The organism is Shewanella sp. YQ_9 (genome assembly GCF_043103185.1).
Taxonomy (GTDB): Bacteria; Pseudomonadota; Gammaproteobacteria; order Enterobacterales; family Shewanellaceae; genus Shewanella; species Shewanella algae.
Map to the genome: position 1 here is coordinate 1 of NZ_JBICJO010000002.1, position 55,033 is coordinate 55,033.

The window sequence follows — 55,033 nt, forward strand, 5'->3', positions numbered from 1 at the left end:
AAAAAAAACAGGTGAGCAATGAAAACGAACATCCCCCCAGAGCAGTTGGGGAATACCGAAACAATACTGGCGTGCCCGGGTTACAGCGTCAGTGTCATGTGGGCCGTTATTGAACATGGAGCAGCCCTGGTATCCAATAGCCTCAACGGAGCAATTAACGAGCTCTATCCGGCAGAGTTGCAGCCAAGAGATAGAACAACCCCTGAGAGCGTCAACAAGATTGGTCGCCTATCTGGCTCGCTAAAATTCGCCAATCTGAACAAGTCTAAGTTCACATCGGACGGGGCGCCCATCTTGGGGCAAGACATGGTAACTGAATCAGGGAATGGGCGAGTGATGGCCATTCGCAAAGCATACGCCGAAGGATCCGCCGCGGATTATAGAGAAAAGCTGGTGGCCACATCTGAGCAGTTCGGTATAAAGCAAGCTGTTGTTGAAGCACTATCTCACCCCATGCTTGTTCGGATCAGGTTATCTGATGTGGATAGAGAGCAGTTTGCCCGGGATTGTAATTGGGAGAACGACACCAAGAGCCAGGGCGCCAGGCCTTTTATGGAGTCCATCGAAGAAAAGACGTTCCATGTTGTCAAAGCCAGGCTGAGCAATGCGACTTCCACCGCTGCAGTAAAGCGAACAATAGTCGAGTTTCTACTGATGTCGGTTGATGATGTATCAGATCAAGATGCAGCCTATCAACGCCTGGTTAATATACTGGTTACTGCAGCATCAAAGCGGGACTTTCTTTTCCTGGTTCACGGCCTAACGCTGCACCAGAAGATTAAAAAATCTGTAGGGCCGACCGCTCTTTCTGACGCCGAGCTTGCCGAAAAGCTATTCGGATCCAGGGCTTCGGCTACATGGATAAACATACTCGGAACTGTTGGCCTTGATACTCTCAAAATTGCCGAGGCTGTAAAGCAAATCGTCAGTGGCGATTTACTGAGAGCACAGAAAGGTGCCAATGAGTTAACCATTCGGTACCCAATAGCCTCAGCAACTCCTATCGGTTTGGTTAACTACCTGGCTGGCACAGCGTTAAGCGCTGATGATTATCAAAGGGCCGTGTTCGGAGAACTAAACCCAGAGCTATTCCCTGATAGCGTATTGGGTACGATGAAGGTTAATGGAAAGGCTGTAGCTGACTCTTTGTTGTCAGAAGTGCGCCAGGTAGGCACTGGAGAGATTAAGACCGCTTTATCTGAATTGATTGACTTCTATTTTGGCGCTATCAAGGAAACTCCAAAGGGAGACATGCTTGAGGATCTGCGGCGAACTGTCGCCAATGATCTGCTTGGCAGCTTCACGCGCCAAATTGACGCAGCCAAGAAAAAATATGCCGAGTCTAAGACCAGGAAAGAAGCCGCGAAATGGGAAAAGGAAATTGCCAATATTCAATCCAGAAGGGACAAGGCATGGCAACGTTTCAACAGTCAAGAAAGCATGAAGCGTTTCGTCACCGCCTGGGATAAGTTCGAGGAAAAAGGAACACTGCCAGATCCTCGAATATTCGGCATGAGGGTTTACTCCGTATGTGTGAACGCGCAAAAGGCAGCGATACCAGATACTGTCGTAGACAACATTGAATCTTTCGTATCACAAGCTATCGAGAAAAACCTCAGCATTAAGCCATCCGTATCACTCGAGAGCCCCGAAGTTAAGAAAGCTTTGAGTAAGGCCAACTTTCCACACGAAAAAGCAATTGAGAGCATTAATGAAATCAGTAGGCTTGTGGGTGGCAATGTCCCTGGTGATATAGAGCTTGTATATACAGGTACCCGGGCCTACTGTGAAAACCTTGGAGACAAAGTAAGAATCAATGTGGGCCAACACTTCGCTCGCGGCACAGCCTGGCACGAAGTAGGTCATGCAATTGAAGACACCAACCCAGGAGTGAAACAGTTAGCTTTCGCAGAGCTCCGCCGGCGAGCGGCCATTGCCCCAAGGCCCAAGATTGCCTCTCTCCATGACATTCCTGGCCGGTCATTCCGCAAAAATGAATACTATGTGAATTATTACCTCACCAGCCCTTATGAAAGTAAATTTTACGTATATGGTGAGGAGCTAAACAAGTTGGAAAAGCTCTCTGCGACTGAGTTGATCTCTACTGGTTTTGAACTGTTATCTGACAGAGAAGGCATTAGAATGCTGGCCAGGCACAGAGAATACTTTGAATTAATCATGGCAGCAGCCAAAACCCTAAATGAGGAACCAAAACAATGAAGCTGGCTATCCGAGGTGAAATAGACGAATTTGAGCTGCAATTTGAAGCCAAGAAGGCCTTTTCTCGGTCTGCGTATACTGTGACGCCGGAAGACCTTAAAGAGGGCGTAGATTCGTTTCTAGAGGGCAATATGGATTTTGGCGGTGTCCTGATTTTCAATGGCATTGCCAGTCCGGTCATTGTGAAGAATATCTTTGAGGCTGCAGGCTACGCGGTTACAGCAGATGATGAGTTTAACGAGGCATTCTCTACCGAGTCCATAGAGCTCGCTAACGAAGATGAGATCCAGTTGGAGCTTGATCGCCGCCGAGCAGGCGAGGGCAAAGAACCCTTGCGCTATTGATGGTGTAGCCTAATCGGGCAGGCCGCCTCCGGGCGGCTTTTTTACGCCAGAGTGTAGCCTAATCGGGCTTATGGTGTAGTGCTGGTGGGCTAGGGTGTAGCCTAATCGGGCTTGTGGTGTAGTGCTGGTGGGTTAGGGTGTAGTCTAATCGGGCTTGTGGTGTAGTGCTGGTGGGTTAGGGTGTAGTCTAATCGGGCTCTAAAGCAGGGTAATCTCTGCTAAATGTCTGAAATAACGAGTTTGCGCTGCCATCTTAAAAGAATAAACCCATGGCAAAGCAGCCTCATAGTTGAGAAAGACAAAAGCGGGTAACAGCTAACCACCTGATTATTAAGGATTCAATAATCAGGGTGTAGCCTAATTGGGCTCTGGTGTAGCTCGAGAGGGAGAGGTGTAGCCTAATCGGGCTCCGGTTTTATCAAAGCAGATCTTCAATATCGCGCCGGCCCAACTTCTTATCCCTGGATGTGATCTTGTAGTAAGTTTCTCTAGAACCTGGCTTATGTGTATAAAATCCAGTAACAAAACCCACATCCTCCAACTTTTCAATACCAAGCCGGATTCTCCGGTTAGCCTCTTTATCTGGAGTTGATAGCTGCAGCCTTTCTCGCATACGAGTAAATGATATGGGGTGTGGATCCTCTGGCAGTGATAAAAAATACAAGTACAAGCACTGCGCCACCTCAGCCCTGGGCAGTTCTGACAACACCTTCATGGAAACCAGGACTTTGAAATCCAGGGTATAAAGATCCCATATATCTGAGTCGGCGAGCAAAATAACTATGTCGCGGGTTTCATCCAACTTTGCTTTGTGCAATAAGCCTGTGTGAGAAGACTTTACCTGCCCCCTTCTTTGAAATGACAAATTAACCCCGCGGATCCTTGCCAAAGACGCATCTATCTGGCGCCGTAGCTTTGCATCAAAGCGCCTTGCCGGGTACCCACACATACGCGCAAACTCAGCAAAAGACAGCTCTATCTCATTGCTATACTGTCCATAGTGGCTGAACGCCAAGATAATACCGCACCAGACTCTGAAATCAGTCTCAACATTGAGTTTTGAGCCTGAGATCAGTACCTTGTCGTAACCTTCTTTGTGGCATATCTCCAGGTGCCGCAACTCCTCTGTGAGATCCTTGTGGATAGAAGTCTCAGCTTTGGTTCGACCGACAGGGGTAAAAACACCAGTTCTCAGCAAAACATTCGGCTGCACGGTCATTGCTGTTGAGCATGATAGCTGGGGTTCGCCCGAATCGCTGATTAAGACTAGGGGTAACGTCTTTTGTTCTAAATTTTCCATGTAGTTATGCACACGTTTTTTGTTATCGAACCCGCTCAGACTACACCGAAAAACCTGATTAGACTACACCTAAAACCTGATTAGACTACACCAGCAACCCGCTCAGGCTACACCAACAACCCGATTAGGCTACACCGGGCTTTTTTGAAAAGTCAGCTGTGATAGGGGTTTCAGAGAGATTTTTATACCCCTGGATCTCTTAGGATCTTTTGAGGATCAAATAGGATCTTTATTGGATCAGTCAGTGAATAATAAGTGTTATTTTCCAATGCTTTTTTTAAAGATGCATGGATCCTTTAAAAAGGGCCACCAGCGGTAGCCCCCAGAAAAGGATCATTAATCTCCTATGAGCTCATCCAGCTTTTTGGCCTGCTCGATGTAGTGTTCAACAGTTCCTTTCCCTGCAGATGAGTTGTAGTACTTCTTCCAGTATTCGGCTCGGCCACGAATGGTACCCGGGATCTCATCAGCCACTGTTCTATACCGCAGGCGAGCAAACACCAGGGCAAGCAACGGGCTAAGCTCAAGCTCGACATACTGAACCTTGCTCAGCGTAAAACCAAACTCATCATATAGTGCATTTACCACTTCCGGCCGACTTTGAAACTTTTCTTTAAGCCAGTCGAAGGTTGATTCATCTACTTGTGATAATCCCGCACCGGCGTATCTTTCGGTTGGATCCTTGTATGTTCCTAACACTGTTTCGGCTGCGCATGTTTCGAGTAATAGGCGATTGGCCGTGTTGTTGTTGCCGTTACCCAGGGCATTACAAACCCGCTTTGCGAGTGTTACAGCAGTGAATTGATCCCCTAAACCATAGTAAAACTTCATATTGAAACTCCTTATTTATTTGAAGTTCCAATGCTCCACTATGTCTGAGCCAGTTTGAAATTGGCGGGAGTTTAGTTGATGCCATAACAAAAAGGTGGCTAACAAAAACAAATCCATTGCCATTGATGAATAAACGGATCTATCCTAACAAAGTTATTTTGGCAAATACGGAAAGCAGAAAATGAGTACAACGGTTTCTCTGATTATCACAACCTACAACTGGCCCAAAGCGCTCTTGAAAACGCTTAAAAGCGTAGCGTTCCAAACTCGAGTGCCAGACGAAATCATCATTGCTGATGATGGCTCAGGTAAAGAAACTCTCGCAGTTATTACTTCGTTCCAATACCAACACCCCGAGTTACAAGTCATCCATTCTTGGCAAGAAGATGCAGGATATAGATTGTCGCGTAGTCGCAATTTGGCTATGGCCAAGGCTAAGTGTGATTACATCATCTTTGTGGACGGTGACATGATTCTGGATAAGCACTTTGTTGCTGATCACTTGGATGTAGCCCGGGAGGGACAGTTTGTAGCAGGCCGCCGAGTGCGTTTAACCGAGTCATATTCACAGCAGTTGCTGTATACAGACGAGTATCCATCCTTATTTAAAGGAGGATTTGAGAAACATCGGCTTGATGCGCTGCGCTGTAAGTTCCTATCTCGAGTGCGATCAACTGTTTCATCTGAAACAGGCGGGATCCATGGTTGTAATATGGCGTTCTTCCGTGCTGACGCCTTGGCTGTAAATGGGTTTAATGAGTCGTTTGTAGGGTGGGGGGCAGAGGATAAGGAGTTTGCCGCCAGGCTGTTTAACATCGGCTGTAGAAAGCTGAAATTAAAAAATTGGGCTATCGGATACCACGTTTTTCACAAAGAGCTGTCACGCGAGTTAGAGCCCATTAATCGTCAGATATTTGATTTTACCTTGGCCAACAACTTAAAACGCTGCAAAACAGGAGTAAGTCAATTTGTCCAATCTATTTGATTTTTATGAACTGTTACAACAGTGAGAAAAGGGGCCGTAATGGCCCCTTTTTCCTGCTTGTTAACCTATTGCCAATGCTTCCATATCCATATCGGTTAAGTAGTAGGTTTCATCCTCATCACTATCAGTGACAGGGTATTGATGCTCCCCGGAATAAAGGAAGCCGTTTTTTACAATGTAGTCCTGATATGCCCAGGCGGCACAGCAAACAAGGGCGGGGCTGTCATAGTCAAAACGGGCCAGAGTAGCGACTTCTGTTTTTTCACCAAATGAGAGCCCATTATCTGCCAGCAATTGTTTGAGTGCCCACCACCATGGGCCATAGCTCCTGTATAGCGATGGGTTAGTCTTGAGGTTTTCAGCGCAATTCTTGGTAAATGTGCTGACAAAATCAGACTCTGAAATGTCGCCCTGGCTGGTGGCCTCATCGAGCAAGGGGGCCAAATCCTCAGCGCTTGGTATTACTGCTTTGCTGATAGTCATTATTGAGAAACCTCTATTGCAGTCAAAATATCTTTCAATTCGATAGTAGATGGTACAAACCACCAAGAACCTGGGCACTCAGAAACGCCCCGTTTGTCGTTTTTGTAGAATACACCTTGGCTTAATGCCTTCAATGCCTCCTTGTTTTCATAGAGTTTTCCGGCAAGGCCTTTAGGATCATGGATACAATAAACGGTACCAATGTCTACCCGTACCTTTCGATTCATTATCACTGTAGAGTTAAGTTTTATAGTAATTCCCTCAAACTCCTGAGCGCTCTCTAGAGCCGTTATCTCTGTTTTTGCCTGCGTGTGTACCTCGGCAACCTTTTCTTGCTCCTGTGGCTCCGGCTCGGGTGTTTTTCGCAGCTTATCAATGACACTCTGGTACTTAGCTCGGTTGGATGCGTTGGTTAGATCGGTTAGAGCGCTGATCACTCCCTTTTTGGCCCAGTCCAACGAGTAATCAGGCATGTGGCTATCGGTCAATAATACCAGATCATCAAATATTGCCCCGATGGCGCCATAGTCGCCGAATGCATCCAGATAAACAGAGTCCGTTCCCATCACTCGGTCAATCATTGAGGGGGTATCACTGCTGTTGACGGCTTCCAGTAGCCACTCCATGCGCTTGGCTCTGTCTTCATCGGTAGCTGTGGCGTTTGCAGTCCTGCCAGCCTTGAAAAGTTTCTCGCGGCGCTCAATTTCGGTTTGTCGCTTCTGCTTGAACTCGGCCTCTTTCGTGGCCCAGGCCTGCGCCATCGCATCCTTGAAGTCTTGGTGATTGTCATAGTTTGCGGGTATGAGACTTGATGCCTCGCGGTAGAGTATGTACTCATTCGGCAAAGAGTAACTTTTCAGATCCAAATACTCGGCAAGTTTTGCCTGAACTTCATCCTTGGCCAACCAATCACTAACAGCCTTGGTTGCCCAGGCCGTAACCTCTGAGGCTGGCGCCGTGTTTCCGTAGCTCTCAATGGCATTAAGCCACTTCTCACCATACAGGGCCACCAGCTGCGGCTTAGGCGCTGAATAGTCAGAGGTGTGTTTACGGTTTTCCAGCAGCCACTTTGCAACACGCTGTTTGAGTGCCGTATTGTTTGGATCTGGATAGACAAACGTTTCTGATAGCTTTTCGCTATTCATGGAAACCACATCAAACCCGCCATTATCAGAGATCAACCAGTAGCGGGAAGTGGCGCCGCCATCGATAGCGATAGTGTTCTCTTTCAGCAAGGTTCTAAACAGCTCCTCGGGAATTTTCTCCACAATTTCGGTCAGAGTGTGTTTTTCCATGGCCCAATTTCTAAGGCTGAGCTCAGTCTCAGATATGTTTGTTTCATTCCCCAGGGCTGAGATTGAGATATTCATCGTGTGCCCGGCCTTCTTGCTGTCATATTGATATGACGTATACCGAACCTCTACAGCGGCCATCTTCAAGTCCCAATTGAATGACGTAACCTGCAAAACGCGGCGAATGTTGCTTGAGTGCTTTTGATATTCGGTGTGGTTATACATGGCGCCGACTTTATAAACTCTGTTGTTGTAGAGCATAAATTTTTCCGGCTGATCGATGATCATTGGTGGCACTTCAATTAGACCTTTAGCAATGGCATCGGCAACTGCAGGTTTCAGCTGTCGAGTCATATCGTGGGCCTTGTCGAGTCGTGCTGTTAAGCGCTGGGCAATCTTAACCTCTTTCTTGGCTGCTTCCAGGGCCGTTTTAGTAGCTTTGACCTGGCGTCTGTAACCCCTGGCTTCATCTTCGTAGTAAGTACGCATGTGACTGCCATCTTCTTTGGCCTTCTTTGCGTAGTTTTCATAGTTTTCGGCTGACTCAGAAACCTTTGCCAAGGTGGATTCAAGGCGCTCTACATTGGCCTTTTTGTTGAGATAATCTTGCTTGGCTTGTTCGGGATCAGCATGCAGGTCAAAAGATGCCTTCAAGAAGTTGTTGAGGTCGATATTTGCCCGGGCTATCTCGGCCTGGCGCATTTTCTCCAGAGCTTCTTTCTGGGCGGCGGCGATACGGGCTGCGCGTTCCTCCGGATCTTTGGCCAACAGGAGAGAACTTTGGCCAGCATCTTCTGCGTCAGCGTTACCCATTCGGTCGGCGTCACCGTTGAACAGCTCATACATCCATTCAGATTTACGCTTCAAGCTGCCGAGTCTGAACTCATCGAAGGAGCCTTTACCCACATAGTAGTTAACTCTGACTTTTTTCTGCTTTGAGCCTACCCGGGCACCGCGGCCATTTCTCTGTTTGATTGAGGCAGGTGTCCAAGGAAGTGTTAAGTGGTGAATATCTGTCGTTCCAATGTGCAAGTTAACGCCGACCTCTGCCGTTTTGTTGCAAATAAGGATCTTGTAACGGCCTTCGTTATAGTCGGCGGCAATATCCTCAAGTGACGCTTTTTCTTGTTCAAAGCTATCAGGATCAATTGCTTTGCTTTTCCGTTTCCCTCCACTTGCTGTATCAGAGTTTAAAATCCCAATTTCAGAAGGAGAGAGCCCCAGGTTATTGGCTATTATCCGCTTGAGTTTCCTGTGTTGCGTTTTCTCCTCAGTGAATATGATCTGCTTTCCGTCCTCGAGGCCGGCTTTCAGCTTCTCGATGAGCTGTGCATACTTGGGATAAATAGGGTGGTTGATTACTGATTCAGGCACTGATAGCTGCTTGAGCAGTTTCAATACCATATCTTCAAGGTGTTCACTGACTACAAGGACTACGGCCCCCGAAGTGTCCCTGCGAACCTTCACGACTGTATCGAGTGTAACGGTTTCAGCATCAATGAGAGACTGCTCATCAGCTTTATCTTCGCCTACGTCTTTTACGCTGATTGACTTGGGCAGCAGATCCGCTAGGGTTTTTATTTGCTCATCGTATGCTTCCGGAAACGTGAATGTGAGAGTGTGGTTATACAGGTCTAAGTCTGTAGTAACCCGATCCATATCCCTAATGATTGAGAATACTGAATCAACTTTTTCTCCTCTCTCAATGGCGCGTCTGCGCTCCTCCGGGTCTTTGCTGTTTAGCTCATCGGCGCGGGTGCGTAGCTCCTCATAGAGATCAGCTTGTGCCGCATTCATGTTGCACTGAACTTCGGCCTCATCCAGGTCTGGGATCTCAACAGTTGCAGATACATCCTTAGCCGTTTTCAGATTCACATATTTGTGAAAAATGGCGCGAAGGCCGGACAAGTTTTTGAAACCAACCAGGGCTGTTTTCAGCTCCACCTCGCCAGATATTTTCTGGACAAGAACTTCCTCTGTCTCACCAAACACTTTGATGAAGTCGTCAACATCCATGATCCCCAACTCTTTCCATTCGGTTGCAGGCACAACAAGAGAGAGCATGTTGAAAATGTCAGTTGGGGAGTTAACAGTGGGGGTGGCTGTAAGTAGTGTTACGCCTCGGCCATCAAAGCGAGTTTTGATGTAGTCGGCTTTCTGGGCCATGTCCACAGCGAGATCTGCCGTGCCGGCAGTTGGCAAGTAAGCCAATTTTGAGCTTTCGCGGCCTGCTGCGTATGAATTGCGATAGTTGTGGCCTTCATCGGCAATGATGTTGTCAAAACCCATATCTTCAAAGTACGGAACGTCTTGGGCCTTGGTCGTTCCAGTGTCCGCATACTTCTGTTTGAAGCGCTCATTCTTCATCGCGTCCCGGTGCTTCTTCGCGTTTGCAACGTATTTTTTGCCAGTAAGAAGGCCTCGATCGACCATCCTCATGGTGTAATCGCCGACAGACTCTGGACGCATTGGAATGCTGGCGAACTGCTCCTTAGTCATAACAACCAGGGAGTAGTTTGATTGCGGGATCATGTTTAGCCGCTTTTTCACTTCTGCTGTGTCGGCGAAGGAGATTACATCGCGGATAATTGGATTCCCGGTATTTGGGTTTATCTTTGGCTGGCCTTCTTCATCAAGTACAGGCGCTTTCTTAATGCTGCCATCATCGTTTAACTCTGGAGTGACACCGACAAACAGCACTTTGCTTATGTGGACGCCGTAGAACATTTTGCTTTCGTGATACCAGTTTTCGATGACAGGCTTGGGCACTATCAGGGCAGTGCGCCGAGCTCGGCCAAGCTGAGTGTTATATGCCACCAGCCCCAGGGCCGTGAAAGACTTGCCCAAACCTGTGCCAAAGCCACATATACCGCCTCCGCTTTCGCTTAATCGGCGGATTTCGGCGCACTGATAGTCGAAGTTAATAACCTCGCCCGATGTATCTGTAAGTTGAAGCGGAGCATTACTATGTTCTACACGCAGATAGCCGTTAAACGTGTCGTTGTATAAGTCTGTTAATGCGTCAATATCGTCATGCTGTCGGATCCACTTTGAAAACTGTTCTTCAAGCCGGCGCATCTTTGATTTGTATTCGTTGATTAGGTCTTTGCGACTACTCGTAATACCACCGCCATTCAGGTACTTCATCAGCTGCCCGTCAAAGCCGCCTTTGTACCCACCGAAAACACCATCTTGGCCCTGGTAGTCTTTAACCTCCTCTTGGTAGCCGTCTTCATCTTCCAGGATCTTTGAGTATGTCATTCGAGAGTATCCATTCTCCTCAAGGAACTCTTTCACATACTCCCTCGGGATCCATTTGGCCGTCAGGTTAAAGTCAATGGCGTCAACGTGTGTTCTGGTTCGCTTCTGTTCGATTAAATCCAGCTGTCGTTGATAGTTGTCGAGTATGTCGGGAGCGATACCAGGAACGGCCATTGCGTTTTTGATTTCATGGATGCTCATTACAATGTTGCCGCTGGTGGCGCGGTCAATAGGTGCGAGGTTCCCATCCGGTGTGATGGCCACGCCTGGAAGTTTTGCGAGCTCAGAGAGGGATTTTGCTTGCCCCTGATAAAGCTCTGCAAACTCATCTAGGGGAACAGGATTTAGATCTCGAACACTGAACAGATAACCAATTGTTTGAGTCGCATCAGTCGGGTCATAAGCGATTGTTTCGCCTTTGCGAACCTTGCCATTGAGCAGATCGCTAAAATTGCCGTCTTTGTCCACGCTGGTGGCAAAAATGTTCCAGTAATTCGCATTGCGCCCTGTCAAAATGGCCAGCTTGCCGGTACGGGCCGGGATGCCGAACCGATTTAACTCTGCAGTTATGAGATCCCGGGCTACGGCCAGGGCGGTGCTGTCGCTGTCGGCTCCAGCCTGCAGCGTTTGGACACGCATACCAATGATAGAGCCTCGTATAACCTGCTCTCGATATTTTGGCTCCTGGTCGTAGGCCAGTTTAATAAAGTCTCTCAGGGGGCCGGTAAATAGTCCTGGGAAGTCATTATATGCAGCCATCAACTGTTCATAAGTCAGTGATAACGCGCCTTCTGGCTCAGATAGCGTGCTCTCGAGGCCTGCGAATGTGTTCGCGCCGTACCGCTCTGCATTAATGCTTCCATTATCGGCCACCAGCTTGATCGGCTCCCAATTGCCGGCAACGAATTTCATCCAGCGCCCGTTGATCAGCTTTTCGTCACCTTCGGCGTAAACAATCGGCAGGGGTTCGGAGGCATCTATCAGCTCCCAGTCAATACGGCTTTCAAATTTGTGCGAAAGCTTCTCTTTAAGAGCCGCATTGGTCAGGTTGTTTGTATTGTTCACCACCAAGCGATTTTGGAATGCTGCTGTTTCTGATTCGCCGTGAACGAACCGCTTGCCCTCTGCAGATTCAAACCACTTGCCGTTTATGAATGTCGGCCAGAGCACGTTGGCTTTTTTCAATACAGAATCGGCCAGGTTGGGTAAGAGCTCCGCCAGATCCTCGGGATGCTTACGCATGAACAAAATATCTGTTACAACATCGGTGCCAGAGTTGCTGAATACACCGCTTGGGAGTCGATGTGCGCCAAGGAACTCTGCTTTTTGACTGATAATGCGGCGCAGCTTCTTATTCTTTGCGCCGGAGATAATGCCGGTTGGCACAACTAGACCGATCAATCCACCAGGGCGCACTTTGTCGATTACTCGAGCCACAAAATAGGCATCAATTGCCTTTAGTTCTGCAGATAGAGGGGATGGGTCAAGGGCTGCGGTTGCGCCTCTCACCGCGCCGAAGGGGACGTTACCAACACAGCTATCAAATAGATCATCTTCGACATCAGCTGCCAGGCGCTCAAAAGGTTGATTAAATACGGCATCTTCCGGGTGTAGCAGTTGGTTAATTGCGCTGCTGGTGGGATCTATTTCCGTGGCTGTGATAACTGTGCCAGCCGGTTTCATTTCCTGGAATACACCGGCGCCAGCTGACGGCTCTAGCGTGTTACCGCCGCTAAAGCCCATGGAACGCAAGCCATCCCATATACCGGCCGCAATTTCTGTCGGGGTGTAGTATTCATGGATGTGGCCACCAGTGTCACTTTCGGTGTCAGTCCCGCCAATGCCGGAGTATTGGCGTAAGATCTGTTTATCCTCATCAGTGAGCAGCTCTGCATTCGTTCCTACTCGCTGCAGTATTGACACTGCAGCGGCGTTTGCTTCCTTCCTTGCTCGGTTAAGGCTTACCCCGTTCACTTTCTCTATGCCCATTGCCGGGCCGGTGTTGCTCCAGGGTTCAGAGGAATCAAATACAAACTTGGATAAGACTTTTTTTACCCCGTCTGCGTTTGTTGATTCCGTAATCGCCTTGATTACGTCTTTAATTTCAAGCATTGATCGCTCCTGTTTGTTGGCTTGTGGCGATGCTAACAATCAGAGAGAGGTGAACTTAAAAAAGCGGGGGATTAAGAAAATAGGTGAAAAGCTGGTGCTAACGCACCAGGGGCGCTCGTTCTAACTGGCCCGTAATTGCCGTGTTATCGAAAACGATTAGACACGCTTTTGAACTGGCGCTATGATGCGAAATATATTTCTAGAGCTGGAGACTGTTTTGAAAGTTGATGAGTTGAAACCCGTTGCCCCTGACGATCTCAAGGAGCTAATAGTGAAAAAGGGGTGGAGCCCTGAGCTTATTGCTATGCGGTGGGGAATGACAAAGCGCAGGGTGCAGCAGATTATCGCGGATGCAGATAGGCCTAGGTACTATGATGATGCAATCAACAACCTCCCGCTTATCGTAAAAAAGTGAAATATATTTCTTGATTTGGCGTGAAATATACTTCACTATTTACCTGTTGAAACGAGTAAAGAGGGATTTTGACAATGAAATCTAAGCCAAGTTATTTCGAGTATTTTACTCAAGTTGATGATGACATTAACTTTGATTGGAGCTGGATAAATTCAGCTGACATGAGCTGGGTTGACGAGCTGAGCGCTACAGCATTAGAGAAGAAAAAAGCACGTATTGAGCAAGACATTCTGAATGGTCGTGATCCTAATGACTCATTTTTCTCTGATGAAGAGCCGTATTCCAAAGATTTTCACTCAGTCGATTTTCCGTCATACGGCGACTGGCCGAAAAGTTTCATAGAACAGTATGATAATACTGTGGAAAAAGGCCAAAAGAAAATATTAGACATGTGCAAAACTGCCGAGGAAGTGATAGCCGAAGATGAATGGTATTTGTATTTAAATTGCATTGATGGGAACCATTACTTTAGAACTCCCTATTACTCGCACGGTGAGCCTTCTCTGGTTGGTTTATCTGATGAAAGTGATTTTGATAGTATTGATACTGCTGTGTTTGCCTTTAAAAATGACTATCAAGAATGGAGGAAGGAGCATGGCGACGAGTACAAGAGAATAAATACTCTCATGGAGCTTGAAGCACTAAGGTCAGATTCAAATTCAGGCAATATTTATAACTCTGTAGGAATTAAAGCTGAATGTGATTATTGCGGCGGCTATGGACTTATCGTTGCTGAAATTGATAACAATGATGTTTGTGAGGATTGTCACAAACAGGTTCAGAAATAAGTTAAAGGAAAAATGCAATGCAGCCATCAAGGAGTAAGGCAGTCGCTTTTGAATCAATTTCAATGGCGAAACTTTTTGAGTCTGGGCTAGGTGCCATCGGAATTTATATCCCAAACACTGATTACAAGAATGCAATAGCCCGAATCTCATCAAATGCAAAAGCGGTTGCGACCAGTACAAATCAACGCTGCATTGTCGAAACATTGGCCGTCATATCTGGCATAAGCGAAGGCGATAAAGGCTTATCTGCTCAAAGGTGGGTAAAAATTACTGTTACCAGCAAAGAGTCAATGACTGAGCGCGGCAAACGGTACAATACCGCAACCAAGGGAATCGAATAGAAATTCATTTACAGCCGAATAAGCATTGGCTTGGTTAAGGGAAACGAAAAATATAATGAGTGTAATTAAGCATTTCGAAAGCCTTGGCTTCACTGTAGTTGCAGATCCTCAGGATATGAGAGTCTACTACACAATCTATAATCATGAAGGAAAAGATCTAGAAGGGAATTTTCTGTATCACCAAGTTGGAGCAACATGTAACCCTAGTCCCGTTAAGAATCTAGATGAAGCCGAGCCATATCTTCATGGCCACGTTAAGTGGGATGGCTGTTCAGACTGGCATTTTGATGAGCAAGATCGGGTGATGTTACACGGCTGCTCAAGAGAAGATTTGGTCAGGTTTGGGCTGATTATGGGCGAGTGTTGGGACTGGACTGCTGAACTTTGTCCAAACTGGTCTGAGTAATAGGAAACAACAGTATGACACCGAACAGCAAAGCCAGGGCTCTGGCTAAAAAATGGCGGTCTGAAAATCCTGAACGTGTGGGAGGTGTAGTGTTGGTATGGGAAGAAAAGGTCTACGGTTGGAAAAACAAGCTCAGAGATCCATCAAGCGAGCGCCCTGGCGTTATCGCTGTAGATGATGAAGGGCATTTGTTTTTGGCCGAGGGTGGCAATGACGACAACGGCGCGTCTGTGTGGACTGTGATAACCCAATCAAGTTAAGGAAAATAAATATGTTTGATCCTGATATGCCTGAACCCCACGTTATCGAGTCATTGACGGGGTTTGTGGATGAGGCTGAAAAAGCTATCGAATCGGCTAAAGAGCTCGGTTATATGGGCGTGAGTATTGGCCTGTCGTTGGAAGCCGCATTAAATCTAGTTGAGGCGGCAAAGCGTTATCAGGAACCAGAACCAACATGCCTCGGCTTTCCTAAGTATCCAGAATCAGAAAAGTTGAAGGCTGTATCAGAACAGTCTCAGGCTATCGGTGAGTTCATTGAATGGCTGCAACTCGAAAAGAAAATTGTGTTTGGCACTTGGGAGGGGAATAGCGTAAATCCTGTAAATGCCTCCATAGAGTCGTTGCTGGCTGCGTATTTTAGGATAGATCTCAAGCAGGTTGAGATCGAGCGCAAATTAATGTTGCAGCAACTTTAAGGTACTGGGCTGTGTTCCAGTTAAGGGAAATGCTATGGGCACCTTGGCAAAAGAATTTAAACAAGAAAATCTAGTCCCTGTCACAAAGGCAAAATACAAGGCAATTCGCCGTGCTGTGGAGCGGAATATGCTGTTAGATATGACCAGGGGACATTATGCTGCTGGCGATAAGTATGCCTGGATCATGAAAACCGAGCCGTCGCCGGATGGCATATATTTGCTGGTAGAGCATTATGAGCCTAAGCCGGCCGGCGGCCTTGCCGTTGTTTACAAGGCCGATAAAGCGCTGCTTGAGGCTTTTGAAGCGCTCAGCATTAAGTGATGCTAAGCAGAAATAATCAAGGAAACAACGGTATGAAACTTAATATACTTGAAGATGTTTTGACTATGCCTCGCTCTCATATCGAAGAACTATTGGCTTGCACGAAGACTGATTTGCATCGCGGGTATGTTGTTGATGAATTTGGCAATAAAGATGCTATCAACGTTGAGAAGTTTGAAGAAGTGAAAGCAACGCTAGAACAAGCTCTAGCTATCAAATCTCAGCATTGATTTAACCGAAATTAAGTGAGTACCACCATATTTTTAGCCGCTGACCGCCGAGCAAATTCTTTGCTCCAGGGCTCCGGCTCGCTGGTGGGGCAGCCCATGATTTTAAAGGAAACCGAGAATGCCACAATATGAAAGCTTTTTGAAGGTGGGCAAGGCTATAGATGATTTTCGCAAACTCGTAGAGATCCACGCCTATTCAAGCCCATTTGGTGGGTATCTCAAGATCAGTGAAATATCGCCATCAAATAATGAGGCTGTAACGTCAAGCTCAACAGCTCTCATGTCAGCGAATGAGTGTAGGGCTGTCGCCAAAACCCTCAATGCAATGGCAGACATCCTTGATGAAAACGAGCGCGGCGGTGACACAGCTGACCACGTTAGAAATTGTTAAGAGAAACCGCGCCGGTCTGACAAACACAACATCGTGTGCGTAGTGGCAGCTGATACAACACAACATATAGAAATTCAGGATGCAGAATGTTGTCTGTGTCCATCCTGTAAAGCCCTCTAGTGGCATCAATCAAAACCGCTAATTCCCCTGTTTTTTTATTGGCCGCAACTCATCTGGCTATCATGCCGTCAATTACTGCAATGAGCGGGTGAGTAGTGAAAAAGACAAAATCAAATGACGGGTTGTTGGGGGCATTTAAGACGCTGTTCCGCGGCTACCAGCAGTCAGACGCTGACGATGCATCCATTGCGTATGATTCAGTTGGATCAGTCGGAATGCCGTTCCCGGCCGATTCGGATTTAGTTGGCGATAACACCGGCAAACTCAACAAATCATCGGGTTGGTTGCCTGAGTATGTTCTGCCCAAAGATAGAATGTCCCGTTATGCCATTTATCAAATGATGGGCAATAACGAACTGATAAGTGCCGCTTTGCAGATGCATATCGCACACGCTTTGGCGCCGGATATGGAAACCGGGAATATCTTAACGATTGAGTCTGCGGATCCTGAGTTTAAAGGGCTTGCCGATGAAGTAATGGAAGACCTCGGCGCAATGATTAATGACGCTGTGGCCAGCTGGGCAATGCCGATGGCCCAATATGGGGTACATTATCTCCGGCCGTATGGGGCGCCTGGTGTTGGGATTACAGATATAGAATCAAACTGGTTCACGTTGGCCCACCAGGTAAAAGAGTATGAGCGAGCCGGCTTGCTGTGTGGTTTTGTCGGTGAATATCTCAAAAAATTTGAAGGTGACAATCTCAGATTGGCTGAACCCTGGGCGCTAGTTGGGTGCAAGATCCCGTTTTGGACGCCTGACCTTGATGCGGAGCCGCCGGTAAACGGGCCGAAGCAATATTCGCTTTATGATGATGTTCACCGCCGAAAGCCGGTGGAGACTCAAAACTATGGCACATCCTTTCTCGAAAACTCATACACAGCGTACATGGAGTTCAATGAAACCCTGGGCGGGTTAAGAGGCGCCAGATTTGCAGCAAGCAAAACTGACAGGATCGTTGGCATAGGCATGGACGGCTTGGATCCAATCTCAGCAGCAAATTACTTGAACCAGGTAGGTACACAATTCAAGAAGGATATTGAAGCCGAACGAGAATACGCAAGAATCAACAAGAGCCGTCCATCCATTTTTACGCGCCTGATCCCGTTATTAACGGGGGGTAAGGGCGGTATGACTGTGGATACCCAACAAACAAGCCCAAACATTAACGGCATCGAGGATGTGATTTTCAACCTCAAGCGCCTGTGTTCCTCACTGGGCATTGATCCATCCATGATTGGCTGGGCCGATATGATGAGCGGAGGCCTCGGAGAAGGTGGCTGGGCTCGAACATCCATCATTGCAGCTATGAGAGCTATCTGGATCCGTAACGGTATACGGGATGCGGTTATGCGGATCATCGAGATTCACCTGGCATTCAAATATAAGAAAGCATTCCCCAGGAACAAGTTACCCTTCACTGTCAAATTCCACAGTGTCAACACGGCTCTGGCCATCGAAAAAGCTGATGAGAACCGCTCCAAGATCGAGTTTTGCACCTCTGTTGTCACGCTGATGGACATGATGATGCAGGGAACGTTCGGTGGTAGTGAAACATTCAAGAAGATGATGATGGGAGAGGCCGGTTTAGACAATGACACCATTGAAACAGTGCTCAGTGAGATAGCCAAAAACCCGCCCTCCGATGGTGAGGGCATGTTTGAGGGTGTAGAAGGCGGCTTAGACGAAAAGGTTAAGGCTCTGGTGAATAGTCATTTAGTTAATCTGTGGAGTGAATAATGGCAAAAAAATATGAGGTGTTAGGGACTGTAACGAAGGAGTTTGATCTCCGAAATCACGGGCGCTCGGATGGTAACGGTCGTGGCTATCTGATTAACGCTGTCAGATCGATCATTGGAAATAAACATTTCCAGGAGAGGCTTAAGCTTCGGGAGTTGTATGGTTACTTCGGCCATGTTCGCCGGCAAGTTGCTGACAAAATGGAGTTGGCAGAGGTCGAAATTGTCTATATAGATGGAAAACCTGTCGTTATTGAAAACGTTCCATCAAACGTGCTGGTGGACATATCTGTAAGTGATGAAGGGATCGTAACTCATACGGAGGACTTTCTGAACACGCCGGGAGGCATTGCAGCTAAAGCAATGGACGATGCTGGTGTTGGTGGCTTTTCATGGGCTGTGGACGGCTATAGGACGCCATCAGGCGCTGTTGCTACTGCTCTCTGGGGCTTTGACTATGTGAAACATCCATCCTATATCGACAAGCGGAAAATGGAAATGATGCTCGAGAGCATATCGGCGACCTCGGAGCATGATGGCATTATGCACATGCTTGAGTCTGTTGGTTTTAAGGGCTGTGCAGAGAAAGTTATGGATTACTGGGAACGCGCCAGTGTCATGGATGCCGATGATATTGCAGATCTTGGTTCTAAAGTCTTGATGTTTGAGAGTGTGGTGCAGGAGCTCCAGGGAACGCTTGATAATGTATCAAGGCAAAATCTATTCCGGGAACACGCAATGATGGAGGCCATCGAAAAAGCTTCCGTGTTTATGTCTGAGAGCCAAAAGCAAGCATTAATCCGCATGGACAGCGATGAAGATAAGGCTATTGCCGCCAAGTTCTTTGAATCTCTTGCTGGTGGCTTCAACAGCCTTCCGTTGGGAAACTCAGATGGTGTCACCGTTGAAAAACCACGGTCAAATATTGATTTAAATGACAGTGGTGCCATTTTCATCGGTGAGCAGTTTTCATCCAGGAACTGGAAATAAAAAAGGCCCGGATTAACCGGGCCTTTTGTTTTACGCAGACTGCCGCATTAAATTGTCGGCCGCCTTTGCCAGAAAATCAGAACGATCTTTGTATTGGCTGTGGTAGCCAACAAAGTTATCAATTCTAGCAAGCTGCGATTCCGACAAAGTAATATTTAAGCGTTTTTGCTTGGGTTTTAGTGCTTCGATAGGCACATCAATCGCTATCCATTGAGTAAAATCTGGATACTCTGCTTGATAGTTTTGATAGCCTTTATCCAAACTTTCCAACAGATGGCCATCATTCAAGACTTCTTCGGCCATATCCAAAATGGCCTCTTTAGCTTTGTTGAGTATTTGTTGTTCCTCATCAGCTGCAGAAAAGCAGCTATACCCCAAAGACTCAAACGCAGGCACGACAATACCAAAGGCTGTATCGTCATTTTTAGGTACTTCGACACCAACCATAAATAACATAGCTTCTCCCGGATCAGACTTCAAAAGGCGGGGATTAAATCCCCGCAGCTCTCTTAATGCTTTTGAGTGTCCCGATTGGCATTTGTTTTTTCGGGTGGGGGACGGAGAATTTCTTTCCCGTTTTAGGTGAAAACCAGATCTGATGATCACCCTTGCCATGCCGAACAAACTCGCAACCGTTCTCTCTTAGTAAACTAATCAAGTCCTTTGAAGTCATGGTTTCCTCAGTTGTTTAACTTGAGATAATTATATACACACGCGTGTGTATTTGCAAGAGGGGATTCGACAAAATGGTACCGCCATCTGTGACGGTACCATTCCGGGATGGGCGCGCTTATGAAGTCTGGTAATTGTTGGCAAACTTGTTGAGGTCTATGCCGTTTTCTTGAGCCCGGAAGGCAATTTTCAATAACCAGGTTAGCTCTCGGCGGTAGTTTTTCTCTTTGGGGGTAAAGTGCGACAATTCATCCTTGGTAATGTTTGTGAGAACGGTTTGGGTAGTGAAGTTACCAGGGCGCATGTAAGGATGCTGGATTTTAACTTTGCGCTGGCCTTTGACTATATTCAGCGTTGGCCTTTTTTTGCCGCATATCTCCCACAACTGCCATCCATAGGGTATTTCTTCTACGTTAAGCAGTCCCTGTGGCACAAGGTAAACTCGCTGATCTCCCATCCCGAGTTCTGGATCCTGTCTCCATGGCTTTTTTCTATCAGCATGAAAGTCAGAGCGCGACACCTTGACTTCAACAACGATGGATCTACCGTAGGCAGTCAAACCCAGTACGTCTGGTTGTTCGCCGTGAGTGGCGCTGGTGAGATTGGAAAGGGCGATTGTATAGCCCATTCGTTTCAATCTCATAGCGCACCAGTCTGCTATTTGGTCATGTGTCATATCCTTAACAGACATAGGAAAATCAATCTCCCTTGTTGTTTTGACGGTCTATCTCAGCATTGCGGCTGCGCAAGGCTTCAAACCTATCATTGGCCATTTTCAACAGGTTTCGCAGTTCAGCCCCATGTCGAGTGCACTCAATCCATGGGGGATTACCTGACAACGTGGGTATTGTAATTTCAGTGATTTTATCCTCCGGTACTTTTTCCCGTTTGATCACTGTCTTTGTCAGATAAACCGTTTGGGGTTCCGGCGCCGTTGAGCACCCTGACACCAGAATCAGGCATAGGCTGGAAAGCACAATCTGTAGGGCCGTTTTCATTCATTAACTCCTTTTTCAAGTTCATCATGTCGTTCTGCAGCTGCTGCTCACGCTGGTTGGCTGCTCGGCTAATTTCAATTGACTCTCGGATCTCCCGTTCTCTGGCCTCGAGTAATTGATCGAATTCTTTTTCTGTCGCTGCGGCATTGACTTCTGCTTGCTCGATAGCATTTTGCATTCTTTCGATCCGCTCGTTTTTATCAGAAATGGCCTTCTGCAATTCCTCATTTGTCGTGATTAGATTGTTCACATACAGGTACGCACTGATAATCAATGCTATGGCCAGTAGCTTGGGCCAGTGTTCTAAAAGAAACTTCACGTTATACCCTCTGTTGTTTGATCCAATGAGAGAGTAAAGCGTCAACAAGTAGCAGCCTAAAAACAGGGGATTTATGCTCTATGAGTAGACCAGAAGCGTTTTAGCAATGGCTTGGCCATCGCGCCCAGTATTGAGCTGTATTGCTCAAGCATGCTCGCATGCTCTGATGTAAAGCCGGTTCCTGTTCGGCTCCAAGTGATTAGCTGGGTTTCCAGGTTGCGGATCAGCTGGCCAGTCGCTGCGGCTTTTTCCCTGGCTGCTCTGTTACGCTCAGAGATCGCTTTGCGCCGGGCCTTTTCTTCATCACTGAATATCTCGCCTCTGGCTATACGGGCTTTCTTGATTGCTGATGTGTACGCTGCTTTTTGCTTGATGCCAGTGAGGTGGGTTAGTTCGTGCTGGATGCCGCTTATGAGAGATTCAAGAAACCGCTGTCTGGCGCTTTTTGCCGTGACAGTGTTATTTAGATCTTTATGTTTATCGTTAGATAAACTGTTTATGTGACATTTTTGGGATTTCGGCACATGACATTTTTTGCTGCTGGTGGCCGAGCTCAGTTTCTTTCTGGCTGTAACCGATAGCTGCTGCAGAGCTTGAATGTTGAGAGAGTAAACCAGGCATCCTCGCTTGTTTGGCCTGTGTACGCTGACAAGCCCCATTTTGACAATCTTGTCTTTGATTCTTATTACCTGTCTGACTGACAGCTGGCAGAGAGCCGCAATTCTGGCCTGACTCGGATAACAACTGCCCGTTTTTACGTTGTAGTGTTGAGCTATTACCTGCAAGAACGCCACCAGCGATGGCTTTAGTAACCTGGCCTGGTCGATAGCTGACAATATGGGGGATAGCTGATTATGGTGCCGGATTGGTCGTGTGCTTTTTTTCATCAAATTACAGCCGAGCGGAATTGACTCAAAAGCAGCCCAAAGGTAAAATTTGGTCTGTTGTTGAGTTGAGGTTGACAACAAGCTAAGCGCCCTCTGGAACAGGACGCTTGGCAACATGCGATAGAGGCCTATTTCTATTCGCTCAAAGAGGACTCTTAGGAGTCCTTTTTTGTTTCCCTTCACCTGGAACGTGTTAGGAACAATATAAAACGCCGCCGATCATACGATCGTTTATCCTGCAGATCTATATCCCCCCTCTTTTGTGTGTACTGGTTTTTTATACATATATTTTTCAAGCATTTGATTTAAAAGGCATTGCCTTTCATTGCATCTGATTTGATCGCATGTTTTCTCGCCGAAAGATCCAAAAATGGATCTGAACTGCCAGGCTGTCCTTTAAACACTTCTAGTCATGCCGTAAAAGATCAATAATTGTTAGGAACAATTTTGGATGAGGTGATAAATGATAAGTGTGAAAGAGCCGCAGAGTAACCGGCGATTTAGTGTGATTGCTGCTGATTGTCCCTGGTCATACGATGACAAGAGCCTGAATCGGGGTGGTGCATTGCGGCACTATCAAACGATGAAGTTAGAAGACATTAAGCGTATGAACGTCAAGGACTATGCAGCTGACGATTGTCTTCTGGCTATGTGGGCCACAATGCCGCTGCTGCAAGAAGCGTTGGATGTTATGCGCGACTGGGGATTTCGGTACTTAACTGGCGGCTTTGTGTGGGTGAAGCGCAGTAAGCGAGGTTGGGAGAATATGGCAAAGCTGGTCAGGGATGATATGGCCAGTTTTCACGATCTTGCTCAGTTTGATTCAAAAATGTATTCAAGGTCGTTCCTAAAAAGCTGGTTCGGGCCTGACTGGCTGAGAAACATTTGCGGATCTGAAAAGAGGTTCGACATTAATCAGGGGCACTACACCAGGTCAAATTCTGAATTAGTGCTTTTCGGGGGTATTGGTCGGGCTGCTCAGTTGGTGGAATCAAAGAATGTCAGGCAAGTAATTGATGCGCCAAATATGGAGCACAGCAAGAAGCCAGATGAGTTTTATCGCAGAATGGAACGACTTTGCGGTGATGTTGAACGGCTTGAGCTGTTTAGTCGCTCCGGCCGGCCAGGGTGGGCGGCGTTGGGTGATCAAATGGATGATCCGGATTATTTGCTTGATGATAACTTTCAGATTGTCCCGGCAAAAAAGGGGCTAACGATTACTTGATATTTAACACCTTCAAGAGTACATTTGCCAAATCTGTTCCTAACAAAGTTTTTTAAAATGGATGCTTTGTATTCTTTGTCGGTCGATGAAGGTGCCGTTCTCGAGTTGTTGAACGGGAAAGAGTCGGCCGAGATCACCTATACGGATTTATTGGAGGCTGATCGCGATTCAATTAGACGCCGTTTGTCGTCTGCAGAGTTTCAAATGTCACTTATGCGGAGTAGTGAGGTTCGACTCAAAGAGAAGGTACTCAAGCTGAACTCTGAGATTAGTGAGTATCGGCTAGACCTGGAGAAGGCTAATGAGCGAAACGCAATACTGACCTCTGAGCTTGAGGACTTATCAACTTCAAGCCCAAGCATTGATGGTTTGATTTCTATTGATGAGCTGACTCAGTTAAAACGCGAGTACGAAAAACTCAATGCTGATCTCTCTGGCAAAGTCCGATTACTTGAGAATGAAAAATCAGAGCTTACTCAAACGCTGAATGAGCAACGGGCCAATGTTGATGCTCTCCGAGAAACGGTAAGCGAACTGGAGTCAAAGCTTGAGATAGACGCTAACAAGCTGCTGGCCAGTGAGGGGCGCATTAGTGAACTCAAAGCTGCACATGCTCGAGAGTTGAGGGAGGCTCACAAAGGGCAAGAGTCTTTACGGGCCAGGCTGGATTCCAAGGAAGCTGAAAACAAGCGGTTAGAAGCGAAGAACGCTGAAAACAAGCGGCGTCTACTTGACGCAAAAAACACGATGCTAAAGGCCAATCAACACCTGACTGACTTTGGTGTCGAGTTGGACAAAACCAGGACTGAGCGGCGCTATCTCGGCTTTATGCTGCAGGCAATGATCCATGAGGATTTTTTCGAGTGTGATGCTGGTGGAGCCTCGGTTTTTTCATTTCAGACTGACATTACATCGACAGAAGGCGAGTTTGAAATTGATCCGCGGTATCCAATAGCGCTTTGGCTCGGTAAAAACGGATTTGCTGTTGTAATGGGCATTGGCCGGGATGGCAACTTAATCATGCCGACAATACCCGGGATCAGTGATGAATTGCTCGAGGAGCTATGCCCTCCTCGGGCCGTCCATGGCGAACTGGCCGAGAAATTGAAAGAGTTTGATGTTGAAGCCTGTAATCGGGCCATGGCCAACACAAGACACCGGCTATCACAAATGTCTGTAGATCTCGCTCACAACGAAAACCTAATTCAATCAAATAAAAACCTCATTGCTATTTCCAGTAAGCATAGAGCTATGGCTCGAGCTGGTGGCAAGGTTAATCGCAAAAAGAGGAACAAGTGATCATGAAACTTAAACGCCTGGCCCCGGGGGCAATGATCTTTTACTGGCTGAAAGATTTTGCCCTCACATTTGAGCAGCTTGATGAAGCTCTGCAGCGATTCATGTTTAAAGGCTGTTCCGGTGACGCAATTTCATCATCCGGCTTTGTTCACGCACTAGATCGGGAGAATGCCCTCATCGGTAGTGAGCTTGAAAGCAGTCCAATTAAATCTGTTGCTCATCATATCAATGCTGATGGCGCCAAAGCGTATTTGGTATCGCTGTTGATAGAGGAAAAGGTATTGCCTCCAGATGAGATAGCAAGGCGGACAAAAGCCCGAGCAACGGCTATCGAAATGAAGGAGCGGAGGATAGTTCGACCAGGAGAAAGGAAAGAGCTCCAAATGGCCATAAAGATTGAAATGGCCAAAGATGCATTTTCCAAATTCAAGCGTATTGATGGCCTGATCCTTCCCGATTCGGGAATGCTGGTGGTTTTCACTGGTGCTGGAGATTCTGCTGATGTGTTCACTAGCATGATCCGCAAAGCTATTGGCTCTCTGAAATGCATACCCGCTGAGTTTGTTGAGCATGACAATGATAAGAGTGTCGATTTTGACCGCGTTATGTCACATCTGGTGAATACGTGCTGCGATGCGTACCCCTTCGAGCTTGGAGGTGGGATCTCATTAGACGGGGATGGAAAAATTTCTTACAAGGACATTGATATTGATGCCCGGATTCAAAATATTCAGGATGAGTTAGCCGATGGCGGCCGGGTTGCGTCCCTTGAGATAAATATCCCTGGGGTGTGTTCGTTTTCTACATCCGATCTCAACGTTCTCAAGAAGGTTCATTGGGCCAGCACATTTTCAGATGCTGATGATATAGAGGGCTCTGTTCCTATCAACAATGAGGAAGAAGATTCACCACAAGCCCAGAAAATACGAGAGATTCAGATTAGTTCCCAGGTGCATGATGCCGACTCATACCTGATCGTGGATGCCATCTTGACGATAAAGAGGCGCTACTTTGACTCAATCGGAAGGCCATCTACAGCCAAGTTGGACAAAGTTCAGAGTGAAGATCTGCAAGGGGGGCAAAATGGCCGTGAGAAATAAGAGGCACTATCCGATTGAAGGGCTGCGGCTCGCAATTCGGAAGCTCGGTTCTCCGATGAAAGTTGCGCAAACTTTTGATCTCCCCCTGCAGTCGCTACTTGATGTGCTGGAGTTGAGAAGTCCAATGCCAGAGCAGTTGCTGAAAGCATTCGAGACATACTCAATCTGTGATGGTATTAGCGCGAAAGAATTTAAGGCGCTTGTGAATGCCGCAATGCAGGATCCAAAAAAGCAATGGCGGATCAGGGTTCATCACTCAATGATGAGGCTGGTTCAGACTGTTGACGGCAAACACTACTTGATGCAGCGAGACAGGATCCCGCCAAAAGGTGCCAGGTTCCCAGTTAAGTTCGCCGGCAGGCCTGTTTATCACGAAGGGCGGCTTCGATTCCAACTGCGGGATTTGCCGATACTTCCCTTGTTTGTAGGGGAACAATGATGGGTAGGGCAACACGGCTGTGTGAGCTTGAATCTCGACATTCAGACATGGCGATTGCTCAGTCTAAAAAAGAGCTGGCAAATATTCGCTGGCGAGTTAATCCAAATGACATTCCTTGGATGTTTTGGGAGCCACACATCGAGAAAAATCTCGGCCGCTCTGCCCGAGTATATAGCCGTTTGATCCGCCTAGGCTGTAAAAGGAAATCGAAATGTCAGAGTTAGCAATAATGAGCAGAGAACTGGATGGCTTCTTTATGAGCCCTAGTTACTTGGTGACAGTGGATCGTTACGAACAAAATCGGGAGCAACACATAAACCCGAATAGCTATATGTACGGCGCTGTCCTGGTAGTTATGGAAACCAAGACGAAAGGATGGTCACTCACTATTGAATATGACAACACGCATGTTTCTGTTCGCCCCAGATTCTCCTGGAGATACAACAAATGGGCCACATGGATGGGGATGTGTATCAGGGTAGTTAGAACAACAAAGCAGGTACCAGGCAAGGTGATTAGAGATCACCTTTCAGAAGCTAACAGTTAAAGGAAACGAGTGATGCAGTGTAAACATGGGATTATTTTATACGGCAAAGAGTGCTTAACTTGTCAGCGTGACTTTAAACAGTCAGGGGTTGTTAACTCTGAGGGCCAATACCAGGTTGATATTGAATTGTGCATAGGTCTGCATGGCGTCTGCGTGCTATCTATAGCTGGCGATTATGTGGACGCAGTAGATGAAGATATTTCTGAGCGAGGGGCGGAGGGATGGTATGCGGGTCTGCCCGTACACGCTAAACCCATAGAGGGGATCTACACCCTGCGCTGTGAAATAAACAGTGGGCCAGCAGGGCTGTTATACCAAATCAAACAGTAAGGGATGCATGATGGGCGCGGAATATACCCATCAGGGATTGGTCAAGAGATTGGATCCCGCGTATGAAAAAGTGGGGATGGGTACATACAAGGTTTTTCTGAAACGGCATGGAGCCAATTGGGTTACAGAAGGCGGCCGGGTGTTTGGTTCGCTCAGTGGCAATGAGCCTAAGCGAAACCCAACATGCAAGCTGTTGTTGTCGAGTATCACGGAGTTAGAAAATGAAGATAATCGCTGATTGTTCAAATGGCATGCAGGTTTGCGGGAGTGGTTCTCGATACACCATTCTTGATCAGTGTCACCGGCTTATTCATGGTGTGAGAATGAACGATAGCCCGGGGATAGAGGAAGCTTTGTTGTATGCAGTGGCTGATCAGCTTGGACAGTCAACGGATGAGCTTCACAAAGAAGCGCAGTGTCACATTCAACAAGCAATCCGGGCGTTGAATTTATCGACTACTCAACGACAGCTGGTGGCCATGAAGGCTATAGGCCGTCCCTCGGTGTGATTGCCTTTTTTATCTCACCATTCAAAAAAGTTCCTAACAAAACTAATTGATAAACACAAAAGCCAGTGAGAAAATGCACTGGCTTTTTTATTGTGTTCCTAACAAGTTGGGGTTTGCTTTGAGTGGCAAAGTTTTTGACGAAGGTTTCTTGGCAGAGCGTATAGCAAAGCAACAGGATTGGTCTAACAAAGGGATCCGTACTGGTTCTGGTGGCAGCTGGGGCTCTATCAGGTCGTTTGGCGGCTTGCCTGTGCCAAAGGAAGGTGGATCAACATCAGGGAGTAAAGCCAAAAAGACCAAGAGCCCTAAAAACAAAGGGCTCTCTCCTCATGCTGCAGCGCTGGCCACGCTGGCAAAGCGGCCTGAGCTTAGAACGGGCGGCATTATAAATGGTCGTAAGTTTGCTGCATCGCATGAGCACTGGGAACAAGTCATGTTGTTCGATTGGCTGGAGCGCTTTTTGCCTGAGTATTACCTGGACTTTGCCGCGGTACCGAATGCCGGGAAGCGAACTGGTAAAGAGAGTTGTGATATGCCAGCTGAGGGGTTGCGAACAGGGTACCCAGATATTACCGGGGATGTAGCTAAGGGTGCATATCACGGCATTTTTATCGAAATGAAATGGGGCAAGAACAAGCCCAGTGAAAAGCAAGTGGAACAACTGAATCGAAAGCGCAAGCGGGGTTACTTTGCTTGTATCTGCTACGGATTCGATGAGGCCAAAGCCGTTATTACTGAATATCTGGGACTGAATGACGGCGCCATTATGACCTGGAATCGTAATGAAGAATTGTGGGTGGAGGCTGCATGAGAGACATAGCCACAATCGGAGATCTACTGTCCCTGCTTCGGGAGTCTGCGGCTGAGCATTTTGATATGGGCCTTGGGGAGTTCGCCGGAGGTATAGAAGGGGCCATTAGATTAATAAAGGAAAATCTCGATTCTGATACTGCGATAGGTGGAGCCCTCGAGCAGTCAGATCCCCAAGAGCTTGAGGCCGCTAAATCCGAAAACGCCAGGTTGAAGCAAGAAATTCAACGATTGCGCGGGATCCTCGGCAGATATGAGGAGCGATTACAGCATGGTATCGCCGCCGTTTCTGAGTTTTACGGGGAAAAAATGGGATACCAGGACGTAAAGCATCGACTGGATATTTACCCCAAAACGCTGGCTTTTAGTAAATACAGCACTACCCCTGGCACATGCCCTCAGTGCCATGGTGTTGGCAGGTATAAACCTGTTAGTCGCCACTTGGATTGCATGGAGTGTGACAAGACCGGGGTGGACTTCAAAAACCCGGGGCCGGGTATACAGGTTCTAACTGAGAGGATCCGGGCTCTGAATGAAATCATCGTGAAGCAAGACGCAACCGTGTTTGCGCATGCCTTTTCAAAAGCGGAGCAGAAAAACATTGATTGGCGTTTATCTGCCGACTCTTTGGCGCTGTTTTATGAAAAATCAAAGAACAATATCAGGTTGGATTAAGTGGAACAGAGATTAATGCCGGCAGACAGGCCGGGCTGCGGGTACCGGGGCGCTGAGTTTGTTGGTGCTGAGGGCGGCAGTATTTGTGCTGGCGGTTCCCTATGGGACGCATGTAGCGTCACTGAGGTTGGTTCTGCAGATTTTTACACAATCGGCGGGGTGCCCTGTCCCAGTTGCAACAGGCAGCTATTTATCAAGGCAATGGCTCAAGAGTGGTTTCAACTGGGCATAAAAGAGTTCTCTCAGCCTCTTTCGGTGAAGGCTTTAAAGAATACCGGGATACATCATAACTGGGTGCGCTTGGGCCTCTCTAGGCCATTCAGGCGGCATTACTTCAAAGGCAGGAGGTTTGCATCGAGTGAAGAAAAGAAAGTTGGTTAGTTCGATTAAGCGCCGTAGGCACTTATTTTTCAATGACGGCACCAGATGCCAAAGGAGCGAAGAGTGGCCCAAGAAATCGCGCAACAAATAAAAAGCCTGTCAATTAAGGACGCCTTTATCGTTCCACCTAAGCCATTGGCTACGCCGGTAATCGTTGTAGCTGATCTGGAGTCTGGCTCATTAGAGCCTGATGCCGCCATATTTACGCTGAGCGGTGTTACCGTGGATGTTGAAACTGGATGCATCCTGGGGGAACGTTATTGGCTTGTTGATCACGGCGGTGATAATGCTTGCCGGCGAATAGATGCCGACACCATGGAGTTTTGGGAGAGGGTTAAGAGACAGCAGCCAGAGGCGTATACCGAAGCGTTTGATCATTCATTACCTCGGTTGCCTTTGGGCTGTGTCATGCAAGAGTTCTGTGATTGGTCGCGTGAGTTCTATGCGCCTGGGCAAGCCGTCGAGCTTTTGGGTAATGGTGTGGATTTTGACAATGCAGTAATGGCCCACGCATGCAATCAACTCGGAATAGAGAAAAGCTGGGCTCACTACAGCAACCAACAGCTACACACTATGGTCTGGATGCATCGCCTGATAACTGGGCGTGACTACAAAAGAGAAATTCCATTTGATGGGGTACCGCACATATCCCGTGATGATGCCAGGCATGAGGCCAAGGTGGTGAGCCGTATCATAGAGGACTTTTACGTGATGTGTTCCATCGCTAAGGAACACGGATGGACTGTGTAAGGGGAGAGTTATTTAACACAGATACGTGCTTTGTGTTGTGTTTGCCAAAGGATACCGCTCTGAGGGCTGAACCACTGCCACTGGCCTGTGGTGATGTTCTTATGCCTGGTGATGGTTTTACTCAGCTTGGGCGCCCGGGGCAAGCTGCGTGTCCAAGCGTTGTTATGGCGGCTGGTTGGTCACAGTGGTTTGTAGGTTTTACCGATTGGCGCCACTTAGACGATCTACAGCCCATGGCATTATTCAAGGCTTATAACACGGAGGGGGTTGATGCATGCGATAGCTATAAAGACGAACACCCGGATAGAGAGGTTTTCATTGCTTATGCCTGGTTGGCCGACAATGAGCTATACCCCTTAACGTGGATGTCGCAGGCATGCTCATATCGATGGGCTAAAACCGATTTGCTTGTTCGAGCTGACGTATCAATGATCGGTACCGGCGCAGAAGATCTCAAGCGTGTTATGGATCAATCTGGCAATTTCGGGCTAAGCCATGTTTAATTTGTTCCTAACAGTCTATTATTTGTGGGTCATTGATAAAATTCATGGTGTGAATACTTTGGAGCAATGACATGAGACTGGACGATATAACCAAGGCTGTGCGTACCTTTGACGCTGATGTGGTGTTGGACAGAAGTTATTTCCAATTCTCGAACAAGGGTATAAAGACTAACTGGATCCTGTGCAGCTATGACGCCCAGGGAAAGGTGCTGGTGGAAGTTTGCGGCATTAAGCATAGCCAGCAGCAAGCGATGCTCCGCGAAGGCCTGGTAACTAAGCAGCCTATATTGCGTTGTGACGTTGGAAGTGTGTATGCATTTCCAAGCAGACCAGACACCTTAGATCTGTTTGCTGCCGGCGATAACCCGGCGTTCTCTGGTGTCGTGCAAGCTGCAACGAAGCGTAAACTTGATGAAGTGGCCGAGCTATACAACATGCGATTGACGTTTAAACAGGCCATTAAAACATTCGAGACAACGCGATTAGATGGGGCCAAGCTGCAGCATAGGTTTATTGATTCAGTTTATAGACTGCAGGATCTAACGCTCGATGAGTGGTGCAATGTGCTATTAAGACATGCGCTGCGAAACGGTGTTATCTCTCTTGAACTATCCCCTGAATGCGGCGGAGTGATAAATCATGCTCTGGTGCTGGAAGGGCTCATAACAGTCAGGCATTCAAGAAATGGTAGATGATTCAAAAAAGCGCCAGGCAAAGCTGGTGGCCAGAGATAAAGCGGCTGGTATAAAGACCAAAAAATTGAGACTTGCGAAGAATGAGGTTCTTGCGCTGCAGAGCGTTTCTGCAGAAATGATGCTTAATCAAAGTGAGACAATTGTTTCCTTGATCTACGACAAAGCCCATGCTCTCGGGCTGCCGGTTTACGGCGCCATGCCGGAGGTAACAACTCTGCATATTCGCAAGACTGATGAGGCTATAGCTGCGCTAAATGCCGCCACGGCAAAGCTGGGGCGCTCGCCAGCTTATGTTATTGAAAGGGCGCTGGTGGACTTTGCAAAGTCTTTAGATACTCAAAATAAACCGTGTTCCTAAAAGGTTTTTGATATGAATAATGAAAAATCTGCTCCAGGCCTTAATTCACAAGGCCAGTTTGTCTCACAGCAAGAAGCTCATTCCTTGGCGATGTTCTACATCGAAAGGTACATGCAAGCCACCGGAGCTAGAACATACGATGAAAGCAAACATGCGTTACTTGAGTTGGCCAACTGCGGCAGCATCTGCTCTGAAAGTTTGGATGAAATAGCAAGAAACGCCTCTGCTGCACTCAAAGCAGCTCAAGGTATGGAACGGTTCACTGTTCTTCACACGGAAGCCGTAGGCAAGCCTATGTCCAGGGGAGAATATAACGCTTATCGCGGATGGAAGATCCCACCTGGCGAGAACCCAGACGATAAAGGATGGCTGGTGATATTCAATGCGTTTAGCGCTGAACATCACGAAACATGGTTGCCGGCAAAAGTATTCCAAAGTCTTTTTGTTCTGTCCTCCGGTGAACCTGCGCCGGCAACTGAATCACTGTCGAGTGAAAAGGTCGCTGCTGATGAAGCGCCAGGGCAAGAAGGCGCTCAGAATAATGCCTAATTCAATACGGAAACGGCCTGGAAAGGGTAGTAAGCACGGTGTTTGCGCTACCCCCTCATGTGAAGTTCGGGGGGCTTGTAGCCCGTCAAAATCATCAAATATGGCACTGTACTATTGCGAGTCGTGCGCCTCGGCCATAAACGATAAATGCTTGTCGAATGGCGAGCTCCCAGATGTTGTGGTTAGGCCTAACAGTTTTGGGAAATAAGTGGCATTCAAAAGCGGCAACGCCTAATAATCTATCCACTCACCAAAAAGAAAAGCCGCTATAAAGCGGCTTTTTTATTACTGTCCCATTTTAGGAAGCTTGAAACTTGGCCTGACAGCTCCCTTTTGTTCCTTTTTAGGCTCCGCAGTGGCGGCTATGGGTTCATGGCTTAATTCGTCAGCCACTTTGGAAACACCTAACTCCTCAGCTGTTTTGGCTACACCGGCCAGAGTTCTAGCAAGTAACGCCTGTTTTTCCAAGGGGGAAAGGTTGCGGTATGCTGGGTTTTTGTCCAGCATTGTTACTATGTCCAGCAGCCCCGTTTCTTTAAGCATAAATCCGCCGATAAGGCATGCCGTTACCAAGGGAGACTTGCCGTAGTCCCCGCTTGTGTAAGCTTTGGCAAACCGGCCCTCGGCATCATCATGGCCAACCTTAAGTTGGTACCGAGCTACTGGAGATTTATTGCGTTCTGAGGTCATAGTTAGTTACCCGATTGCAACAGCAAGTGAACCCCGCGAACAATAGCCATTTCCGGCTCAGCTGGAATGTCTACTGTGTGGAACCAGCGTTGAGCTATCTCACCAAGCCAGTAAGCGCCACCGCCAATAAACACGATGCGGTCAAATGTATCGAGGTTATTCTCGGTCAGTTCATCTATGTCTTGCTTGATGAGGTTCGCCAGGTACTGAGCCGACTCAGCAATGAGTCCTGTTACATCCTTTCTGGCCTTCACGGCGCTCTCTTTCTCTGAGGCTGAACCGATATATCCCTGATTGATAATTCTTTCAAGATCAGTGAATGACATTGATTTGACAGAGCTCAGATTCAACTCAGATGCGTGACGCTGCAGAAGGCCGTGGAAGTGGTCAATCATCTTATGGACGCCGTGTGAACGGGTTGAATAGTCTAATACCTCAAACCCTGGGCCAATGATGGCCAGATCATCAGTAAATCGTCCCAAATCGACAACCAGCGTTTTTTGGTCTGACTGGTATTCTTCTTTCATCCCGTTTTCATCGTGCGATGCATACAGGTACCCGGGAATCGCTTCTGGATAGACTTTAACGCTTTCGTATATTGGGCTGTCCTTATCGCCAAATGGGCTAGTGACAGGGGAGAGGATCGAGGCCTTCTTGCGCTCTATCAATTCATAGTCGATGGGGTTCATCGGATCATTTTTGTTGTAGAAGTGCTCAGTCGGAATAGTGCAACCGATGTTTATCCTCTTGCCACCCAGGCCAGCATCAGCAAGTGTGTTGGCGATCAGTACGCGGTTAACTTCACTGGTCTGGTACTCTCGGTTGCATGTGTTCTCTGGCTCAGATGATGCAGTTCTGACTGTATAACGATTGCCAGATTCACATTCCCAAATGTTTGGAGATAGGCCGTTGGCGCCGGCGCCTGCACCTTTCTCTATTATTGAGGGTCTATAGTCCTCATGCAGTTCTCCGGCCTCATCATAGTACGCATAGGCGATATTCCCGGAGCCATCATCTACAGCAACAGTATGTATAAACTCCTGTTTAGTCTTGTTTTTATCAGTCATCTTCTATCCTTTAAGTGGTTGTTTTTGCCAAAACACCCCAAAGTTAGCACCTTTTGTGTTTGATTAAAATAGCTGTGCCAAATGAATGACAATAAATGCCCGTAAAATTACATAAATTTGTCAAACTGTGCTGGGGCTCTATCTTGTGACTCTATCGTTTTAGTTGTTTTTTCATCTATAAACGACAACTAAATGGCATTAAGTTGTCATTTGTATGACATGGATTGTCATTTTTAGGTGCCATTTTCCTTTCGTGGTGTCTTTGATCGCCAAATGCCTCTGATCTCATTATCATTAAGGCTAATTTGTTAGGAATAGCCAAATACACCCTTACGATGGCAGTTAGCGAGCCCCCAAAATCACAACTCGAATGGTACTACTTGAGGAAAGAGTTTCTGGAGGAATCCAGGAGCTCAGGGATCAGTGCGCCGGCATTCCTTAAGGCTCGAGGCATTAACGTCAATACGGGCCGCAGGCAGTTTGGCGAGCTCGCAAAGCTTGGTGAGGCAATGAGTGATAAGCAGCTGGTTATCTTCCTGGAAACCAAGAATGCCGGCAAAAGGGCTAAAGGAACTAATAAAGGCGTGGCAAAGAGTGATCACCAAAGTGATCGCAATAGTGATCAGGTGATCACTAGATCACCCCGTAAGCGATCAGCCACATCAAAAGCAAAATCCAATAAAAACAGTGACAAACCGGAAAGCAACTCGCGCCAGAGGCTGATCTCCAATGACATTGATCCCAGAGCGGCGAAACGGTTAACAACTAGATCACAACAGGATTTCCGCGACCAATCCAGCGACATGCAAATCGGCAATGGCGGGTTGTTCCAGAGGGGTAACACAGCTGCAGTATCGACCGGAGCATACATGGAACTGGTTAATGCTGATGAAGATATTAAAAGCGTTGTCTCTGCCATGGCTGTTGGCGATGTGTCAGGCCTGATCAAATTGGAAACTGTTAGATACCTGCAAATGACTCGGCTTCTTAATGAGCGGATAGAGGTGATAAAAACTTGTCCTGAATCAGATCTGCCCCGGGACGAGAATCAAAAGATAATCCCTAGGGAAGACCTTCTTCGACAAGCACTGTGGGGCGCTTCCCCAGGCCTGAGCAATGCCTTTAGCACAATATCAATGGCATCTACCCAGGCGGCCAAAGCCGAGGCCGACATATACGCGAAATTGAGCAGGTTGGAGCGAGAGGCGAAGGACAAGAAAGCTCTTGCCGAAATAATGTCTGAACGCACGTTTGATGAGAATGGCGATGCAAATATGCCGGCTTATGAGCTGGTTAGAAAGATTGAGGCTGCGGCCCTAAAGCCGCCACCACTGCTTATTCAGGAGGCGTTGAAGGAAATTAGTCTGATGGCGCCCAAGGTTGATGATAGCGGTATGTCTGATGATGAGTTGGACGCCCTGGTTCTCGAGTACGAAGAACAAGCGAATAAGTGGGAGGCTGAGCTCATAGAGAGGGCCATGGCGCTCCCAGAGTTGTTTGCCAAAGAGAAGGCCGCCGCGGAGGCTGCAGATGCTGTGAGTGATGATGAGTATTCGGAGGGGTACACAGGTATTGAGCATCTAAGTGATAGCGATGAGCCTGACTTTGATCCTGATTGGGACGAGGAAGATTAGCCTTGGCAATCATTAAGAGTGTTCGCTCGGATCCCCGCTTTCCCTGGCTGGTTAAAAAGTTCAGGTTCAATTGGTTGAAGGCTTGCATTGTCCTATTCGGCTTTCTTCCGTCCCACCAGCAAGTGCAGTTAATTGCCGCGGCCCAGAAGGTTGGCGCAAGGGTTTCGGTCAGTTCAGGCCACGGTACCGGCAAGTCATCTGTTATTGCATGCCTTGTGTTGATCTTTTTGCTTACTCATCCAAATGGCCGAGTAATCCTGGTGGCAAACAAACTAGACCAGGTGAAGATCGGCGTAATGAAGAACGTCAAGGCTTACTATAAGAAGCTTTGCGAGCGGCTGCCGTGGATTGGGAATTACTTCACGCTCACAGAAGAAATGTTCTATGAGAACACCAGCGGTACCATGTGGTCGTTGGGCATGAAGTCGTGCCGGCCTGGTAATGAAGAATCACTGGCTGGCGAACATGGTAAACACTTGCTGTGGATTGTGGATGAGGCCAGCGGCCTAAGCAACAAAGCCTTTGAGTATATTGACGGCTCTCTAACAGAAGAAGATAACCGGGTTGTGCTGCTGTCTCAGCCTACGAGGGATAGCGGGTATTTCTGGGAAACCCACAACATTCCAGCGATGGCTGCCAAGTGGGTAAGGCTGATCTTCAACTCCGAGGAATCGCCTTTTGTAAGACCAAAATTTATCGCTGATATGTTCGTCAAATGCGGTTGTAACCGTGATGATGTGCAGTACATGATCCGTGTCCGCGGGTTATTCCCCAAGTCTCTTAAAGGCTATCTCATTAGCTCTGATCAAATGCGTAAAGCTGCGGTGGCCAAGCCGCGACTTGCGGCTGATTGGGGGTGGGTGATGACAGTGGACGTTGGTAATGGTCGGGATAGTTCGGTGATAAACATCGGGCGAGTGTCCGGTGATAGAGAGCAGCGAAAAGTCGTCAAAGAGGAAGTGATTGAGTTCCCGGGAACAATTGAGCCTGTTGCTCTGGCGTACCGGATAATCAACATTGTCAATTCAGACAAATATCCAAATATCAGCGTTGTGATAGATGGTGACGGGATTGGCGCGGCAACGGCAACGCTGGTGGAAAATGCCGGCATCCCAGTTCAGCGTATTCGCTGGGGATTACCACCTTTCAGCAAGAGTGATCGGCGCCTGTATGTCAATCTGAGGGCGTTTGCGCATATCCAGGCGGCAAATGCCATCAAATCAGGCCGTATGCGGATTGATGGCAGCGCAAAAACCCGGGCGCAGGGTAGCCGGCTGCCGTGGCTTATTGATGAAATGGGACGGTGGAAGATCGTTTCGAAGGAAGTGATGCGGGAGAAGATGGGGATAAAAAGCCCCGACATTATGGATACTTACTGCTTTTTCTTTTTGGCGTCCTATGTCCCTGCTTCAATGATTACTGATGAGCGCACAATGGAAGAACGGGAGTCGTCAACAGCGTGGGCTACAGGGGTATCACTGTAAGCAGGGCCATCCTTGGCGCTTATCCTTCGTTGGTACCGGCTTTGGCGCGTTCCTTCGCTTCGCTGAGGCTGTCTTTTATGGCCTCTGAGCGCTTATCTCTACTTGTTGCTGCCGTTCTGTCACGGTGAGCTTTTGCGTCCTCTCTGGCTTGTTTCTCGCGTTCTTTACGAGCTTTTGCCCGGGCCTTTCGCTCATCCTCCTCTTTCTTGGCCTGGAATTTGGCCAATTCCTTAGCTTGTTTGCGTCCTGTCTCGAGATCTGACTCTCTATAGAGCCATCCGCCGAATGGCAAAGAACAGGGGATAGGGTTAGTTCTTAGTGATGAAGTAGAGTCGAACCTGGGCTTAGCCCTGCCAATCTCCTTGGGCATTGTCAGCGGAATGGTTTTGTCCGGGTCATAATAAAAAAGCCCCGATAAGGGGATTCTCATTTTTTTGGCCCTGTTGTCTCCAGGTTGCTTATAAATAACAAGGGACTCTTTGTATCCGTTTGAACGTATTCTGTATTTTTCCTCTTTCTCATCTTGGAAAAATTCAATTTCCTTTTTGAGTCGTTTAACCCTTGAATTATTATCAGGGTCGTCAACAAGAGAATATTCACGATTATAAAGAGAGGTTAATCGTTGGATGATTCGCTCTCTGGTTATTAATCTAGTTGAAACCGCCATATTTTCAGTAACTGAAAGCGATGTAATCTCACCCAATATCTTTGGAGCTGGGCTGAAATTCTTATTATCAGGTTGAAACCTGATTGGATCAGCTGCACAAAGAGCCGAGACATAGTTGTCCCATTGATTAATTTGAGATTTAACCTCATCCAGTTGCTCAGGCGTTTCGATTCTCACCAGCGGCCGGACGCGACCTATCGCACCTCGAGATTCGGTGTAAACGCTGGTGGTTATCGCTGTGTTAATAAAGTCCTCTCGAAACTCTAAAAAGTCAGCGTAAAGATCAAGTGGTTCGCGCATGGGCTCCTCCTGTAGTTAGTCGTTATCCTAACTAAAACTTAATAGTGCCACAAGAAAAAGCACTGTTTCTTGTGGCATTTACGAGCATTCAGTAACGAGTTTTTTGGATGATCTTGTTAGCTGTATACGCACCGACAAGCAAAGGTAGGATGGTTGTTAAAATTATGATGCTACCCGATAGGTGGATTGCTGATGTGGTGATGATTGTCGCTGTTGAGAAAGAGCAGAGTAGCAGCATAGCTCTGCTAAGCATTTTCCCGCTAAAACAAATCAGTAGCGAGGTTATGGCCACAGCGGAAAGGAAGGTCAGTAACAGGTGTTCCACAGGGATAAAGAGCGGTAATACTGAGCCCAATATGGTACCGCAGAGGAGCGCCCCGACATGCTCTGCAGCTTGCATGAATTGATGGTCACTTGGCATGGTTATCACTCATCAAAGTTGTAATGCTCATAGACGATTTGAAATTCAACACTGTCTAAGTAATCAGCAGTAGCCATTAACAAATCAGGAATTGGAACGCCGTATTTTGCGGATAGGATGGTTAACATAGTCGGAAATATGCGGTGCTGGTGGTGGGTGTCGCCGATTAAAACTTGCGCTTGCTCCATTGCATCCTCCATCGATTCATCCGAGCAGGCCTCTCGAACAAGCTCTGGTGTCGCCTGCAGTACCGGCACAGGCATATCAGATACTGAAAAATCGCGTGTGGGCTGCATGGAGGGATGGTTAGCGTTTAATTGATGTTGAATGTCTTTCATAAGATACCGCCTGATTAGATACTTGGGCTAACGCCTAGTATATTCCTAACAAAGTCTAGATTATAAACTTATTTACCATAGTCAGAAATGGTTTGATAGCCTGCTATGGTCGAAATCGCTTTTTTTGAGACATATCAGGGGCTTTTATGGCTCAACCGCTTTTTTTGCTGTTATTGGTGGTAGATTTTTGGTACAAAACCCGGCATTTATGAGAAACCCTCTGGGGGTTAGCATGCAATCCCCTGAGATTGTGCATAATTAGAGTATGGGTTTTTTGTATTGGAACAGTTTAAGAAATGCTAGAAGCCTCAGAGCTGGCAGATATGTATATTTACTTTGTAGGCCGAGGGGCCAGAACAGAGGCTTTACTGTTAGCGTTTGCCGTCAATGTTCCTCTGCGAATATCTGAGATATTAAGGCTGAACAAGGAATCAATTAAGAAAGATGAAGCCGGAAATATATCAGTACCTTTTCGTAACAAGTGGTTTAAATTAAATAGTATTGCATCATCAGTAATAAGTCTTGCTATGAAATCCTCGGATGGTGATGAAATATTTGGAATAACTCGACAATGGTTTCATCACCAGTTGGTTAAAGCGAGTTCCGAAATTGGTATTGACCGAGTTACACCAGAAGTTCTCCGGATCACATACGGTCGAACCGCATTTAATGCCGGTGCCAGCATATCCCAGTTGCGAGAAGTGTTCGGTCATAGGAAGCTATCATTTACCAAAGAGTATCTAAGCCTCCCCTCCAGGAGCGGAAGACTGCGCATCGACTTATCTAAAGTTGAGGTCAGTTTCTCGAGGCGCCCACCAGAAATATGATGCTGTACTTTATACGGTATTGTATAAAAAGCATTGGTGTATTTAATACAATTCAAACCTGAGCAAAAAAACACCTAAAAATACACGCTCCTATGTGAAATCTGGAGAGTTTGGCGGGGTGTTTGTCGTCAGTTTTCAAGAAAAGGGCTAACGAGTTTCAAGAATAGGTATTCTTGAAACAGGTTCCAGTTTCAATCATCAAAATTCAAAACATCAAATATCAATTACAAACAATGACTTGTGTGTTTTGTCGGTGTTTCATTTAGAGTCGGTCGCTAAAGAGGAAAACCCCATAAAAACCCGCACCTTGCCTTTGATTGGTAACAGTTGTTGACAGTGGTCACCGGTAAGGTTAGGTTTGGGTTGGTTGGTAACGGATGTTGCCATTAATTGATATTCAAGAGAAGGAGTTGCCTGGTGACAACTGAACAAGAAATCGCGGCCCAAGATACCAAGATCCAGCCGTTGCTGTTCTCTGCCGGCGAGGCTATTCACTGATGGCTACATATAAACTGGTTCTAATATCCAGACCAACAGGCACGGATCCTGATGATTTTGAGCGCGTAAAGAGCTTGATGGAGTTGGATTGTTCCGTACCAATGGAAGTGGCCACCGCAGCAGATCGGTTTGTTTTTTCGTGCTCAATCGAGCCGCAACTCTATAGAACGGTGGCAACCAGGGCTATCAAAGAGTTGGAGTATGTCGAAGGGATCAGTATCGAGTCTGCAGATACATGCTCAATTCTATCTATAAGTGACATAAGCGAAGTGACGGGAGTACATCGAGCCACGTTGTCCAGGTATGCAGCAGGCCAGCGTGGCCCTGGAGGGTTCCCGGCTCCGGTTTATAAAGGTGCAACTCAAAGTCCTGTGTATGAGTTTCATGCCGTGGCTGAGTGGTTGTTCGCCAGGCAGGTGGTGGACTCCTCGATAGTTGAGTTGGCGGCCGCGGCTCGGGATGTGTCCGAGGCCTTGCGTTACCGCCAGCTGTCGCCGGCACAGAGGGACACTATTTCTGAGCTGGCTAAAGAGTTAACCCCCCAAAAATAGGGGGGTTAAAATCTTCAAATTTTCCCATCCTAAAAATCCGGGTTTATCCTAACAAAACATTTGTTTTTTATTGGTTTGTTACGTGGTAAACGAAAAACTAGAGTTTGGTTCTGTTTGTAGCGGTATTGAGTCTGCATCTGCCGCTTGCGAGCCTCTTGGCATTACTGCAGCTTGGTTTAGTGAAATATCTCACTTTCCTAACATGGTTCTCGCTGAGCGATGGCCTGACGTTCCTAACCTTGGCGACATGACTCAGATAGCATCGAAGATCCGGAATGGGGAAATACCGGCCCCCATCGGCTTAATCGGTGGCACGCCTTGTCAGGCATTTAGTGTCGCTGGTGAACAGAAATCGCTAGATGATGACAGGGGCCAGTTGACTCTTACCTTTGGGGAAATTTTGAATGAAATTGATAATGCAAGAAGAAGTAACGGGGAAGGCGAAGCTTTCTGCCTCTGGGAAAACGTTCCAGGAGTCCTTAGAACCAAAGATAATGCATTCGGGTGGTTCCTCGGGCTCCTCGCCGGCGAATTCTCATTGGCTGATTTGTCTAGCGGAAAAGCTAGACCCCTTACTTTCGGAAACCAACCAGAAAAAAAGAAAAGCAATATTGGCTGGAAGTGGGACAGCAAAACCAATTCACATCGAGCAGTGTGGCCGGTCGCAGGTTGTGTTATTGGCCCCAAAAGAACAGTGGCGTGGAGGGTGCTCGATGCCCAATATTTCGGACTGGCCCAACGACGCAAGCGTGTGTTTGTTGTCGCAAGTGCTAGAAAGGGGTTTGATCCCGCAAAAGTATTATTTGAGCAAGAAGGCGTGCGAAGGGATTCTGCGCCGAGCAGAGGCCCGAGGGAAGAAAATTCCAATAATGTTGGAGGCAGCATTAAAAGCCCAAGCCACTGGGACGATCCCAATTCTCCACATCCAACATTAAGCCAGTCATTTAATACGGGGGGGATTGGAGCCAGTAACCAAGAGATTTTTAGTCAGAGAGGTTCCGGATTAACCCCTACTATCTGCATGGCTCATGGCCAGGCTAATGCAGAGATAAATACAGAAATTTGCCCCACGCTTACTGTGTTACATGAAGCACCAATTGCATGCATTCATGGCTCACAAGATCCCATTGTTAGCTATGACATTGCTCATTGTTTAGGGAGAAACAATGGTCAAGAAAATGCGGTTGCATTCGCTGAAAACAGCCGTGGAGAGTTAAGGTTTGAATCTGGACATGGCCAAACTTCTTGCTGCTTAACTACAGGGGGAGGGAAAGCAGGGCAAGGAATACCCCATATCTGCTATGGGATCCCTGGTAATTGGATTGGACGACTCCCTGAAAATGGTGGGAACTCTGTTAAGCCAATGCTAAATATTTCACCATGTCAAACTGCCACTGATCGTCATGGCGTTGTCTACGCATCTTACGCTCGCCGTTTGATCCCTCTAGAATGTGAACGCTTGCAAGGTTTTGATGATGGTTATACCAACATTTCCTGGTACAAATGCAAATGTGGTAATGAGTACCCTCAGAGATATGGTGCGTTTGGGTGCAATAAGTGTGATGGTGGCAAGGAGGCAAGATTGGTCAGTGCCCCGGATGGTGCCAGGTATGCAGCTTTAGGAAACTCAAAGGCGGTGCCTGTCGTCAGGTGGATAGCGGAACGAATATTGATGGAGTTAAAAAAGTAACGTAAAAGCCGGGTTTCTTCCCGGCTTTTTTACCCCCTCTATTGATGTATTAAATACGATGGTGTATAAAATACATTGATGTATATAATACGGCATTATTTTTGGGGGTGAATATGTCCTTTTTAGGGGATTTATCCGTAGGAGACAAGCTCTACTATCGGCAGAAATACTCAAGAAAAATCATTGTCCATACCGTAGAATCGATAGGAAAACAGCGAATTACGGATGAACTAGGACAACAGTACATGATCAGTACCGGCTTGCTTGTAGGTAGCGGGGTATCGTTTAGAGATCAGCAGTTTGCTTGTCCTTTCAGTGATGAAGCCAGGAAAGAGAAGGAGCAAGTTGAAATGGAAGAAGAAATATCAGAGATCCTGGCTGATATGGGTTCCTTCCCTTATTCAGTGCTGAAAGAGCTTCACGGCGCTGTTGTTGGTGTAGTCAGGAGATATATTCAATGAATCGAAAAACGCTGAGGTTTGATGCGAGCAATTTCAATGACGACCTATTGCCCAAGCTGGAGCCCATGGCCGCCGGAGACATGGAGGAACTGCGGATACAGCTTGGCCTGAGCCAGGCTGTAATGGCCAAGATCCTGAATTGCACAAAAGATAAGGTTTCTTCATTCAATCGCCCTGAACTGAAAGACCGGCAACTGAAAGGATGCGATTTGATCGTAGCGAACCAGTTGAAATCGAAAGGTCTGGCTGCGTACCTTGGCATTACCAACTCAGAGGAACTGCAGGCAATTGAGTCTCTGCTGTCGCTGGTGGGGCGCCTGCAGGAGGAAAACGCTAAGCTGCGGAACGGAGAACAACCAAAAGAGCTTGATGCTTTCTATGTGGAGAGTGTTATTAACCAGGCTCGCAAATTGCAGAAAAAGGACCGGGAGTAACTCATGGTAGCGAAACGGGCGGATCCGATACGTGATAAAGAGTTGTGCCGGCAGATATTGCGCCGAGTAGATTCAATTAACCCGGTTATAGCGCTGCAGCTCGAGCTCGAGGCACTCACTGGCTTGCGCTATTGCGATTCTTCGCGGCTAAGGCCTTCTGACGTTCTAATCAACGGAGTAATACGCAGTCATTTTGATGTGGTTCAACAGAAGGTCTACAACCACCTCATCACAAAAGGGGCCACGCCGGCAAAAGCCAAAGCCAGGGCGACTATGACAGTGTATGTCGGTGAGGCCTTACGTGATGTGATAGATGATGTTCTCAGTCTCCAAGAGGGTAAGCAGTACCTGTTTGAGTCGTCTGACAAGACTGGGAAGCCGTATACCGCGCAGTGGATAAACAGGATCCTCAAGACCGTGGCCATGGAATTGAGGCTTAACTTTCAGCTATCCAGTCACTCTTTCAGGAAAACGTTCGCTATGGCCATGGTTGGCTTGGATTCGAAGCTGAACGTGACCAGTAAGGCGTTGGGACATGCCCGGGTATCGTCCACAGAGCACTACCTGAGCACAATGGATAACGATGTGGCCAACTTGGTCAGTCAGATCAAATATTAAGTTTGGAGGGGCCACACACGGTTAGGCTTGCTGCCTTCCGTGTGTTGGCGTTTGACTAAGTTACTTCAATATCATGTAGCGGTGAAGCAAGCTCTCTATGTCCTGTTTGGTGCTCATAAACAGCAAAACCTCTATGGTTTCTCCATCAAAATCATAGATAGCCGTAAACTGCCCATCTGGGGTGATCCGCTCTCGCAATCTAACCCCTTTATCTGCAAGCCTAGCACTGAATCGGTACCGTTCCGGATCTTCTTCTATCGCGGATACAGTATCTCTCAATAGGCTTTCTGTTAAATCAGCCGCTCGGTCTGCGCCGATATAGGGTGTGTAAAATGATTCAATATCCTGCAAAGTCCATATTGCCACATCGGATATTACTGTATTCAAATCTATCATTTTTATTTAGCTCACTTTCTGGCATCGCGCAGCCTCCCTAAAGCTTCGTCAAGAGTCGCTTTGCGATTATTTTTGATGTCCTGTTTAGCAAGCATCGCTAGCTTTAACAGTGCGTTAGTTTGTCGCTCCATGCGGAGCTCATTGATCTCTTCTTCTCTTTCTGCCGCAGTTTGAACAAACAGTTCAGCTACGCCATTTCTGGTTACAAAAACACCTCCTTTAAAATTGCTGGGTGTGCCAAGCCCATCCCGAGCTGATTTTTGAGACATGGTCAAAGTTTTCATTGTGCATTTCCGTTGTAGTTGGTTAGGTAAGTCATATAGATTGCGCTATAGTCGAAGGCTAGCCATAGCAAAACACTCCTTAATAAACTGGTAAATCAACATGATTTACCTTCCGTACAAATGCCTCCGATGTGCCATCTCACTTGTTTTTGTGTTTATTGGCTTAGTTAGTATAACACGCAACATCACGCCGGTGGTGAAATTTATACCTAATTTATCCACCAATTAAAGGGTATTAGCATATCCTGGGTAAACACATCACTCTTTTCCTGTTCGTTCCTAACTAATCAATGGATCAAAATAGAGCTATTTCACTACTAGCCCTTAAATTTGACAAATGGCATAATCTGAAAATGTTCCTAACAAGGTTTTATGAATGGTGTTCAGTTCCACGACTTGTGATCTTAGAGAGGGCAATCAGTAATGACTAAGGGCATTCCAGTTTGTCTTTCAACCTCGGCCACCAGCCGGCATAAAAATTACGGTAGCGGGTACCAGGCGGTATTTAGGCTTGACGATCACATGATTGGCCAAGCCCTGGATCATGAACTGTGTAAATGCTGCAAGGTTTTGCCAGAAGACAGGCCAGTTCTCGAGTCGCTTATTCGCTCGAGGTTGAGAGCAGATGAACACGCCAGGAACACCGGCAACCATACAGCTCGGCTAATGATGCGGGTACCTGAACACAGACTGCCGCTTTTGATTGAGCTATCCAGGAACCAGCTGATCTCTCGGGAGCTCGCTTGGAAGTATGCACGTAAGACCTGGTTAGATCTGAAAGAGGTGTACCCATACCGGCAACTATGGGAGGAGTTTTTCTCTCTCGAGCTGGGCGAACAATGGCGATTTATGGATGAAAGCGAACGCGGCCGCCTTAATGCGCTTCCGGATGAGTTCAAGATATATCGAGGATACAACCGCAAACACTCCAGAGCTGGCCTCAGCTGGACGATGAGTAAGAAAGTCGCAACAAAGTACGCCTCCCAATTTGGCGAGCGGAAGATTGCTCAGGGGCTGATTCGCAAAGAGCTGGTGGCCGGGCTGATTTGTTCCAGGGGAGAGCATGAAGTTGTTCTTTCCCGGGAAAGCGCGGTTATCAATCTTCGGGCCGTAAATACAGTTCGGTACCAGCAAACTATCAACATGATCGAGTAGGACAATGAAAACAGCCACAGCCATTTACTCAACCAAAGCAGACCAATTGCCGGCGAAAACCATTCAGCAGTTCTCCGGCGCCTTGCTTAATCGTAAGCCTATGCGCGAGGCAATGGCACAAGCGGGGATTACCAGTTATTGCCTGGCCAGTGAGCTCTTGTTGCGTTTGGTTCGGCGCGGTGCCCTGGCCAATGGCCATTTGGAGGTTGGTGATCTTGTGTTGGTTACAGGACATGAGAGAGCCCTGGTGTTGATCTCTTTGGCTCCTCTGGTTGTGGCATCGCCAAAAGGCACCTTGAGACTTACCGAAAGCACCATATCACTTAAAGATTTGACGTTTATTGGGAACGCGCCAACCGCCGACATTGCCACGGCTAAAAGGCGTCTATTTGTATAGGCCTTTGGCCATCCTTCGGAGGTAGTTTATGACACTAACTAAAGCGGAAATTGCAGACACATTTCACGAGCGGTACCCCGAGGTGTCGAAACAAAAGGCATTGAGAATGACCAGTGCCTTGGTAGACCTGTGCGGCAGTGTTGCTCAGTCAGATGATATTGAGTCGGTGAGAATATTTCGTCTTGGCCTGTTCTACGCGGCAGATAAACGGGCTCGGATTGGCCGAAACCCAACAACCAATGAACCGGCACCTATTTGTGCTCGCCGGATCCTCAAGTTCAAAAAATCTCAGATCTTAATGGGGGCCGTGGAATGTCAGAAGCAATGAAGTACAACAAAGCTGAGCTTATAGCTTTCCTGGAAGAAAAGGCGGGGGTATCTCCTGAGCATGCCGATGCGTTCCTGGGCCACTTCGCAGAGTCAATTACTCAGGCGCTGGCAAACGGCGAGCGGGTAGAGCTCCGCGGCCTTGGCGTGTTTGATGCCGTAGAAATGCCGCCACGGAAAGCAAGAAACCCCAAAACAGGGCAGGAGCTGGTGGCGCCGGGCATGACCCGCGTGAAATTCAAGGCCAGCAAAAACTCAGTTAAGCATTTGGTCGCGGAGTAGGCGCCGTGGTCGATTTAGACGCAATGGCTTTGGGGATGCTCAAACGCAACCCTGAGTATCAAGGCGTTTTTAGCGTTTCCAGGATACAGCGCACTCTCTCTTGGAGATTTGGCAGAGCGCAACAGGCTTGTGAGTCGGCAGTAGCCACTGGCGTACTGGTGCGCTGTAACCAGCTGTATAAGTTCAACCGAGAAGGAAGCCATGGGAACAAGACAGTTTAAACAGAAATACCCCCAATTCGATTCTATTTCTGACAATGGGGGCCATTACACGGCCTATCTGAAACGTGGATATGCCTTTAGAAACCCGGGCACCGATAACGCAGAGCACAGTGCAAGTTTTCCGACTATCAGAGAAGTGGTAGCGGCTAATTACTATGACTGCAGCTGCAGGCGGTGCCAACCACAAAACTGAAAGGAGGCCTAATGGCTATTACATTAAAGAGTTTCGATATTGACGCAGGTATCACCCTCGAAAACCCGGTTTTTATTGTCTCTGAGCTGTACTTGCACCAAGGGAGGTCTGTTGATGAGCGCCTAGTGCTGCTCACCGATGATGAAGGTGTTAGTGCCTATGAACTGAGTACAAATGAACACGCAAATAACACTGTTACCTATGCCGTTTCAGTGTTTGCCAGTGCCGAAGCCTTTAATGCCGGCAAGCCACCAGTAACACAGATTCATTCTGCCGGATTACCCGGAAACGGGTTCACGTTTGATTATGCGTTTGATTATAAAGATGAACAATACAGCGGCCACACCTTGAGGGATGCGGCATACACCCACTTGTTAGCCCAGCCACTTTTTACAGCAGCTGAGAAGGTAACAGGCATAGACTTTTAATCTCTAACCGGCCGCCTGTTACAGGCCCGGCGCTACCGTATAAGGACATATTATGTTGAGCACAATTGATGTACTGCAGCAGGCTTGGTTTGAGAACATTTTCGCCAAGCATGCAAAGACCGTAAACGCGAGAAAACACCTGGCTTTCTCTGATCGTGAGTACGGTTCAGTTATTCAGGAACATAGGGTAGACAGCCCATTGGCGGCAAAGATTCGCCGGCGGGTTTTACCCAGAGGTAGGGCTTTGTTCAGGCTGGCCAAGCTAGAAGACCTGATTATCTGAGGCACAGAGTAGGGGTAATTAGTGAATATTCAAATGAAAGGCCTTGGTAACGTTGTGATTAATGGTCACTCATATTCAGGCCGTAGTATTCAAATTTGTGGCGATCAGGTGCTTATTGATGGCGCACCCCAGCAAGGGGGATTGGTCGGTAATGTAACTGTGACTATTAACGGTGATGTTGAAAGCTTAATGACTGGTTCTGGTGACGTTAATGCCCAATCAGTAAACCATATCAGTACGGGCTCAGGTGATGTTACTTGTGGTGATGTGACAGGATCAATTACCACAGGCTCCGGTGATGTTGAGTGTGGTTCTGTCTCCGGTTCTGTTACGACTATATCAGGCGCGATTCATCACCGCTAATAGATAGCCGAAAGGAAGGTAAGCATGATCTCGCAAGAAGAAGCTGAGGAACTGGCGAAAAAGTTCATCCAGGATTACTTAAACAAATGCCAACTAGATACCACTAAAGATGCTGGCAACGCCTTAATGAAACTTTGTTCTGTTGCCGGCGTTATGATGGTGGCAACTGTCGGTTATGACGATGCAGTAATCCGTATGCATGGAACTGCTGCCTTCATCGAGAACAAGATGAGGGGCGTCAAGTTCGAGCAGCAGAGGATGAATTGAGCCCCAGGGAAAAAGAAAGCCCCTTCAATTGAAGGGGCTCTTTATTTTGGCAAACAACCATGGGTAAGCATGACTGTAAGGGCAGTGTATTACCCTCAGTCTCTGATAATCAAGTAAAAAGAAGAATATGCTGGTGGGTTCGTTTACCACGTAAGGGCAAAGTGCTAGATTGCTTGTTGCACAATAATGGCACTAACAAATGGAAGTAGTTTTATGATGGATGAAACATTAGGGGCTTTGTCTGCGTTCCTTGATGGCAGCGACTTTTGTGATGCTTGCGCTAGAGAGTTGTCCCGCTTTACTGGGGAACCAGTATCTTTGAGCCAAGAAAAGATAGAGATTTTGGCGCATAATAATTTCAATGACAATCAAGCTGCTGCAGGGCTGCATTTGGTTAAAGAATATTTTCATAACCTGCATGTAAATGATGTTCCAAATAGACAGTTACTGAGAGCCTTTGTGTCCCGAGGCGATTCATCAAACCCTGAGTTTATATTTGCAAGCATTGTTGATGGTGCATGGTATAGGCACTCTGGAAGTGACCTCTCTACTATGGAACCTCTAAACTGTGAATTGCAGCCGATTTACTACCATCCAGTATCAGGTTGAAAATTAAAAAGCCGCCAATTCTGGCGGCTTTTACTTTGCTGTATGAATCATTCTTTGGCTGCCAACTCAAGACATGCCCACCACTGAAATGAGCAGGTACTGAGCTGACCTGCACATCCTAACAGAATTTCACCATAAAAAAAGCCGCCATTTCTGGCGGCCTGGTTGGTTAGTAGCCCTTTGAACAATCGAGAGAACACCCACTGAATTAACTAACCAACCGCAAATATCCTAACAAATTGCTGTCTATCGGTGCAATCAATATCATCGGCTCAAAGTATGAATTGGAGCCGATAGCATGACAGACACACGGATCATTGCTGTATCAACCGCTTGCCAACAAAACCCGACCATGATCATGGCGTCTGTTACGAGCAATGCAATACACATTGCCAAGATGGAGCCACTAACCCGCACTCCGGCCGGCATACTCAAAGCGCTGGTGACATATTCAAAGCTGGCCACCAAGGTGGGCGCCGAGCTGCTGGTGGAGGATCCAACAGGGCTTTTTCTCTCATTCGGCCGAAACCTAACGCTGCAGCAAAAAGATCATACCGGCAAGCCTGTGCTTGTTTCTGCATTTGAAAAGTACACCTCACTACAAAGAATCGGCGCCATTACAACCCCTGCGAAGCTGGCTGGTCAGTTCTCTATCCCAGACTCCATATACAACATAAAACACAATGACACCGGCGCTGTTAGCTACGAAATTGACTGGGAGCGAGTCAAGGATCCAGCCAGGCTAATGCTCCTGGTAATCCATGCCGGCCTGTGCCAAACCCCGTATCAGTCCAATTTCATGGAGAACATGCTCGATAACATGGTTCTGGAAGGTGACAGTATTGGGATGCTTGAGTGTGAGGAGCACTGGTGCGGGAGGGTGATTAAGCTGTGACTATCCAACTCTCCAGGTTGTCGGATCTGCAGATTGCCGATGATGTAATCCGCTCATATCTGTACCGAGAAATACTGACAGGCATAACCACCAGCAACGTGAAAACAACTCAGTATGAAATTAAGGGCGATGAAATGTATCGCCCAGATCTGGTTTCATTCCGTGTTTATGGGCATACGGAACTAAGGTGGCTGGTATGTCTGCTCTGCAGTGTTGAAGATGAGGAGGAGCCATTGCCGGTTTCATCGGTGATCTCATTCCCAGACCCAACATACATACGCGACCTGATCCGGCACTACGCCGAAAGCGGGGAGCTATAAATGCCGAAGTTGAAGCCCCAGCCCAATGAAAGCGGCATCTATGACACCAAGGCGCTTTCAGCAGCCCAGTTCAGAGCCGTTTTCGACCAAATTGCCAAGGATAAGAACAAAGCTCGCCGGAGAGCCAAGCGCACACTTACGCCCGGGGCAATGTCCCGGAAAAGCCCTCGGGATTTGCTGCGCCTTGGCGTGAAAGATGATGGAACCCCGTTTACCTCAGCAGACTTGGCGCTGTTTGAGCGTGAATCGAAGAAGTTCAGGCAGCGGAACGCCGGCGAGCAAGGCGTTACTTATCTGCAGATAGTGGCAAAGTCTCGCTCCATCGATGTGAAACGAGCCAACAACCAGGTAAATGATGGCTCAGGCATAACGCGGGCACAAATGGGCTCGCTGGTGGCCAACAACATCTATGAGGCCAAGGTCAAAGCTTCCCGCAAGTCGAAATACACTCATCATCGAGTGCGGATCCGACTCGAGGAGTGGGACGAGGAAATGATGGACGCAGACGGTACCCAGAAAGGGTACCAGAAGGCCGTCAAGACCGCATGTAAGGGAAGAATGTCGATTGACTGCAGCTGTGGCCGGCATCAGTTCTGGTACCGCTATATGGCGACTGTCGGCGGTTACGCAATAACGCCGCCCAAGGAAATGGCTTTCCCGAAGATCCGCAACAACAAACTCACCGGCTTGGCGTGTAAGCACGTTATCAAAGTTGTTGAAATGATGCAGTCTCCAGCCTGGCAGCGGCCTATGGCCATGCAGATGGAGAGACAGGCATCGAGAGTCGGCTTTGGCTCTGACAAACGCTTAACTCACCACTTTACCAAGGACGAGAAGAAAGCCGGCAACCGGAACAAACGCACGGTTACTGATCAAGCCGCGGCTCGGGAGGCATACCGTAAATATTTGAAGTCCGTTAGCGGCTTGGCCAAGAAAATTAAGAGCTCACCAGCCGAAGCCAAACGTATCCGTGACCAGCTGGCCAAGGCCAAAAAGGACGTATCGAAGGCCCAGAAAGAGGCCGCAAGGCTGAAAGCTCAAAACGCGATTTTGCTCAAAAAAGCTATGCAGACAAAGGATGCTCTCAAAGTAAATGCCCAGTCATTTATTGATGGCGCAGCGCTGGCCGGTATTGGCCGTGATCAAGCGTTAGCCGCTTTCGCAAAAAAGAAAGGGATCCCCTTAGAGACACTGAACACGATTCTGGAAAGTAAAACATGATGAAACGTATTAAGGGGGCAGCAGCGGCTCCTTACACGGCCCAAGTGACTGCCGACTGGATTGCCGCCATCAAGGGCCACCCAGACAGGTTTGATGCGGCCCTGTTTCGCCCTGTGGCGCCAATGGTAGTAGATACGCAGGTAGATACGCCTCTATTCGGTGAAATAGACGACCAGACGCAGGATATAGCTTATAGCGATGCTGTTTTTGTGGAATGTGTAGAGTCGAATGGAGAGGACGATTCTTTCCTGGCTGCGTGGGATGGCGATGAATCGATGGGCTACGGCGCCAGCGGCACGATGATCCTGCGTATAGCCGAGAGCGACATTCCAACCGGCTCTATCCTTGAGTTCCTGGTGGCCAATGCAGACGGAACCACCAGCGATCAATTCTGGTATATCCACCATTCCGAGGCTGTTGGTACTCCGGCTATAGGCTTTCTGCATTACCTGATCCCCTGCGGTGATGTTGAGCAATTACCTGATGTGCAGGGCGTAATGAACGAAGAAATAGCACTGGAGAGTGATCAAGATGAGTGAATACCTGGGGGTAGTAGAAACAACCTTCTTTATCGAGGATGGCCGGCGTTATCTGAGCAATATAGCTGATATTGATATTGGGTTTGGTAATAGATTGTTAGCTGAGCTCAATGAATTACAGGAGCCGGAATCTCCTAGTGCCAGTAAAGCGCTAATCAACTTTTGCGCCCGGGAACCTAAGCAGAAGTTGTTTAAGCATAGCGAACAAGACCCAAAGCAGTTTCTGCGAAAGCTTCGACAGAAGGCCAGATCAAAAGACGATTTTTCAAAGAAAAACGACTTGCCGATTGTGTACTTTCATCGCCTACCGGGTATCTCATTCAATGATGATGGTAGTGAGATTGTGGCCAAAACGGTAGGCCATATCTCAGATGAAACGGGAGTCATTGCTAATGTTGATGAGATCCCCTGCAGCATTAGCTATCAAGTGTACGTTTTATCCTGGGACGAGGTATCGCTGAACAAGATAGCGGCGTCTCTAATGGCATCTGGCCTGATCGGGCAACGGAATTTCAAGTATAAAACTGTAGTTCTCAATTCAGTTCTTGAGGGTGATGCTGTAGTTGCACCAGCCCAACTGAGCTCCTGGGAAGATGCGAGCATTTCCGCAGAAGAAGATCGCTTACTTGTACTCTCATCCGTATTTAGTATGAAAGCTCCCATTTATCAGGCCCGGGGCGTTACGTCCAAGACGTTGACTATCGCAATTAACCCGCCAGTGCCGTTCTATGCAAACTCAGACTTGGGGGGTAACTAATGCCCCTGGTGCACTCTCACATAAGCTCCGAGCTGTTTTTTCAGTCCTTGGCCATCGATGGCAAGGAACAAGGGGTATCGATGCTGGCCGAGGGAACATACATCGAGCGTATGAATCTGACAGGCCCAAAGCTGATGCTACGATGCAACGACCCTCATAAGTTCCTGCAAGATCAAGCAGGCCTCAAGAACGGCAGCTTAATCGAATTGGGTATCGGCGATGCAGAGGGCCGAGGCGATGTGCTTTTCAAGGAGTCTTTCATTGTCGGTTCAAACTGGGGAGAGGGCGACCAGCTATGCGTTGAAGCCCTGCAGGCAGACATTCACAGGATAAAGCAGCCTGTAAAGGCACCAGCATTCTTTATCGATAAAAACCCACAGCAGATTTTATCCGAGATATTTCCAGGCTATGAGTTAGTCATTGATCGTGGATTTGAAGGTAAATGGACATATCACTGCCTCCCAGGCAGCACTCTATCAGTAATGCTCGAGCGGCTCAGGGCTGATTATGGGGCCGCAATCTGGTTATCCAGGGGGAAACTATACGTTAAGCAGTTAAGCTGGCTGGAGAGCCAGGAGGACGCCCACAAATTTGAATACATGAGGCCTCACTCTAACAATCCTCGGATTGAGGGGTACCACAGATACCACCCCAACCGCTCGGTCGCTCGAGAGGTTTTCCGCGATTACGTCTGCTGGGATCTGCAGAAAGGCATGATCAAGATGGGTAATGACTACCCACCGTCCTTTTTATCACATAGCCAGAAACCGTTCCTGGGGCCGCGTAACCTGGCGCCGGTAAATGTGATGGATTGCCACTTAGCGGGTGATGGTCGATTTGCTCCCGGGATGATGATCAAGCTCGAACTGAACCAGCTAATCCCTGATGCCATCTTTGATGAGTCAGTCCCATATCGACAGTTGATACTCGGGGCTCGGCATTGGCAGCAAGGAACCAAGTACATAACGGTATGTGAAATGGGGGAGATCCTTGATGGAACCAGTCAGTAATTTGTTGTTGGGCAAACATCGATGCATTGTGGAGGATGTCAGCGACCCAGAGGAGCTAATGCGCTGCCGGATCCGTGTCATGGGCCTGTGGGATTCTCTGCTGGTGGAGCAGTTGCCCTGGGCCGAGTATGCGCTCCCGGTCGGCGCCAGGCCCAACGATGGCGATTTTAAACCGTGCCAAGTCGGTGATTTGGTCTGGTGTGAGTTCGACCGCGGCGATAGCCGGTACCCAATAATCACTGGCTCTTGTTTCTTTGCGCCAGGGGGGACACCAAATCTACCGGCAGAGTCATTCGCCGGCGACCAAAGCTATACGCATAAGCGAACAGGGGCGCAGCCTAAACCTGAGCCAGCCAAATATCACAAAGACAGGGTGAGCACTCAATTCAATTTCCTGATAGAACAAACGGCGTCAGGGGCGTATCGAGTCACGCATAAAGGGACGGGTACCGCTGTCGAGATAACAAAGGATGGCCAGCTGGTATTGCATGCCGAGGAGGATAGTTTCAGCTCTACAGAGAAAAACCTCCTGGTGGAGGCCATGCTGCAGATCAAGGTCATTGGCCGCAAGCAAATATGGATCCGCTCTGATGAAGCAAACGTAAAAGTCGAAGCTGCAACTCAATGCACAGTGGATGCGCCAAAAATCCACCTTAATGGAGGTTCAGGCATAGTTACTACGGCCCACAAATGCCATTACACCGGGTTAAACCATGGGGATGGCAGCAGCACCTGCACAGCTGGGTACTAATCATGTCCGTAACGAATACAGACATTCAGCAGCTGGTGGCCGGGGCGTTCTTGTCCCGAGGATTTGACCTAACAAGCAAGTTTTCAGATGGCATGATAACGGCTAAGGCGATTGGTGATGGTGTGGCCGGCGAGCTCCACGATAGCGGGATTGTGACAGTTCCCGCTCATGCTGGAGGCACATACCACGTATCAGAGTTAAGCGAGGCTGGAATGTCGAGTAAAATCCGCGACAGTCTTGCAAAGTCCGGGATCCGATTCGATAACAAATTTGCATGGTCAGACAGAATGCACCGGGCACTGGCCAAGGGGATAACGACCACAATACTCAAACAGTCGATAGT

The 55,033-nt window shown here is 47.7% G+C and carries 68 protein-coding genes (1 of these 68 cut by a window edge); 53 read left to right on the forward strand and 15 right to left on the reverse strand.

Annotated elements, in window-relative coordinates:
- Positions 1-18 precede the first annotated feature (18 nt).
- Positions 19-2,220 carry a hypothetical protein gene (locus ACF8D4_RS00645; RefSeq protein ID WP_392468170.1) on the forward strand — a complete coding sequence of 734 codons (2,202 nt, stop codon included), beginning with the start codon at positions 19-21 and terminating at the stop codon, positions 2,218-2,220.
- Complete coding sequence (locus ACF8D4_RS00650; RefSeq protein ID WP_208251667.1) at positions 2,217-2,564, forward strand: hypothetical protein; 348 nt, start codon at positions 2,217-2,219, stop codon at positions 2,562-2,564. Before ACF8D4_RS00645 ends, ACF8D4_RS00650 begins: the two co-directional genes overlap by 4 nt.
- A 418-nt stretch (positions 2,565-2,982) precedes the next feature.
- Here ACF8D4_RS00650 and ACF8D4_RS00655 read toward each other — a convergent pair whose 3' ends face one another.
- Positions 2,983-3,864, reverse strand: a complete 882-nt coding sequence (locus tag ACF8D4_RS00655) for a RepB family plasmid replication initiator protein (protein WP_208251669.1) — start codon at positions 3,862-3,864, stop codon at positions 2,983-2,985.
- A gap of 336 nt (positions 3,865-4,200) precedes the next feature.
- Entirely contained in the window at positions 4,201-4,695 is a 495-nt protein-coding gene (locus ACF8D4_RS00660; RefSeq protein ID WP_345882283.1) for a hypothetical protein, read from the reverse strand.
- Between the two features lie 181 nt (positions 4,696-4,876).
- Between ACF8D4_RS00660 and ACF8D4_RS00665 the strand changes: the two genes are divergently transcribed.
- Positions 4,877-5,680: a glycosyltransferase family 2 protein gene (locus ACF8D4_RS00665; protein WP_208251673.1), complete on the forward strand. Its 804-nt coding sequence runs from the start codon at positions 4,877-4,879 to the stop codon at positions 5,678-5,680.
- Positions 5,681-5,740: 60 nt separating this feature from the next.
- Here ACF8D4_RS00665 and ACF8D4_RS00670 read toward each other — a convergent pair whose 3' ends face one another.
- Both ACF8D4_RS00670 and ACF8D4_RS00675 read right to left on the reverse strand, forming a co-directional pair.
- Positions 5,741-6,163, reverse strand: coding sequence for a hypothetical protein (locus ACF8D4_RS00670; RefSeq protein WP_345882282.1), 423 nt, complete (start codon positions 6,161-6,163; stop codon positions 5,741-5,743).
- Complete coding sequence (locus ACF8D4_RS00675) at positions 6,163-12,828, reverse strand: N-6 DNA methylase (RefSeq protein WP_345882281.1); 6,666 nt, start codon at positions 12,826-12,828, stop codon at positions 6,163-6,165. The genes ACF8D4_RS00670 and ACF8D4_RS00675 overlap by 1 nt, the downstream gene beginning before the upstream one ends.
- Positions 12,829-13,009: 181 nt before the next feature.
- Here ACF8D4_RS00675 and ACF8D4_RS00680 point away from each other — a divergent pair, with 181 nt between their 5' ends.
- The 11 genes from ACF8D4_RS00680 to ACF8D4_RS00730 all read left to right on the forward strand — a co-directional run bounded on the left by ACF8D4_RS00680 (position 13,010) and on the right by ACF8D4_RS00730 (position 19,266).
- Positions 13,010-13,243: a hypothetical protein gene (locus ACF8D4_RS00680; protein ID WP_345882280.1), complete on the forward strand. Its 234-nt coding sequence runs from the start codon at positions 13,010-13,012 to the stop codon at positions 13,241-13,243.
- 74 nt (positions 13,244-13,317) lie between these two features.
- Complete coding sequence (locus tag ACF8D4_RS00685) at positions 13,318-14,031, forward strand: hypothetical protein (RefSeq protein ID WP_345882279.1); 714 nt, start codon at positions 13,318-13,320, stop codon at positions 14,029-14,031.
- A gap of 17 nt (positions 14,032-14,048) precedes the next feature.
- Positions 14,049-14,372: a hypothetical protein gene (locus ACF8D4_RS00690; RefSeq protein WP_345882278.1), complete on the forward strand. Its 324-nt coding sequence runs from the start codon at positions 14,049-14,051 to the stop codon at positions 14,370-14,372.
- A gap of 55 nt (positions 14,373-14,427) precedes the next feature.
- Positions 14,428-14,778: a hypothetical protein gene (locus ACF8D4_RS00695; protein WP_345882277.1), complete on the forward strand. Its 351-nt coding sequence runs from the start codon at positions 14,428-14,430 to the stop codon at positions 14,776-14,778.
- A 14-nt stretch (positions 14,779-14,792) separates the two neighbouring features.
- Positions 14,793-15,038, forward strand: a complete 246-nt coding sequence (locus ACF8D4_RS00700) for an antirestriction protein ArdR (protein ID WP_345882276.1) — start codon at positions 14,793-14,795, stop codon at positions 15,036-15,038.
- Between the two features lie 11 nt (positions 15,039-15,049).
- Positions 15,050-15,475 carry a hypothetical protein gene (locus ACF8D4_RS00705; RefSeq protein ID WP_345882275.1) on the forward strand — a complete coding sequence of 142 codons (426 nt, stop codon included), beginning with the start codon at positions 15,050-15,052 and terminating at the stop codon, positions 15,473-15,475.
- Positions 15,476-15,509: 34 nt separating this feature from the next.
- Positions 15,510-15,797, forward strand: coding sequence for a hypothetical protein (locus ACF8D4_RS00710; RefSeq protein ID WP_345882274.1), 288 nt, complete (start codon positions 15,510-15,512; stop codon positions 15,795-15,797).
- A gap of 32 nt (positions 15,798-15,829) precedes the next feature.
- Positions 15,830-16,027 carry a hypothetical protein gene (locus tag ACF8D4_RS00715; RefSeq protein WP_345868294.1) on the forward strand — a complete coding sequence of 66 codons (198 nt, stop codon included), beginning with the start codon at positions 15,830-15,832 and terminating at the stop codon, positions 16,025-16,027.
- Between the two features lie 118 nt (positions 16,028-16,145).
- Positions 16,146-16,418, forward strand: coding sequence for a hypothetical protein (locus ACF8D4_RS00720; protein WP_345868297.1), 273 nt, complete (start codon positions 16,146-16,148; stop codon positions 16,416-16,418).
- A 215-nt stretch (positions 16,419-16,633) separates the two neighbouring features.
- Positions 16,634-18,277 (forward strand): hypothetical protein, encoded by a 1,644-nt coding sequence (locus ACF8D4_RS00725; RefSeq protein WP_392468176.1) that lies wholly within the window; start codon positions 16,634-16,636, stop codon positions 18,275-18,277.
- Positions 18,277-19,266, forward strand: coding sequence for a hypothetical protein (locus tag ACF8D4_RS00730; RefSeq protein WP_208251522.1), 990 nt, complete (start codon positions 18,277-18,279; stop codon positions 19,264-19,266). Before ACF8D4_RS00725 ends, ACF8D4_RS00730 begins: the two co-directional genes overlap by 1 nt.
- A gap of 30 nt (positions 19,267-19,296) precedes the next feature.
- On the opposite strand, the gene ACF8D4_RS00735 is transcribed toward ACF8D4_RS00730, so the two are convergent.
- From ACF8D4_RS00735 to ACF8D4_RS00755, 5 genes are all read right to left on the reverse strand, one after another.
- Positions 19,297-19,722: a type II toxin-antitoxin system HicB family antitoxin gene (locus ACF8D4_RS00735; protein ID WP_208251523.1), complete on the reverse strand. Its 426-nt coding sequence runs from the start codon at positions 19,720-19,722 to the stop codon at positions 19,297-19,299.
- Between the two features lie 34 nt (positions 19,723-19,756).
- A complete protein-coding gene (locus tag ACF8D4_RS00740) occupies positions 19,757-19,939 on the reverse strand; it encodes a type II toxin-antitoxin system HicA family toxin (RefSeq protein ID WP_208251525.1) in 183 nt (60 codons plus the stop codon).
- Between the two features lie 117 nt (positions 19,940-20,056).
- Positions 20,057-20,629: a hypothetical protein gene (locus ACF8D4_RS00745; protein WP_208251526.1), complete on the reverse strand. Its 573-nt coding sequence runs from the start codon at positions 20,627-20,629 to the stop codon at positions 20,057-20,059.
- Between the two features lie 173 nt (positions 20,630-20,802).
- Positions 20,803-21,255 (reverse strand): OmpH family outer membrane protein, encoded by a 453-nt coding sequence (locus tag ACF8D4_RS00750; protein WP_208251528.1) that lies wholly within the window; start codon positions 21,253-21,255, stop codon positions 20,803-20,805.
- A gap of 71 nt (positions 21,256-21,326) precedes the next feature.
- The gene (locus ACF8D4_RS00755) at positions 21,327-22,223 is read right to left on the reverse strand and encodes a helix-turn-helix domain-containing protein (protein WP_208251530.1); all 897 of its coding nucleotides are present in this window, start codon (positions 22,221-22,223) and stop codon (positions 21,327-21,329) included.
- 382 nt (positions 22,224-22,605) lie between these two features.
- Between ACF8D4_RS00755 and ACF8D4_RS00760 the strand changes: the two genes are divergently transcribed.
- From ACF8D4_RS00760 to ACF8D4_RS00825, 14 genes are all read left to right on the forward strand, one after another.
- The gene (locus tag ACF8D4_RS00760) at positions 22,606-23,367 is read left to right on the forward strand and encodes an MT-A70 family methyltransferase (RefSeq protein ID WP_208251531.1); all 762 of its coding nucleotides are present in this window, start codon (positions 22,606-22,608) and stop codon (positions 23,365-23,367) included.
- A gap of 24 nt (positions 23,368-23,391) precedes the next feature.
- Positions 23,392-24,666, forward strand: coding sequence for a hypothetical protein (locus ACF8D4_RS00765; protein WP_345882270.1), 1,275 nt, complete (start codon positions 23,392-23,394; stop codon positions 24,664-24,666).
- Positions 24,667-24,668: 2 nt separating this feature from the next.
- Positions 24,669-25,766, forward strand: coding sequence for a recombination-associated protein RdgC (gene rdgC / locus ACF8D4_RS00770; RefSeq protein ID WP_208251533.1), 1,098 nt, complete (start codon positions 24,669-24,671; stop codon positions 25,764-25,766).
- Complete coding sequence (locus tag ACF8D4_RS00775) at positions 25,750-26,205, forward strand: hypothetical protein (protein ID WP_208251534.1); 456 nt, start codon at positions 25,750-25,752, stop codon at positions 26,203-26,205. The genes rdgC and ACF8D4_RS00775 overlap by 17 nt, the downstream gene beginning before the upstream one ends.
- A 211-nt stretch (positions 26,206-26,416) precedes the next feature.
- Positions 26,417-26,752, forward strand: a complete 336-nt coding sequence (locus tag ACF8D4_RS00780) for a hypothetical protein (RefSeq protein WP_208251535.1) — start codon at positions 26,417-26,419, stop codon at positions 26,750-26,752.
- Positions 26,753-26,764: 12 nt separating this feature from the next.
- Positions 26,765-27,082, forward strand: coding sequence for a hypothetical protein (locus ACF8D4_RS00785; RefSeq protein WP_208251536.1), 318 nt, complete (start codon positions 26,765-26,767; stop codon positions 27,080-27,082).
- 221 nt (positions 27,083-27,303) lie between these two features.
- Complete coding sequence (locus ACF8D4_RS00790) at positions 27,304-27,591, forward strand: hypothetical protein (RefSeq protein WP_208251537.1); 288 nt, start codon at positions 27,304-27,306, stop codon at positions 27,589-27,591.
- 46 nt (positions 27,592-27,637) lie between these two features.
- Positions 27,638-28,402 (forward strand): VRR-NUC domain-containing protein, encoded by a 765-nt coding sequence (locus ACF8D4_RS00795; protein WP_208251538.1) that lies wholly within the window; start codon positions 27,638-27,640, stop codon positions 28,400-28,402.
- A complete protein-coding gene (locus ACF8D4_RS00800; protein WP_208251540.1) occupies positions 28,399-29,076 on the forward strand; it encodes a hypothetical protein in 678 nt (225 codons plus the stop codon). Before ACF8D4_RS00795 ends, ACF8D4_RS00800 begins: the two co-directional genes overlap by 4 nt.
- A gap of 444 nt (positions 29,077-29,520) precedes the next feature.
- Positions 29,521-30,207: a 3'-5' exonuclease gene (locus ACF8D4_RS00805; RefSeq protein ID WP_208251542.1), complete on the forward strand. Its 687-nt coding sequence runs from the start codon at positions 29,521-29,523 to the stop codon at positions 30,205-30,207.
- Positions 30,195-30,710 carry a hypothetical protein gene (locus tag ACF8D4_RS00810; protein ID WP_208251544.1) on the forward strand — a complete coding sequence of 172 codons (516 nt, stop codon included), beginning with the start codon at positions 30,195-30,197 and terminating at the stop codon, positions 30,708-30,710. The genes ACF8D4_RS00805 and ACF8D4_RS00810 overlap by 13 nt, the downstream gene beginning before the upstream one ends.
- Before the next feature lie 71 nt (positions 30,711-30,781).
- Complete coding sequence (locus ACF8D4_RS00815) at positions 30,782-31,405, forward strand: hypothetical protein (RefSeq protein WP_208251546.1); 624 nt, start codon at positions 30,782-30,784, stop codon at positions 31,403-31,405.
- A complete protein-coding gene (locus ACF8D4_RS00820; RefSeq protein ID WP_345868317.1) occupies positions 31,395-31,763 on the forward strand; it encodes a hypothetical protein in 369 nt (122 codons plus the stop codon). The genes ACF8D4_RS00815 and ACF8D4_RS00820 overlap by 11 nt, the downstream gene beginning before the upstream one ends.
- A 12-nt stretch (positions 31,764-31,775) precedes the next feature.
- Complete coding sequence (locus tag ACF8D4_RS00825; RefSeq protein ID WP_392468187.1) at positions 31,776-32,312, forward strand: hypothetical protein; 537 nt, start codon at positions 31,776-31,778, stop codon at positions 32,310-32,312.
- Positions 32,313-32,597: 285 nt separating this feature from the next.
- Here ACF8D4_RS00825 and ACF8D4_RS00830 read toward each other — a convergent pair whose 3' ends face one another.
- Both ACF8D4_RS00830 and parM read right to left on the reverse strand, forming a co-directional pair.
- A complete protein-coding gene (locus ACF8D4_RS00830) occupies positions 32,598-33,002 on the reverse strand; it encodes a hypothetical protein (protein WP_208251550.1) in 405 nt (134 codons plus the stop codon).
- Between the two features lie 2 nt (positions 33,003-33,004).
- Positions 33,005-34,069, reverse strand: coding sequence for a ParM/StbA family protein (parM, locus tag ACF8D4_RS00835; RefSeq protein WP_208251551.1), 1,065 nt, complete (start codon positions 34,067-34,069; stop codon positions 33,005-33,007).
- A gap of 305 nt (positions 34,070-34,374) precedes the next feature.
- Here parM and ACF8D4_RS00840 point away from each other — a divergent pair, with 305 nt between their 5' ends.
- Both ACF8D4_RS00840 and ACF8D4_RS00845 read left to right on the forward strand, forming a co-directional pair.
- Positions 34,375-35,703, forward strand: coding sequence for a hypothetical protein (locus ACF8D4_RS00840; protein WP_392468191.1), 1,329 nt, complete (start codon positions 34,375-34,377; stop codon positions 35,701-35,703).
- Positions 35,704-35,705: 2 nt separating this feature from the next.
- A complete protein-coding gene (locus tag ACF8D4_RS00845; protein WP_208251553.1) occupies positions 35,706-37,187 on the forward strand; it encodes a terminase in 1,482 nt (493 codons plus the stop codon).
- Positions 37,188-37,206: 19 nt separating this feature from the next.
- Here the strand turns inward: ACF8D4_RS00845 and ACF8D4_RS00850 are convergent, their stop codons facing one another.
- Together ACF8D4_RS00850 and ACF8D4_RS00855 are read right to left on the reverse strand one after the other, a co-directional pair.
- Positions 37,207-38,154 (reverse strand): hypothetical protein, encoded by a 948-nt coding sequence (locus ACF8D4_RS00850; RefSeq protein WP_208251554.1) that lies wholly within the window; start codon positions 38,152-38,154, stop codon positions 37,207-37,209.
- A 426-nt stretch (positions 38,155-38,580) separates the two neighbouring features.
- Positions 38,581-38,913 (reverse strand): hypothetical protein, encoded by a 333-nt coding sequence (locus ACF8D4_RS00855; protein ID WP_345868322.1) that lies wholly within the window; start codon positions 38,911-38,913, stop codon positions 38,581-38,583.
- Between the two features lie 296 nt (positions 38,914-39,209).
- Between ACF8D4_RS00855 and ACF8D4_RS00860 the strand changes: the two genes are divergently transcribed.
- From ACF8D4_RS00860 to ACF8D4_RS00885, 6 genes are all read left to right on the forward strand, one after another.
- The gene (locus ACF8D4_RS00860; RefSeq protein WP_208251558.1) at positions 39,210-39,740 is read left to right on the forward strand and encodes a tyrosine-type recombinase/integrase; all 531 of its coding nucleotides are present in this window, start codon (positions 39,210-39,212) and stop codon (positions 39,738-39,740) included.
- 869 nt (positions 39,741-40,609) lie between these two features.
- Positions 40,610-40,789: a hypothetical protein gene (locus tag ACF8D4_RS00865; protein ID WP_392468196.1), complete on the forward strand. Its 180-nt coding sequence runs from the start codon at positions 40,610-40,612 to the stop codon at positions 40,787-40,789.
- Positions 40,790-40,871: 82 nt separating this feature from the next.
- Positions 40,872-42,479 (forward strand): DNA cytosine methyltransferase, encoded by a 1,608-nt coding sequence (locus ACF8D4_RS00870; RefSeq protein WP_392468199.1) that lies wholly within the window; start codon positions 40,872-40,874, stop codon positions 42,477-42,479.
- Between the two features lie 113 nt (positions 42,480-42,592).
- Positions 42,593-42,940, forward strand: a complete 348-nt coding sequence (locus tag ACF8D4_RS00875) for a hypothetical protein (protein WP_208251562.1) — start codon at positions 42,593-42,595, stop codon at positions 42,938-42,940.
- The gene (locus ACF8D4_RS00880; protein WP_335919824.1) at positions 42,937-43,374 is read left to right on the forward strand and encodes a hypothetical protein; all 438 of its coding nucleotides are present in this window, start codon (positions 42,937-42,939) and stop codon (positions 43,372-43,374) included. The genes ACF8D4_RS00875 and ACF8D4_RS00880 overlap by 4 nt, the downstream gene beginning before the upstream one ends.
- A gap of 3 nt (positions 43,375-43,377) precedes the next feature.
- Positions 43,378-43,992 (forward strand): tyrosine-type recombinase/integrase, encoded by a 615-nt coding sequence (locus tag ACF8D4_RS00885; protein WP_335919825.1) that lies wholly within the window; start codon positions 43,378-43,380, stop codon positions 43,990-43,992.
- 60 nt (positions 43,993-44,052) lie between these two features.
- Here the strand turns inward: ACF8D4_RS00885 and ACF8D4_RS00890 are convergent, their stop codons facing one another.
- Positions 44,053-44,388 (reverse strand): hypothetical protein, encoded by a 336-nt coding sequence (locus ACF8D4_RS00890; RefSeq protein ID WP_335919826.1) that lies wholly within the window; start codon positions 44,386-44,388, stop codon positions 44,053-44,055.
- An 11-nt stretch (positions 44,389-44,399) separates the two neighbouring features.
- Positions 44,400-44,672 (reverse strand): hypothetical protein, encoded by a 273-nt coding sequence (locus ACF8D4_RS00895; protein ID WP_219031547.1) that lies wholly within the window; start codon positions 44,670-44,672, stop codon positions 44,400-44,402.
- Positions 44,673-45,095: 423 nt separating this feature from the next.
- Here ACF8D4_RS00895 and ACF8D4_RS00900 point away from each other — a divergent pair, with 423 nt between their 5' ends.
- From ACF8D4_RS00900 to ACF8D4_RS00980, 17 genes are all read left to right on the forward strand, one after another.
- A complete protein-coding gene (locus tag ACF8D4_RS00900) occupies positions 45,096-45,827 on the forward strand; it encodes a hypothetical protein (protein WP_219031548.1) in 732 nt (243 codons plus the stop codon).
- Between the two features lie 4 nt (positions 45,828-45,831).
- Complete coding sequence (locus ACF8D4_RS00905; RefSeq protein ID WP_345882254.1) at positions 45,832-46,224, forward strand: hypothetical protein; 393 nt, start codon at positions 45,832-45,834, stop codon at positions 46,222-46,224.
- A 28-nt stretch (positions 46,225-46,252) separates the two neighbouring features.
- On the forward strand, positions 46,253-46,552 hold the full coding sequence (locus tag ACF8D4_RS00910; RefSeq protein WP_208251578.1) for an HU family DNA-binding protein: 300 nt from the start codon (positions 46,253-46,255) through the stop codon (positions 46,550-46,552).
- A complete protein-coding gene (locus ACF8D4_RS00915; protein WP_345868332.1) occupies positions 46,537-46,833 on the forward strand; it encodes an HU family DNA-binding protein in 297 nt (98 codons plus the stop codon). Before ACF8D4_RS00910 ends, ACF8D4_RS00915 begins: the two co-directional genes overlap by 16 nt.
- 425 nt (positions 46,834-47,258) lie before the next feature.
- Positions 47,259-47,675, forward strand: coding sequence for a hypothetical protein (locus tag ACF8D4_RS00920; protein ID WP_335919799.1), 417 nt, complete (start codon positions 47,259-47,261; stop codon positions 47,673-47,675).
- A 52-nt stretch (positions 47,676-47,727) separates the two neighbouring features.
- Complete coding sequence (locus tag ACF8D4_RS00925) at positions 47,728-47,958, forward strand: hypothetical protein (protein ID WP_335919800.1); 231 nt, start codon at positions 47,728-47,730, stop codon at positions 47,956-47,958.
- 21 nt (positions 47,959-47,979) lie between these two features.
- Positions 47,980-48,321, forward strand: a complete 342-nt coding sequence (locus tag ACF8D4_RS00930) for a hypothetical protein (protein ID WP_335919801.1) — start codon at positions 47,980-47,982, stop codon at positions 48,319-48,321.
- Between the two features lie 24 nt (positions 48,322-48,345).
- The gene (locus ACF8D4_RS00935) at positions 48,346-48,588 is read left to right on the forward strand and encodes a hypothetical protein (protein WP_208251586.1); all 243 of its coding nucleotides are present in this window, start codon (positions 48,346-48,348) and stop codon (positions 48,586-48,588) included.
- A gap of 213 nt (positions 48,589-48,801) precedes the next feature.
- Positions 48,802-49,197 carry a hypothetical protein gene (locus ACF8D4_RS00940; protein WP_335919802.1) on the forward strand — a complete coding sequence of 132 codons (396 nt, stop codon included), beginning with the start codon at positions 48,802-48,804 and terminating at the stop codon, positions 49,195-49,197.
- Between the two features lie 298 nt (positions 49,198-49,495).
- Positions 49,496-50,092 carry a hypothetical protein gene (locus ACF8D4_RS00945; RefSeq protein WP_208251590.1) on the forward strand — a complete coding sequence of 199 codons (597 nt, stop codon included), beginning with the start codon at positions 49,496-49,498 and terminating at the stop codon, positions 50,090-50,092.
- Positions 50,089-50,412 carry a baseplate wedge protein 53 gene (locus ACF8D4_RS00950; protein ID WP_345882252.1) on the forward strand — a complete coding sequence of 108 codons (324 nt, stop codon included), beginning with the start codon at positions 50,089-50,091 and terminating at the stop codon, positions 50,410-50,412. The genes ACF8D4_RS00945 and ACF8D4_RS00950 overlap by 4 nt, the downstream gene beginning before the upstream one ends.
- Complete coding sequence (locus tag ACF8D4_RS00955) at positions 50,413-51,633, forward strand: hypothetical protein (RefSeq protein ID WP_335919803.1); 1,221 nt, start codon at positions 50,413-50,415, stop codon at positions 51,631-51,633. It abuts the gene before it with no gap.
- On the forward strand, positions 51,630-52,172 hold the full coding sequence (locus tag ACF8D4_RS00960) for a hypothetical protein (RefSeq protein ID WP_345872907.1): 543 nt from the start codon (positions 51,630-51,632) through the stop codon (positions 52,170-52,172). The genes ACF8D4_RS00955 and ACF8D4_RS00960 overlap by 4 nt, the downstream gene beginning before the upstream one ends.
- Complete coding sequence (locus tag ACF8D4_RS00965; protein ID WP_345872906.1) at positions 52,165-52,929, forward strand: hypothetical protein; 765 nt, start codon at positions 52,165-52,167, stop codon at positions 52,927-52,929. The genes ACF8D4_RS00960 and ACF8D4_RS00965 overlap by 8 nt, the downstream gene beginning before the upstream one ends.
- Positions 52,929-53,939 carry a hypothetical protein gene (locus tag ACF8D4_RS00970; protein WP_345872905.1) on the forward strand — a complete coding sequence of 337 codons (1,011 nt, stop codon included), beginning with the start codon at positions 52,929-52,931 and terminating at the stop codon, positions 53,937-53,939. Before ACF8D4_RS00965 ends, ACF8D4_RS00970 begins: the two co-directional genes overlap by 1 nt.
- On the forward strand, positions 53,923-54,690 hold the full coding sequence (locus tag ACF8D4_RS00975; protein WP_345868340.1) for a phage baseplate assembly protein V: 768 nt from the start codon (positions 53,923-53,925) through the stop codon (positions 54,688-54,690). The genes ACF8D4_RS00970 and ACF8D4_RS00975 overlap by 17 nt, the downstream gene beginning before the upstream one ends.
- 2 nt (positions 54,691-54,692) lie before the next feature.
- Positions 54,693-55,033, forward strand: partial view of a hypothetical protein gene (locus ACF8D4_RS00980; protein ID WP_208251607.1) — the 5' portion only. 232 nt of this gene lie beyond the right edge of the window; only the first 341 of its 573 coding nucleotides appear in the window; it begins with the start codon at positions 54,693-54,695; its stop codon lies beyond the right edge, outside the window.

Excerpts from the sequence above, each read along its gene's own strand:
- ACF8D4_RS00645 (WP_392468170.1), top strand. The coding sequence starts at position 19 with ATGAAAACGAACATCCCCCCAGAGCAGTTGGGGAATACCGAAACAATA.
- ACF8D4_RS00650 (WP_208251667.1), top strand. The coding sequence starts at position 2,217 with ATGAAGCTGGCTATCCGAGGTGAAATAGACGAATTTGAGCTGCAATTT.
- ACF8D4_RS00655 (WP_208251669.1), bottom strand. The coding sequence starts at position 3,864 with ATGGAAAATTTAGAACAAAAGACGTTACCCCTAGTCTTAATCAGCGAT.
- ACF8D4_RS00660 (WP_345882283.1), bottom strand. The coding sequence starts at position 4,695 with ATGAAGTTTTACTATGGTTTAGGGGATCAATTCACTGCTGTAACACTC.
- ACF8D4_RS00665 (WP_208251673.1), top strand. The coding sequence starts at position 4,877 with ATGAGTACAACGGTTTCTCTGATTATCACAACCTACAACTGGCCCAAA.
- ACF8D4_RS00670 (WP_345882282.1), bottom strand. The coding sequence starts at position 6,163 with ATGACTATCAGCAAAGCAGTAATACCAAGCGCTGAGGATTTGGCCCCC.
- ACF8D4_RS00675 (WP_345882281.1), bottom strand. The coding sequence starts at position 12,828 with ATGCTTGAAATTAAAGACGTAATCAAGGCGATTACGGAATCAACAAAC.
- ACF8D4_RS00680 (WP_345882280.1), top strand. The coding sequence starts at position 13,010 with ATGATGCGAAATATATTTCTAGAGCTGGAGACTGTTTTGAAAGTTGAT.
- ACF8D4_RS00685 (WP_345882279.1), top strand. The coding sequence starts at position 13,318 with ATGAAATCTAAGCCAAGTTATTTCGAGTATTTTACTCAAGTTGATGAT.
- ACF8D4_RS00690 (WP_345882278.1), top strand. The coding sequence starts at position 14,049 with ATGCAGCCATCAAGGAGTAAGGCAGTCGCTTTTGAATCAATTTCAATG.
- ACF8D4_RS00695 (WP_345882277.1), top strand. The coding sequence starts at position 14,428 with ATGAGTGTAATTAAGCATTTCGAAAGCCTTGGCTTCACTGTAGTTGCA.
- ACF8D4_RS00700 (WP_345882276.1), top strand. The coding sequence starts at position 14,793 with ATGACACCGAACAGCAAAGCCAGGGCTCTGGCTAAAAAATGGCGGTCT.
- ACF8D4_RS00705 (WP_345882275.1), top strand. The coding sequence starts at position 15,050 with ATGTTTGATCCTGATATGCCTGAACCCCACGTTATCGAGTCATTGACG.
- ACF8D4_RS00710 (WP_345882274.1), top strand. The coding sequence starts at position 15,510 with ATGGGCACCTTGGCAAAAGAATTTAAACAAGAAAATCTAGTCCCTGTC.
- ACF8D4_RS00715 (WP_345868294.1), top strand. The coding sequence starts at position 15,830 with ATGAAACTTAATATACTTGAAGATGTTTTGACTATGCCTCGCTCTCAT.
- ACF8D4_RS00720 (WP_345868297.1), top strand. The coding sequence starts at position 16,146 with ATGCCACAATATGAAAGCTTTTTGAAGGTGGGCAAGGCTATAGATGAT.
- ACF8D4_RS00730 (WP_208251522.1), top strand. The coding sequence starts at position 18,277 with ATGGCAAAAAAATATGAGGTGTTAGGGACTGTAACGAAGGAGTTTGAT.
- ACF8D4_RS00735 (WP_208251523.1), bottom strand. The coding sequence starts at position 19,722 with ATGTTATTTATGGTTGGTGTCGAAGTACCTAAAAATGACGATACAGCC.
- ACF8D4_RS00740 (WP_208251525.1), bottom strand. The coding sequence starts at position 19,939 with ATGACTTCAAAGGACTTGATTAGTTTACTAAGAGAGAACGGTTGCGAG.
- ACF8D4_RS00745 (WP_208251526.1), bottom strand. The coding sequence starts at position 20,629 with ATGTCTGTTAAGGATATGACACATGACCAAATAGCAGACTGGTGCGCT.
- ACF8D4_RS00760 (WP_208251531.1), top strand. The coding sequence starts at position 22,606 with ATGATAAGTGTGAAAGAGCCGCAGAGTAACCGGCGATTTAGTGTGATT.
- rdgC (WP_208251533.1), top strand. The coding sequence starts at position 24,669 with ATGAAACTTAAACGCCTGGCCCCGGGGGCAATGATCTTTTACTGGCTG.
- ACF8D4_RS00775 (WP_208251534.1), top strand. The coding sequence starts at position 25,750 with ATGGCCGTGAGAAATAAGAGGCACTATCCGATTGAAGGGCTGCGGCTC.
- ACF8D4_RS00780 (WP_208251535.1), top strand. The coding sequence starts at position 26,417 with ATGTCAGAGTTAGCAATAATGAGCAGAGAACTGGATGGCTTCTTTATG.
- ACF8D4_RS00785 (WP_208251536.1), top strand. The coding sequence starts at position 26,765 with ATGCAGTGTAAACATGGGATTATTTTATACGGCAAAGAGTGCTTAACT.
- ACF8D4_RS00790 (WP_208251537.1), top strand. The coding sequence starts at position 27,304 with ATGAAGATAATCGCTGATTGTTCAAATGGCATGCAGGTTTGCGGGAGT.
- ACF8D4_RS00800 (WP_208251540.1), top strand. The coding sequence starts at position 28,399 with ATGAGAGACATAGCCACAATCGGAGATCTACTGTCCCTGCTTCGGGAG.
- ACF8D4_RS00810 (WP_208251544.1), top strand. The coding sequence starts at position 30,195 with ATGGACTGTGTAAGGGGAGAGTTATTTAACACAGATACGTGCTTTGTG.
- ACF8D4_RS00815 (WP_208251546.1), top strand. The coding sequence starts at position 30,782 with ATGAGACTGGACGATATAACCAAGGCTGTGCGTACCTTTGACGCTGAT.
- ACF8D4_RS00820 (WP_345868317.1), top strand. The coding sequence starts at position 31,395 with ATGGTAGATGATTCAAAAAAGCGCCAGGCAAAGCTGGTGGCCAGAGAT.
- ACF8D4_RS00825 (WP_392468187.1), top strand. The coding sequence starts at position 31,776 with ATGAATAATGAAAAATCTGCTCCAGGCCTTAATTCACAAGGCCAGTTT.
- ACF8D4_RS00830 (WP_208251550.1), bottom strand. The coding sequence starts at position 33,002 with ATGACCTCAGAACGCAATAAATCTCCAGTAGCTCGGTACCAACTTAAG.
- parM (WP_208251551.1), bottom strand. The coding sequence starts at position 34,069 with ATGACTGATAAAAACAAGACTAAACAGGAGTTTATACATACTGTTGCT.
- ACF8D4_RS00850 (WP_208251554.1), bottom strand. The coding sequence starts at position 38,154 with ATGCGCGAACCACTTGATCTTTACGCTGACTTTTTAGAGTTTCGAGAG.
- ACF8D4_RS00855 (WP_345868322.1), bottom strand. The coding sequence starts at position 38,913 with ATGAAAGACATTCAACATCAATTAAACGCTAACCATCCCTCCATGCAG.
- ACF8D4_RS00860 (WP_208251558.1), top strand. The coding sequence starts at position 39,210 with ATGCTAGAAGCCTCAGAGCTGGCAGATATGTATATTTACTTTGTAGGC.
- ACF8D4_RS00875 (WP_208251562.1), top strand. The coding sequence starts at position 42,593 with ATGTCCTTTTTAGGGGATTTATCCGTAGGAGACAAGCTCTACTATCGG.
- ACF8D4_RS00880 (WP_335919824.1), top strand. The coding sequence starts at position 42,937 with ATGAATCGAAAAACGCTGAGGTTTGATGCGAGCAATTTCAATGACGAC.
- ACF8D4_RS00885 (WP_335919825.1), top strand. The coding sequence starts at position 43,378 with ATGGTAGCGAAACGGGCGGATCCGATACGTGATAAAGAGTTGTGCCGG.
- ACF8D4_RS00890 (WP_335919826.1), bottom strand. The coding sequence starts at position 44,388 with ATGATAGATTTGAATACAGTAATATCCGATGTGGCAATATGGACTTTG.
- ACF8D4_RS00895 (WP_219031547.1), bottom strand. The coding sequence starts at position 44,672 with ATGAAAACTTTGACCATGTCTCAAAAATCAGCTCGGGATGGGCTTGGC.
- ACF8D4_RS00900 (WP_219031548.1), top strand. The coding sequence starts at position 45,096 with ATGACTAAGGGCATTCCAGTTTGTCTTTCAACCTCGGCCACCAGCCGG.
- ACF8D4_RS00905 (WP_345882254.1), top strand. The coding sequence starts at position 45,832 with ATGAAAACAGCCACAGCCATTTACTCAACCAAAGCAGACCAATTGCCG.
- ACF8D4_RS00910 (WP_208251578.1), top strand. The coding sequence starts at position 46,253 with ATGACACTAACTAAAGCGGAAATTGCAGACACATTTCACGAGCGGTAC.
- ACF8D4_RS00915 (WP_345868332.1), top strand. The coding sequence starts at position 46,537 with ATGTCAGAAGCAATGAAGTACAACAAAGCTGAGCTTATAGCTTTCCTG.
- ACF8D4_RS00920 (WP_335919799.1), top strand. The coding sequence starts at position 47,259 with ATGGCTATTACATTAAAGAGTTTCGATATTGACGCAGGTATCACCCTC.
- ACF8D4_RS00925 (WP_335919800.1), top strand. The coding sequence starts at position 47,728 with ATGTTGAGCACAATTGATGTACTGCAGCAGGCTTGGTTTGAGAACATT.
- ACF8D4_RS00935 (WP_208251586.1), top strand. The coding sequence starts at position 48,346 with ATGATCTCGCAAGAAGAAGCTGAGGAACTGGCGAAAAAGTTCATCCAG.
- ACF8D4_RS00940 (WP_335919802.1), top strand. The coding sequence starts at position 48,802 with ATGATGGATGAAACATTAGGGGCTTTGTCTGCGTTCCTTGATGGCAGC.
- ACF8D4_RS00945 (WP_208251590.1), top strand. The coding sequence starts at position 49,496 with ATGACAGACACACGGATCATTGCTGTATCAACCGCTTGCCAACAAAAC.
- ACF8D4_RS00955 (WP_335919803.1), top strand. The coding sequence starts at position 50,413 with ATGCCGAAGTTGAAGCCCCAGCCCAATGAAAGCGGCATCTATGACACC.
- ACF8D4_RS00960 (WP_345872907.1), top strand. The coding sequence starts at position 51,630 with ATGATGAAACGTATTAAGGGGGCAGCAGCGGCTCCTTACACGGCCCAA.
- ACF8D4_RS00965 (WP_345872906.1), top strand. The coding sequence starts at position 52,165 with ATGAGTGAATACCTGGGGGTAGTAGAAACAACCTTCTTTATCGAGGAT.
- ACF8D4_RS00970 (WP_345872905.1), top strand. The coding sequence starts at position 52,929 with ATGCCCCTGGTGCACTCTCACATAAGCTCCGAGCTGTTTTTTCAGTCC.
- ACF8D4_RS00975 (WP_345868340.1), top strand. The coding sequence starts at position 53,923 with ATGGAACCAGTCAGTAATTTGTTGTTGGGCAAACATCGATGCATTGTG.